Annotated in this window: 54 protein-coding genes and 1 tRNA gene (2 of these 55 cut by a window edge); 39 read left to right on the top strand and 16 right to left on the bottom strand. The window is 71.1% G+C overall.

Features of this window, described 5'->3' with window-relative positions; all coding sequences use genetic code 11:
- A protein-coding gene (locus tag EDF48_RS11870) for a FadR/GntR family transcriptional regulator (RefSeq protein ID WP_123294389.1) crosses the window boundary here: on the bottom strand, nt 1–126 show its 5' portion. Its footprint begins 567 nt before the window's first position; only the first 126 of its 693 coding nucleotides appear in the window; its start codon is at nt 124–126; its stop codon lies beyond the left edge, outside the window.
- 146 nt (nt 127–272) lie between these two features.
- On the opposite strand from EDF48_RS11870, the gene EDF48_RS11865 reads away from it, so the two are divergent.
- From EDF48_RS11865 to EDF48_RS11850, 4 genes are read left to right on the top strand one after another with little or no spacing between them, the layout of a single operon-like run.
- Nucleotides 273–1604 carry an amidohydrolase family protein gene (locus EDF48_RS11865; RefSeq protein ID WP_123937879.1) on the top strand — a complete coding sequence of 444 codons (1332 nt, stop codon included), beginning with the start codon at nt 273–275 and terminating at the stop codon, nt 1602–1604.
- Nucleotides 1597–2175 carry a DUF1097 domain-containing protein gene (locus EDF48_RS11860; protein ID WP_243648776.1) on the top strand — a complete coding sequence of 193 codons (579 nt, stop codon included), beginning with the start codon at nt 1597–1599 and terminating at the stop codon, nt 2173–2175. The genes EDF48_RS11865 and EDF48_RS11860 overlap by 8 nt, the downstream gene beginning before the upstream one ends.
- Nucleotides 2176–2200: 25 nt before the next feature.
- The gene (locus tag EDF48_RS11855; protein WP_123294391.1) at nt 2201–3430 is read left to right on the top strand and encodes a D-alanyl-D-alanine carboxypeptidase; all 1230 of its coding nucleotides are present in this window, start codon (nt 2201–2203) and stop codon (nt 3428–3430) included.
- 50 nt (nt 3431–3480) lie between these two features.
- Nucleotides 3481–4863, top strand: coding sequence for a serine hydrolase (locus EDF48_RS11850; RefSeq protein WP_131880172.1), 1383 nt, complete (start codon nt 3481–3483; stop codon nt 4861–4863).
- 134 nt (nt 4864–4997) lie between these two features.
- On the opposite strand, the gene EDF48_RS11845 is transcribed toward EDF48_RS11850, so the two are convergent.
- Nucleotides 4998–5804, bottom strand: coding sequence for an SGNH/GDSL hydrolase family protein (locus EDF48_RS11845; protein ID WP_207913256.1), 807 nt, complete (start codon nt 5802–5804; stop codon nt 4998–5000).
- An 11-nt stretch (nt 5805–5815) separates the two neighbouring features.
- Here EDF48_RS11845 and EDF48_RS11840 point away from each other — a divergent pair, with 11 nt between their 5' ends.
- From EDF48_RS11840 to EDF48_RS11815, 6 genes are all read left to right on the top strand, one after another.
- On the top strand, nt 5816–6979 hold the full coding sequence (locus EDF48_RS11840; RefSeq protein ID WP_131880158.1) for an acyl-CoA dehydrogenase family protein: 1164 nt from the start codon (nt 5816–5818) through the stop codon (nt 6977–6979).
- Nucleotides 6980–7169: 190 nt separating this feature from the next.
- Nucleotides 7170–9497, top strand: a complete 2328-nt coding sequence (locus tag EDF48_RS11835; protein WP_131880156.1) for an FUSC family protein — start codon at nt 7170–7172, stop codon at nt 9495–9497.
- A gap of 37 nt (nt 9498–9534) precedes the next feature.
- Complete coding sequence (gene dinB, locus EDF48_RS11830; RefSeq protein WP_131880154.1) at nt 9535–10779, top strand: DNA polymerase IV; 1245 nt, start codon at nt 9535–9537, stop codon at nt 10777–10779.
- Nucleotides 10780–10955: 176 nt separating this feature from the next.
- Nucleotides 10956–12749, top strand: coding sequence for a DEAD/DEAH box helicase (locus EDF48_RS11825; RefSeq protein WP_131880243.1), 1794 nt, complete (start codon nt 10956–10958; stop codon nt 12747–12749).
- Between the two features lie 25 nt (nt 12750–12774).
- Nucleotides 12775–12972, top strand: coding sequence for a hypothetical protein (locus tag EDF48_RS11820; protein WP_123294394.1), 198 nt, complete (start codon nt 12775–12777; stop codon nt 12970–12972).
- Nucleotides 12973–13031: 59 nt separating this feature from the next.
- Nucleotides 13032–14360, top strand: a complete 1329-nt coding sequence (locus EDF48_RS11815; protein WP_131880152.1) for an FAD-dependent oxidoreductase — start codon at nt 13032–13034, stop codon at nt 14358–14360.
- A 350-nt stretch (nt 14361–14710) separates the two neighbouring features.
- Here EDF48_RS11815 and EDF48_RS11810 read toward each other — a convergent pair.
- Nucleotides 14711–14796: transfer RNA gene (locus EDF48_RS11810), tRNA-Leu, on the bottom strand.
- Between the two features lie 183 nt (nt 14797–14979).
- Between EDF48_RS11810 and EDF48_RS11805 the strand changes: the two genes are divergently transcribed.
- Genes EDF48_RS11805 through mshC form a run of 3 tightly spaced genes read left to right on the top strand, consistent with a single transcriptional unit; the run spans nt 14980 to nt 18428 of the window.
- A complete protein-coding gene (locus EDF48_RS11805; protein ID WP_131880150.1) occupies nt 14980–16296 on the top strand; it encodes a M20/M25/M40 family metallo-hydrolase in 1317 nt (438 codons plus the stop codon).
- Nucleotides 16297–16356: 60 nt separating this feature from the next.
- Entirely contained in the window at nt 16357–17187 is an 831-nt protein-coding gene (locus EDF48_RS11800) for an undecaprenyl-diphosphate phosphatase (protein ID WP_111083996.1), read from the top strand.
- Complete coding sequence (gene mshC, locus EDF48_RS11795) at nt 17184–18428, top strand: cysteine--1-D-myo-inosityl 2-amino-2-deoxy-alpha-D-glucopyranoside ligase (protein ID WP_123294396.1); 1245 nt, start codon at nt 17184–17186, stop codon at nt 18426–18428. The genes EDF48_RS11800 and mshC overlap by 4 nt, the downstream gene beginning before the upstream one ends.
- Nucleotides 18429–18744: 316 nt before the next feature.
- On the opposite strand, the gene EDF48_RS11790 is transcribed toward mshC, so the two are convergent.
- Nucleotides 18745–19680 (bottom strand): PAC2 family protein, encoded by a 936-nt coding sequence (locus tag EDF48_RS11790; RefSeq protein WP_123312593.1) that lies wholly within the window; start codon nt 19678–19680, stop codon nt 18745–18747.
- Between the two features lie 150 nt (nt 19681–19830).
- Here EDF48_RS11790 and EDF48_RS11785 point away from each other — a divergent pair, with 150 nt between their 5' ends.
- The 9 genes from EDF48_RS11785 (at nt 19831) to EDF48_RS11745 (ending at nt 30203) form a co-directional block, all read left to right on the top strand.
- On the top strand, nt 19831–20589 hold the full coding sequence (locus EDF48_RS11785; protein WP_243698093.1) for an HAD family phosphatase: 759 nt from the start codon (nt 19831–19833) through the stop codon (nt 20587–20589).
- Nucleotides 20586–21692: a tRNA (adenine-N1)-methyltransferase gene (locus tag EDF48_RS11780; RefSeq protein WP_235035825.1), complete on the top strand. Its 1107-nt coding sequence runs from the start codon at nt 20586–20588 to the stop codon at nt 21690–21692. The genes EDF48_RS11785 and EDF48_RS11780 overlap by 4 nt, the downstream gene beginning before the upstream one ends.
- Nucleotides 21693–21735: 43 nt before the next feature.
- Nucleotides 21736–22662 carry a hypothetical protein gene (locus EDF48_RS11775; protein ID WP_131880148.1) on the top strand — a complete coding sequence of 309 codons (927 nt, stop codon included), beginning with the start codon at nt 21736–21738 and terminating at the stop codon, nt 22660–22662.
- A gap of 71 nt (nt 22663–22733) precedes the next feature.
- Nucleotides 22734–23765 carry a WYL domain-containing protein gene (locus tag EDF48_RS11770; protein WP_123294400.1) on the top strand — a complete coding sequence of 344 codons (1032 nt, stop codon included), beginning with the start codon at nt 22734–22736 and terminating at the stop codon, nt 23763–23765.
- Nucleotides 23758–24729 carry a WYL domain-containing protein gene (locus tag EDF48_RS11765; RefSeq protein ID WP_123937905.1) on the top strand — a complete coding sequence of 324 codons (972 nt, stop codon included), beginning with the start codon at nt 23758–23760 and terminating at the stop codon, nt 24727–24729. The genes EDF48_RS11770 and EDF48_RS11765 overlap by 8 nt, the downstream gene beginning before the upstream one ends.
- Nucleotides 24730–24909: 180 nt before the next feature.
- Nucleotides 24910–25662 carry a twin-arginine translocase subunit TatC gene (tatC, locus tag EDF48_RS11760; RefSeq protein ID WP_111084003.1) on the top strand — a complete coding sequence of 251 codons (753 nt, stop codon included), beginning with the start codon at nt 24910–24912 and terminating at the stop codon, nt 25660–25662.
- Nucleotides 25659–28103 (top strand): DEAD/DEAH box helicase, encoded by a 2445-nt coding sequence (locus EDF48_RS11755; RefSeq protein ID WP_123294401.1) that lies wholly within the window; start codon nt 25659–25661, stop codon nt 28101–28103. The genes tatC and EDF48_RS11755 overlap by 4 nt, the downstream gene beginning before the upstream one ends.
- Nucleotides 28104–28114: 11 nt before the next feature.
- Nucleotides 28115–29707, top strand: a complete 1593-nt coding sequence (lnt, locus tag EDF48_RS11750; RefSeq protein ID WP_243698092.1) for an apolipoprotein N-acyltransferase — start codon at nt 28115–28117, stop codon at nt 29705–29707.
- A gap of 145 nt (nt 29708–29852) precedes the next feature.
- Nucleotides 29853–30203 (top strand): RNA polymerase-binding protein RbpA, encoded by a 351-nt coding sequence (locus EDF48_RS11745; protein WP_111084006.1) that lies wholly within the window; start codon nt 29853–29855, stop codon nt 30201–30203.
- Between the two features lie 73 nt (nt 30204–30276).
- Here the strand turns inward: EDF48_RS11745 and EDF48_RS11740 are convergent, their stop codons facing one another.
- Both EDF48_RS11740 and EDF48_RS11735 read right to left on the bottom strand, forming a co-directional pair.
- Nucleotides 30277–31503, bottom strand: a complete 1227-nt coding sequence (locus EDF48_RS11740; protein ID WP_131880146.1) for an SPFH domain-containing protein — start codon at nt 31501–31503, stop codon at nt 30277–30279.
- Complete coding sequence (locus tag EDF48_RS11735) at nt 31500–31973, bottom strand: NfeD family protein (RefSeq protein WP_235035827.1); 474 nt, start codon at nt 31971–31973, stop codon at nt 31500–31502. The genes EDF48_RS11740 and EDF48_RS11735 overlap by 4 nt, the downstream gene beginning before the upstream one ends.
- A gap of 154 nt (nt 31974–32127) precedes the next feature.
- Between EDF48_RS11735 and EDF48_RS11730 the strand changes: the two genes are divergently transcribed.
- The 4 genes from EDF48_RS11730 to EDF48_RS11715 all read left to right on the top strand — a co-directional run bounded on the left by EDF48_RS11730 (nt 32128) and on the right by EDF48_RS11715 (nt 36696).
- Complete coding sequence (locus EDF48_RS11730) at nt 32128–32889, top strand: SDR family oxidoreductase (protein ID WP_131880144.1); 762 nt, start codon at nt 32128–32130, stop codon at nt 32887–32889.
- 10 nt (nt 32890–32899) lie between these two features.
- Complete coding sequence (locus EDF48_RS11725) at nt 32900–33355, top strand: NUDIX domain-containing protein (RefSeq protein WP_131880141.1); 456 nt, start codon at nt 32900–32902, stop codon at nt 33353–33355.
- A 561-nt stretch (nt 33356–33916) separates the two neighbouring features.
- Complete coding sequence (locus EDF48_RS11720; protein ID WP_131880139.1) at nt 33917–36310, top strand: excinuclease ABC subunit UvrA; 2394 nt, start codon at nt 33917–33919, stop codon at nt 36308–36310.
- 119 nt (nt 36311–36429) lie between these two features.
- The gene (locus EDF48_RS11715) at nt 36430–36696 is read left to right on the top strand and encodes a hypothetical protein (protein WP_123294405.1); all 267 of its coding nucleotides are present in this window, start codon (nt 36430–36432) and stop codon (nt 36694–36696) included.
- A gap of 93 nt (nt 36697–36789) precedes the next feature.
- Here EDF48_RS11715 and EDF48_RS11710 read toward each other — a convergent pair whose 3' ends face one another.
- The gene (locus EDF48_RS11710; protein WP_131880137.1) at nt 36790–37689 is read right to left on the bottom strand and encodes a shikimate dehydrogenase; all 900 of its coding nucleotides are present in this window, start codon (nt 37687–37689) and stop codon (nt 36790–36792) included.
- Nucleotides 37690–37784: 95 nt separating this feature from the next.
- On the opposite strand from EDF48_RS11710, the gene EDF48_RS19125 reads away from it, so the two are divergent.
- Both EDF48_RS19125 and EDF48_RS11705 read left to right on the top strand, forming a co-directional pair.
- On the top strand, nt 37785–37940 hold the full coding sequence (locus tag EDF48_RS19125; protein WP_159571359.1) for a hypothetical protein: 156 nt from the start codon (nt 37785–37787) through the stop codon (nt 37938–37940).
- Nucleotides 37941–38092: 152 nt separating this feature from the next.
- Entirely contained in the window at nt 38093–38686 is a 594-nt protein-coding gene (locus EDF48_RS11705; protein WP_131880135.1) for a dihydrofolate reductase family protein, read from the top strand.
- A gap of 5 nt (nt 38687–38691) precedes the next feature.
- On the opposite strand, the gene EDF48_RS11700 is transcribed toward EDF48_RS11705, so the two are convergent.
- A complete protein-coding gene (locus EDF48_RS11700; protein ID WP_131880133.1) occupies nt 38692–39723 on the bottom strand; it encodes an alcohol dehydrogenase catalytic domain-containing protein in 1032 nt (343 codons plus the stop codon).
- A 91-nt stretch (nt 39724–39814) separates the two neighbouring features.
- Here EDF48_RS11700 and EDF48_RS11695 point away from each other — a divergent pair, with 91 nt between their 5' ends.
- The gene (locus EDF48_RS11695; RefSeq protein WP_131880131.1) at nt 39815–40264 is read left to right on the top strand and encodes a GNAT family N-acetyltransferase; all 450 of its coding nucleotides are present in this window, start codon (nt 39815–39817) and stop codon (nt 40262–40264) included.
- A 16-nt stretch (nt 40265–40280) separates the two neighbouring features.
- Here EDF48_RS11695 and EDF48_RS11690 read toward each other — a convergent pair whose 3' ends face one another.
- Nucleotides 40281–40961, bottom strand: coding sequence for an SDR family NAD(P)-dependent oxidoreductase (locus EDF48_RS11690; protein WP_131880129.1), 681 nt, complete (start codon nt 40959–40961; stop codon nt 40281–40283).
- Nucleotides 40962–41063: 102 nt separating this feature from the next.
- Between EDF48_RS11690 and EDF48_RS11685 the strand changes: the two genes are divergently transcribed.
- The 3 genes from EDF48_RS11685 to EDF48_RS11675 all read left to right on the top strand — a co-directional run bounded on the left by EDF48_RS11685 (nt 41064) and on the right by EDF48_RS11675 (nt 43359).
- A complete protein-coding gene (locus EDF48_RS11685) occupies nt 41064–41900 on the top strand; it encodes a helix-turn-helix transcriptional regulator (protein WP_131880127.1) in 837 nt (278 codons plus the stop codon).
- Nucleotides 41901–41963: 63 nt separating this feature from the next.
- A complete protein-coding gene (locus EDF48_RS11680) occupies nt 41964–42335 on the top strand; it encodes a metalloregulator ArsR/SmtB family transcription factor (RefSeq protein ID WP_131880125.1) in 372 nt (123 codons plus the stop codon).
- Nucleotides 42316–43359 (top strand): DMT family transporter, encoded by a 1044-nt coding sequence (locus tag EDF48_RS11675; RefSeq protein WP_131880123.1) that lies wholly within the window; start codon nt 42316–42318, stop codon nt 43357–43359. The genes EDF48_RS11680 and EDF48_RS11675 overlap by 20 nt, the downstream gene beginning before the upstream one ends.
- Before the next feature lie 65 nt (nt 43360–43424).
- Here EDF48_RS11675 and EDF48_RS11670 read toward each other — a convergent pair whose 3' ends face one another.
- Complete coding sequence (locus EDF48_RS11670; protein WP_131880121.1) at nt 43425–44408, bottom strand: aldo/keto reductase; 984 nt, start codon at nt 44406–44408, stop codon at nt 43425–43427.
- An 89-nt stretch (nt 44409–44497) separates the two neighbouring features.
- Between EDF48_RS11670 and EDF48_RS11665 the strand changes: the two genes are divergently transcribed.
- Nucleotides 44498–44956, top strand: coding sequence for a MerR family transcriptional regulator (locus EDF48_RS11665; protein WP_165932377.1), 459 nt, complete (start codon nt 44498–44500; stop codon nt 44954–44956).
- Here EDF48_RS11665 and EDF48_RS11660 read toward each other — a convergent pair.
- Nucleotides 44953–46854, bottom strand: coding sequence for an ABC transporter ATP-binding protein (locus EDF48_RS11660; RefSeq protein WP_131880117.1), 1902 nt, complete (start codon nt 46852–46854; stop codon nt 44953–44955). The two genes, EDF48_RS11665 and EDF48_RS11660, sit on opposite strands and share 4 nt — an antisense overlap.
- Before the next feature lie 31 nt (nt 46855–46885).
- Nucleotides 46886–48106: a beta-ketoacyl-[acyl-carrier-protein] synthase family protein gene (locus tag EDF48_RS11655; protein ID WP_131880115.1), complete on the bottom strand. Its 1221-nt coding sequence runs from the start codon at nt 48104–48106 to the stop codon at nt 46886–46888.
- Nucleotides 48107–48161: 55 nt separating this feature from the next.
- Between EDF48_RS11655 and EDF48_RS11650 the strand changes: the two genes are divergently transcribed.
- The gene (locus EDF48_RS11650) at nt 48162–48803 is read left to right on the top strand and encodes a TetR/AcrR family transcriptional regulator C-terminal domain-containing protein (protein ID WP_131880113.1); all 642 of its coding nucleotides are present in this window, start codon (nt 48162–48164) and stop codon (nt 48801–48803) included.
- Nucleotides 48804–48827: 24 nt separating this feature from the next.
- Here the strand turns inward: EDF48_RS11650 and dhaM are convergent, their stop codons facing one another.
- The 3 genes from dhaM to dhaK form a co-directional block, all read right to left on the bottom strand.
- Nucleotides 48828–49550 (bottom strand): dihydroxyacetone kinase phosphoryl donor subunit DhaM, encoded by a 723-nt coding sequence (gene dhaM / locus EDF48_RS11645; protein ID WP_131880111.1) that lies wholly within the window; start codon nt 49548–49550, stop codon nt 48828–48830.
- Nucleotides 49547–50188 (bottom strand): dihydroxyacetone kinase subunit DhaL, encoded by a 642-nt coding sequence (gene dhaL / locus EDF48_RS11640; protein ID WP_131880108.1) that lies wholly within the window; start codon nt 50186–50188, stop codon nt 49547–49549. Before dhaL ends, dhaM begins: the two co-directional genes overlap by 4 nt.
- Nucleotides 50189–50262: 74 nt before the next feature.
- Nucleotides 50263–51264 (bottom strand): dihydroxyacetone kinase subunit DhaK, encoded by a 1002-nt coding sequence (gene dhaK / locus EDF48_RS11635; protein ID WP_131880106.1) that lies wholly within the window; start codon nt 51262–51264, stop codon nt 50263–50265.
- A gap of 318 nt (nt 51265–51582) precedes the next feature.
- Between dhaK and EDF48_RS11630 the strand changes: the two genes are divergently transcribed.
- Both EDF48_RS11630 and glpK read left to right on the top strand, forming a co-directional pair.
- Complete coding sequence (locus EDF48_RS11630) at nt 51583–52308, top strand: MIP/aquaporin family protein (protein WP_111084024.1); 726 nt, start codon at nt 51583–51585, stop codon at nt 52306–52308.
- A gap of 75 nt (nt 52309–52383) precedes the next feature.
- Entirely contained in the window at nt 52384–53895 is a 1512-nt protein-coding gene (gene glpK / locus EDF48_RS11625; protein WP_111084025.1) for a glycerol kinase GlpK, read from the top strand.
- A gap of 99 nt (nt 53896–53994) precedes the next feature.
- Here glpK and trpD read toward each other — a convergent pair whose 3' ends face one another.
- Nucleotides 53995–55056, bottom strand: coding sequence for an anthranilate phosphoribosyltransferase (gene trpD, locus EDF48_RS11620; RefSeq protein ID WP_131880104.1), 1062 nt, complete (start codon nt 55054–55056; stop codon nt 53995–53997).
- 70 nt (nt 55057–55126) lie between these two features.
- On the opposite strand from trpD, the gene EDF48_RS11615 reads away from it, so the two are divergent.
- The 3 genes in view from EDF48_RS11615 to EDF48_RS11605 are tightly spaced (at most 33 nt apart) and all read left to right on the top strand, a layout consistent with a single transcriptional unit that may run on beyond the window.
- A complete protein-coding gene (locus tag EDF48_RS11615) occupies nt 55127–55765 on the top strand; it encodes a heme-copper oxidase subunit III (RefSeq protein WP_111084027.1) in 639 nt (212 codons plus the stop codon).
- 21 nt (nt 55766–55786) lie between these two features.
- Nucleotides 55787–56596 (top strand): cytochrome c, encoded by an 810-nt coding sequence (locus tag EDF48_RS11610; RefSeq protein WP_123294420.1) that lies wholly within the window; start codon nt 55787–55789, stop codon nt 56594–56596.
- 33 nt (nt 56597–56629) lie between these two features.
- Nucleotides 56630–57068, top strand: the beginning of a protein-coding gene (locus EDF48_RS11605) for a Rieske 2Fe-2S domain-containing protein (protein ID WP_111084029.1). 626 nt of this gene lie beyond the right edge of the window; the window shows 439 of its 1065 coding nt (coding positions 1–439); the start codon lies at nt 56630–56632; its stop codon lies off the right edge, out of view.

Raw genomic sequence — 57068 nt, 5'->3', positions numbered from 1 at the left:
GGACACGGCGAGGTCCTCGGCCAGGGTCCGTTCCGGCGGGAGCTTGTCGCCGGGTGCGAGGTCCTCGAGCACCAGGCGGGCCAGGTGCGCGGCGGTCGCGGCGCTCAGGGTGCGGCCTCTCTGCATGGACAGGAGCCTAGGGTCCCTTGGTCCGCTTGGTTCATTGGTACGACCAACTTTTACACGCTCGTCACACGTGGCGTCCGAGTCGGAAACACGGCGGGCGAAGGGTGGGTCACGTCCGACCCATCCGATCCGAGGAAGACCCCACCATGGACCTGATCCTGCGCACGGCCCGCCTGACCGACGGCCGCCTGGTCGACGTCCACGTCGCCGACGGCACGATCGTCCGGGTCGCCGAAGCGGGCACAGAGGTCGCCGAAGCGGGCACGGAGGTCGCCGAAGCGGGCACGGAGGTCGAGCCGACCGAGGCGGCGCGCGTCGTGGACTGTGCCGGTCGCGTCGTGATCCCCGGGCTCATCGAGTCCCACCTGCACGTCGACAAGGCACTGCTCGACCGTGAACGACCGAACCCCGACGGCACCCTCGCCGGTGCGATCGCGGTGACGGGGGAACTCAAACGCGGCTTCACCCACGACTCCGTCCGTGACCGCGCCCGGACCCTGCTCGACCAGGCGATCGCCAACGGCACGACACTCGTCCGGGCGCACCCCGACGTCGACCCCGTCGTCGGACTGACCGGCGTCGAGGTGCTCCTCGCCCTGCGCGACGAGTACCGCGACGCCCTGGACCTGCAGATCGTCGCGTTCCCGCAGGAGGGGATCGCGAAGGCGCCGGGCACGCTCGCCCTGCTCCGCCAGGCGCTCGCCGCCGGGGCCGACGTGATCGGTGGCTGCACCTACAACGAGGCGACCCTGGCCGCATGCCACGAGCACGTCGAGACCGTCCTCGACCTCGCCGAGGAGTTCGACGTGCCGGCCGACCTGCACGCCGACTTCGCCGACGACACGTCCGACCCGCGGTTCGCCCTCGCCGGGCACATCGCCGACCGTGTCGCCGCTCGCGGGCTGCGGGACCGGGTCGCCCTCGGACACGTGACCTCGCTCGCCAGTCTGCCCCCGGTCTCGCGCAGCGCCGTGCTCGCGAAACTCGCCGCAGCGGGTGTCGCGGTGGTGCCGCTGCCCGCCACGGACCTGCACCTCGGCGGTCGCTCGGACGACCGGGACGTCCGCCGAGGGGTCGTCCCGGTGCGCGAGCTCTGGGACGCCGGCGTCACGAGCGCCTACTCGTCGAACAACGTCCGCAACGCGTTCACGCCGTTCGGCAACGCGGACCTGCTCGACATCGGGTTGCTGCTCGCGCAGGTGGGGCACCTGTCCGGCCCGGCCGACCTCGGGCGCGTGCTCGAGATGGCCACGTCGTCCGCGGCCCGCGTCGTCGGGGTCTCCGACACCCACGGCATCCGGCCCGGAGCCGCCGCCGACCTCGTCGTCCTGTCGACGACCGACCCCGCGGGCGTCCTGCTCGACCGCCCCGACCGGAACCTCGTGGTCAAGCGCGGCCGCGTCGTCGCGGAGACCACCAGGACCACCCGACTCACTACCGGACCCACCACTCGATCGAAGGAGCTCACCCATGCGTGAACGGATCCCGCACGAGATCGTCGCCTCGGTCCTCGCCGGCACCACGGCGTTCATCGGCGGCAACGCGCTGCACCTGCCCACCTGGGCGATCTTCATCAGCTGGGCGGGGATGTTCCTGCTCGGGGCGAAGCCCACGCTCCGGAACGCCACCCGGCTCTGGGCGGCGATGCCGATCGGGTCCGCCTTCGGCCTCGTGATCGTGCTGCTCGACCAGCGGTTCGGCACGGTGCTCGGCGAGGGGCAGGCCGCGCAGAACACCGTGCTCGCGCTGCTCATCCTGGTCGTCAACTGCGCGCTGATGTACACGGGTCGGACGCGGCTGTTCGGGCTCGTGCCCGGCATGTTCCTCGGGTTCGCGTCCTTCTTCGCCACGTGCTTCGGCGGCTTCGGGTTCGATCCGGGCAACGCGTGGGCGGCATGGGCGTCGGTCGTCGTGATGAACGCGCTCGGTCCGGCGTTCGCGTACCTGTCCCGGCGGCTGACGTTCGCGCGGCCGACCCAGCCCGGCGCGACGACGGACACGCCCACGACGACCCCCGCCGTCGAGCAGCCGGTCGCAGCCAGGGTCTAGGCACCGACCGGTACGCTCGGTTCCCGTGTCACGAGTCGTCCGTCGCCCCCGCTCCGCCGTCCGGAGGCCCGTGACGATCTCCGTCGTCGCGGTCCTGGTGCTCGTCGCCGGGTACCTCGTGGCCGCCGCCGTCGTGCCGTTCGGTCCGGCGAGCGCCGCGACCACCACGTACTCGGCCCCGACGTCGAGCGTGCCGGCGCTGAGCTTCCCCGGCTACGGCGCCACCGCGGTCGAGGCCACCGACTTCCCGGAGAGCCTGCGCACCAGCGGTGACACGAAGCCCCGGTCGATCGCGAGCATCACCAAGATCGTCACGGCGCTCGTGGTCCTCGACGAGAAGCCGATGGCGGCGGGGGAGTCCGGCCCGGCGATCACCTTCACGCCGAAGATGGAGTCGCTCTACGCCAAGTACGCGGCGATGAACGGCGAGGTCGCGCCGATGCCCGCCGGCCTGAAGCTCACCGAGCACCAGGCGTTCCAGGTGATGCTCATGAAGTCGGCGAACAACTACGCCGGCGCCCTCGCCATCTGGGCCTTCGGGTCGATCGCCGAGTACGAGCAGGCGGCGACGAAGTGGCTCGAGGAGCACGACCTCGACGACACCACGATCCACGAGCCGACCGGTCTCGACCCGCAGAACACCTCGACCGCGACCGACCTGGTCGACCTCGGGCAGCTCGCCCTCGCGAACCCGGTGGTAAAGGAGATCGTCGGCACCAAGGACGTCACGATCCCGACGGTCGGCGAGATCGAGAACTCGAACAAACTGCTCGGCCTGGACGGCATCGAGGGCATCAAGACCGGCACCCTCGACGAGGCCGGCGCCTGCCTGCTGTTCGCGGCGACGTACGAGCGCGGCGGCCGTGACGTGACGGTCATCGGCGTGATGCTCGGCGGTGTCGACCACGACTCGCTCGACGTCGACGTGCAACGGCTGCTCCGGTCGGTCGCGGACAACTTCCAGGTCGTGCCCCTGACCCACGCCGGCCAGACCTTCGGCACGTTCTCCACCCCCTGGCAGGACGAGGCCGACGCGGTCACCGCGAAGGCGGCCGAGGTCCTGGTCTGGGGCAAGACGAAGGTCCGGGCGAAGGCGCACCTCGACGAGGTCACCCTCGGGACGAAGGGCGAGCGGGTCGGGAAGGTCCGCTTCACGGTCACGAACCACGACCCGGTGTCGGTGCCGCTCGTGCTCGAGCGGACGATCGACGACCCCGGCGTCTGGTGGCGCTGGACGAACCCGTTCCAGGGCTGACGGTGCTCGCGCGCTGACGCGCACCACCCGGAGTCCGTACTGTCGGACGGGTGACGACGACGAAGACGTTCCCCCGGACCACCCCCTCCGCCCTCGACATCGACGCCCGCGGTGTGCTCGCGTTCGTCGACGCCCTCGAGTCGACCCCCGGTGTCGAGCCGCACAGCCTGATGCTGCTCCGCCACGGCCAGGTCGCTGCCGAGGGGTGGTGGCAGCCGTACGCAGCCGACCGGGTGCACCTGCTCTACTCGCTCAGCAAGAGCTTCACCGCAGCGGCGGTCGGCATCGCGGTGCGCGAGGGATTGATCGACCTCGACGCGACCGCACTGTCGTACTTCCCCGAGCTCGACGACGAGATCACGGACGAAGGCAGCCGCCGCATCCGGGTCCGGCACCTGCTCGCGATGGCGAGCGGGCACCGCGAGGACGCCATCGACCGGGCTCGTGAGGCCGACCGCATGGACGTCGTGCGTGGCTTCCTGCTCCTGCCGCCGGACGAGGAGCCCGGCTCGCTCTTCACCTACAACCAGCCGTGCACGTACACGCTCGCCGCGATCGTCCGGCGGGTCAGCGGCGGTTCGCTGGTCGACTACCTGCGTCCCCGGCTGCTCGACCCGCTCGGCATCGACGACCTCGCCTGGCGCCGCGACGAGTCCGGCGGCGAGCTCGGCTTCAGTGGCTGCTACACCACGACGTCGGCGGTCGCCGCGCTCGGGCAGCTGTACCTGCAGCGCGGCGTCTGGGAGGGCGAGCGGATCCTCGACGAGGACTGGGTCGCGGCCGCCACGCGCAAGCAGATCGACAACCTCGACGAGGAGAACCCGGACTGGTCGCAGGGCTACGGCTTCCAGTTCTGGATGGCCCGCCACGGCTTCCGCGGCGACGGCGCCTACGGCCAGTTCTGCGTCGTCCTGCCGGAGCACGACGTCGTCCTCGCGATCACGGGACAGAGCCTCGACATGCAGGCGGTCCTCGACGCGGCCTGGCAGCACCTGCTGCCCGCCGTCGACCGGCCGTCCGACACGGGTGCGGACACCGTCCTGGAGGCCCGGCTCGCCTCCCTGGGGCTGCCCGCGGTGAGTGGCGCCGCGGTCCCCGAGCACGTGGCCGGTCGTGCACTCCGCGTGCTGCCCGGTGCGGCGCTCGACGCCGTGGGCTTCGACCGCGGGGCCCACGGGATCCGGCTGACCGTGTCGGCCGACGGAGCGTCGGCGTCGGTGCCGGTCGGCGAGGGGGAGTGGGCCGTCGAGGGTGCCCTCGCAGCGAGCGCCGCGACCCAGCCGGACGGCGCCGTGCTCGTCGCGCTCCGTTTCGTGGAGACACCGCACCTGCTGCACCTGCGCGTCGACCTCGACGCGGGCACGGTCGGGACGACGTGGGAGACCGAACCGCTGCACGACGGCGCGCTGACGCTGCACCGGCCCGCCGACTGACCTCTGCCGACCACAGGGTGCGCACGTCGCGGTTCGCGCCCCCGTGCCGTCATCGCGCCCTGGGGAGTCGGGGCGCGATGACCGTGGTGGGGTGCGGCCGGGGAGGCGTGCGGACTCGGATGGGCGTCGTCCGGCTACGGGGTGTCGGACTTGTGCTCGACGACGTCCTGCAGCTCGGGGCGCTTGGCGGAGACGCCGTCGCCCGACGAGGTGTGCTTGATGCGGCGGACGACCCACGGCACCAGGTACTCCTTCGCCCAGCCGAGGTCCTCGGCGCGGGCCTCACGCCACGGCCGGGCCTCGAGCGGTTCGGGGTTGAACGGTTCCAGACCGTGCGGCGCGCCGAGGGCGTCGAGCACCGCGGCGGCGATCGTGGCGTGCCCCGTGGGGGAGTGGTGGAGCCGGTCCGGTGCCCACATGCGCGGGTCGCGGAGCACCCGGAGGGCCCACATGTCCGCCACCAGTGCGCCGTGCTTCAGGGCGATCGCGTGCAGGTTCTCGTTGTAGATCGCCGTCTTGCCGCGCACCATGCCGAGCACCGGCGTCATGCCGACGTCGGGCCCGGTGAACAGCACCACGGTGGCGCCGTCGCTCCGCAGCCTGGACACCATGGCGTCCACCCGCTCGGCGAGTTCGTCGGGATCGGAGCCCGGCCGGATGATGTCGTTGCCCCCGGCGGACACCGTGACCAGGTCCGGACGGAGCGCGAGCGCCGGTTCGACCTGATCGTCGATGATCTGCTGCAGCAGCCGCCCGCGGATCGCCAGGTTGGCGTACGCGAAGTCGTCGGACCCGTGGGCGAGCACCTCGGCCACTCGGTCCGCCCAACCCCGGTTCCCCCCGGGGACGGTGGGGTCGGGGTCGCCGATCCCCTCGGTGAACGAGTCACCGATCGCGACGTACCTGGACCACGGATGACGATCTGACACGCTCCGGACCATAGTCTCGTGCCATGACGAAGGCCAACACGGGCGCAGCCGCCTGGACCGTGCCGGACGACCTGCTCGCCCACATCGCCGAACGCGCCCCCGGGTACGACGCCGCCAACGCGTTCTGCGCCGAGGACCTCGAGGAACTCCGCGCCGCGGGCTACCTGCGCATCGGGGTGCCGGTGGCGCAGGGTGGCTCTGGTCTCGGCCTCCGCGCCACGGTCGGTGTCCAGCGGACCCTCGCCCAGGCCGCACCGGCGACGGCGCTCGGCCTGGGGATGCACCAGGTGTGGGTGCAGGCGGCGCGCGCAGTGACTGCGCGAGGTGCGTCGTTCCTCCAGGCCGTCACCGACCACGCGTCGGACGACCACCTGCTGGCCTTCGGGGTGAGCGAACCCGGCAACGACGCCGTCCTGTTCGACTCGTCGACGACGGCGGAGCCGGACGGCGACGGCGGGTACCGCTTCACCGGTACCAAGGTCTTCACCTCGCTCGCACCGGCGTGGGACGTCCTGAGCGTGTTCGGCAAGGACACCTCCGGCCCGGAACCGCGGCTGGTGCACGGCTTCGTGCTCCGGTCCGACGGCGACGTCGAGCACCTGGACGACTGGGACACCCTCGGCATGCGGGCCACGCAGAGCCGCACGACGAAGCTGCACGGCGTGCACGTCCCCGCCGACCGCATCGTCCGGTCGCTGCCGGTCGGGCCGAACCAGGACCCGCTCGTGTTCGGGGTCTTCGCGGCGTTCGAGCTGCTCATCGCCTCGGTGTACGTCGGGATCGCCGAACGTGCGATCACGCTGGCGGTGTCCGCCGTCGGACGTCGCGTCGCGGCCGACGGCTCGCTCCGGTCGCAGGACCCGGACGTCCGGCGTGCGATCGCGGACCTGCGCGGCGCCGTCGACGCGATCACCCTGCAGGTCGACGCGCTCGCCCGATCGGTGGACGAACAGGACGACCTCGGTGCCCGGTGGTTCCCGCTGCTCGTCGGCACGAAGGCGCGGGCGGTGGACACCGCCCAGCACGTGGTGGACGAGGCCATGCGGGTGGTCGGGGGCTCGGCGTTCCGGTCCTCGAGCGAACTCGCCCGCCTGGCGCGCGACGTCCGGGCCGGCCAGTACCACCCGTCGTCGCGGGACTCGGCGGCGCGCACGCTCGCGGCGTCGGTGCTCGGCCCGCCCGCCTGACGCGGACGCGTGCGGCCGGCCGCGTGCCCCGGTGCGAGGTTGATCCCTCCGTGCGGCCCTGTAGCGCCGCACCGAGCGATCAACCTCGCACCGAGCGCCGAAGGCCGCACCGTGCGGCTGCCGACCGCACAGCCGGATAGTTAGCATCCGGTACGATTGGCCTCCCGAGCGCAGAGGAGGCGGCCGACTCGTGCCGAGGACCGACACCACGAACCGGACCGCTCCCCGTCGACGGACCCGCTCCCGGCGACTCGCCGACGCGGCCCTCGCGCTCGACCCCGGGCTCGTGAAGACCGACGGCGCCCTCCGCACCCTGGTCGCGGTGCCCGCCGGCATGGCCGTGGGGTACGCCGTCGCGACAGCGTTCGGCCTGCCCGCGATCCTGGGCGTGATGATCGGCGCGATGCCCGCGTTCATCACCTGCCTGGTCATCGTCGACCCGAGCACCGGCCGGACGGCTGCCCGCACCGGAGCCGTCCTCGTGCCGTTCGTCGTCGCCCTCGCCGGCAGCATCGCCCTGCAGCCGTTCCGGCTCCTCGAGCTCGTGCTCATCGTCGTGCTGCTGTTCCTGCAGTTCGCCGCGGCCGCGTGGGGCGCGTGGGCCGCCGACGCCGCGATCGTCGGGTTCGCCGGGTACCTGTGCGGGCTGCTCCTCCCGCTGCCCGAGACGAGTGTCGTGCCGCTCGGCCTGGTCGTGGCCGCTTCGCTCGCTGCGACGGTCCTGGTCCGCCTGGTGCTCCGACCGGACGCGCACCGTGCCCTGTTGCGTACCCGCCGTGGTTTCGTCGCCCGTGGCTCGGCCGTGCTCGAGGCCGCTGCCGCCGTCCTCGCCGCGGCGGACGACCCGGCCGCACGACGCCGCACCCTGCGCCGCCTCCGTCGCAGCCGCGACCGGTACCACGAGATCGCGTTGACGGTCGACGGGATGCTCGCCGCGAGCGGGGTGGACGCCGACACCACGGCCGAGGAGCTCCACCGGCTCGTGTTCGACACGCACTTCGCCGTCGACGAGCTCGGGCGCGGTGCCGGTGCCCTCGTCGAGCACGGCGCGCCGTCGGACGTCCGGCACGCCGCGCTCCGTGCCGTCACGATCGTCCTGCGCCACGGCGGCGGGCACGGCGAGGACGCCGCACAGACCCTGCTCGCCCGCTACGGCATCACGGCGTCCGCCGGCGACCCCGACTCGCGCACGACGGCCGTCGTCCGTCGGATGGCCGCCGAGTTCACCGACCTGCAGGGCGCCGGGCTGCGGTGGCGCGAGCTCCGCGACGAACTGCCGCGCCGCGGCGACGGCGTCGCGTTGGCAGCGCCCTTCGTCACGCCCGTCGTCCTCGCCGGCGGCCGCCCGGCCGGGGCCGTGCCGGTGCTCGCCGACACCGTCGCCGACGGCCCCTGGCGCCGCTGGCGACTCTCCGTCTCGCTGCGCACCGCGGTGCACGCCGCGATCGCCGTCGCGATCGTCGAGCCCCTCGCGCTGCTGCTCGACGGCCCGCGGTTCTACTGGGGCGTGATCGGCGTGATGATCGTCCTCGCCGGCACGAACACCACGCACGAGCGGGTCCGCAAGGGCCTGCACCGCGCCGTCGGCACGGTCGTCGGCGGCGCCGTCGGCATCGTCCTCGTGCACGTCGTCGGCACGGCGCACCCCTGGTTCACGCTCGTGCTCGTCTGCGTCCTGCTCGCGGTCGGCACGTACGGTTTCGGCGGCGTCTACTCGGTCTGGGTCGCGTGCCTGGTCGTCGTCCTGTGCCAGGTGTACGCGTTCTCCGGCAGCTTCACCGACTCGCTCATCCCGATCCGCCTCGCCGAGAACCTGCTCGGCGCCGCGGTCGCCGTGCTCGTGAGCGCCGTCGTCCTCCCGATCGCCACCCGGGCCGTCATCCGACGGGCCGTGCGCCGGCAGCTGACCGCGGTCCGGGCGTTCGTGCTCGCGCTGGTCGGGGTCGATGCGGACGCCGAGGCGGACGCGACCGACGGTGCGGGCGCGAGCCGGGCCTCCCGGTCCGCCGACACGGCCACCGATGCCGCCGCACCCGACCTGCGCGCACGATCGCGCGCCGTCGACGCGGCCACCTACCAACTGGACGCCGTCCTGCGCCCGATGGTGCGGTTCCCGACGGGCGGACCCGCCCGCGCGGATGCCAGGACCCGGACGTCCCTGCAGGCGGCGGCGACGTTCGCGCGCGAGGCGGCCGGGAGGCTCGGCTCGCCCCCGCAGGACCCGCCCGCCGCCCTGGTCGGTGCCGCCCACCGCCTCGCCGCGTCGATCGCGGACCTGGCCGACGGCATCGTGGCCGGGCCACGGTCCGCCGCGCCGGCGCCGGTCTGGGCGCGGGTCGGCGACCAGCTCGACACGGCGGTGGGCGCGGCGGCGGGTGGTCCGGACCAGCAGACCGTCGAGGTCGCGGCGCACGCGCTGGGCCGCATCGACGAGGCGCTCGCGCTGCTGGCCGACCGGCACCGGGCGACCGTTCTCGGCGAGACCGCCACGCGTTCGGCGGCCCCCGGCGCACGGTGAGCCCGGCGATGTCGGTGGTCCCTGGCATCATCTCGGTGTGAGCAAGCAGGACGGAAGCAACCGGCTCGTCTCCGACGCGCCAGTGCACGACGTCTCGGCGACCGTGCTGCACGTCGACATGGACGCCTTCTTCGCGTCCGTCGAACTGCTCGACCGACCCGACCTGGTGGGTCTGCCGGTCATCGTCGGCCACGACTCCGACCGCTCCGTGGTCACCGCTGCCACCTACGAAGCCCGTCGGTACGGCGTGAACTCCGCCATGCCGATGGCCATCGCGAAGCGCCGCTGCCCGAACGCGATCATCGTCGAGCCGCACTTCGAGAAGTACCGCGACCAGTCCGCCGCGGTGATGGCGGTCTTCGACCGGTTCACGCCGCGGGTCGAACGGCTCGGCATCGACGAAGCGTTCCTCGACGTCGCCGGCGCGCTCCGGCTGTACGGCACGCCGTGGGAGATCGGCCGGGCCATCCGGCGCACGGTCCACGCCGAGACGGGCCTGCACTGCTCGGTCGGCGCCGCGTCGACCAAGTTCGTGGCGAAGCTCGCATCGAGCCGGTCCAAGCCGGACGGGCTGCTCGTCGTGCCCGCGGCCGACACCATCGCGTTCCTGCACCCGCAGCCGGTCTCGGCGCTGTGGGGCGTGGGTGGCAAGACGCAGGAGACCCTCGAGCGCCGCGGCATCCGCACCGTCGGCGACCTGGCGAACACGCCCCTCGGGTCACTCGTGTCCGCGCTCGGGCCAGCCGGTGGCCAGCGCCTGCACGACCTGTCCTGGGGGCGCGACCCACGCGTCGTCGACACCGGCGTGGGCGAGAAGTCCATCGGGCACGAGGTCACGTTCGGCCACGACCTGACCGAGCGGGACGACGTCGCGCGCGAGCTCCTGCGCCTCGCCGACAAGGTCGCCGTCCGCCTGCGCCACGCCGACGTGCAGGCCCGCACCGTCGCGCTCAAGGTCCGCTACACCGACTTCACCACGCTCACCCGGTCGCGCACCCTCGCCGAGCCCACCGACGTCGCCAAGCGGCTGCACCGCGAAGCCGTCGAGCTGTACGACGTGCTGCACCGACCGGGCAACCGGATCCGGCTCATCGGGGTCCGCGGCGAGAACCTCGTGCCGGCCGCCGCGAGCAACGCGCTCTGGGACGACGACGCGCCGTGGCGCGAGACCGAGACCACGGTCGACGCGGTCGCCGCGCGCTTCGGCGCAGGCGTGCTGCGACCGGCATCCCTGGTCCGCCGGACCCCCGACGGCCACGTCCCGCACGCCAGGCAGGACTGACGGTGGCGGTAGAATCAGGTCCAGTGAGCGCAGCGGAGTACGAACATCAGCAGCCCGCCACGCTGTGGGCCGAGTCGGGGGACGATCACACGTCGTCGACGTCTTCGTCGTCGGTGTCCGCGCAGTCATCGGCGCACGCCGACGCCGTGGCACGGGACGAAGCCGACGCGGCCGCCCTGGCCGAGGCAGCCGGCAACTCGGCCGTCCAGCACCTGTCGCCGGCGTTCCCGGACCGAGCCGCGTGGGGCACCGCGTCGAAGCTCCGGGCGTGGCAGGTCGAAGCCCTCACGAAGTACTTCGAGTCCGAGCCGCGTGACTTCCTGACGGCCGCGACGCCCGGCGCCGGCAAGACGACGTTCGCGCTCCGCCTGGCCACCGAGCTGCTGGCGCGCGGCACCGTCGACCGCATCGTGGTCGTCGCCCCCACCGAGCACCTGAAGCGGCAGTGGGCGGACTCCGCTGACCGCGTGGGCATCCGCATCGACCCGATGTTCAAGAACGGCGACGGCATGTTCGGCCGGCACTACCAGGGCGTCGCGATCACGTACGCCCAGGTCGGCATGAACCCCGAGGTGCACAAGACGATCACCGAGGGCGGGCGCACCCTGGTCGTACTCGACGAGGTCCACCACGGCGGCGACGCACTCACCTGGGGCGACGGCATCCGGGAAGCCTTCTCCGGTGCCACCCGACGGCTCTCGCTGTCGGGCACGCCGTTCCGGTCCGACACCGCGCCGATCCCGTTCGTCCAGTACGCCCCCGACGAGCAGGGCATCCGCACCTCGATCTCCGACTACAACTACGGCTACGGCCGGGCGCTCAAGGACGGCGTCGTCCGGCCCGTGCTGTTCATGGCGTACGCCGGCCAGATGCGCTGGAAGACCCGGATGGGCGACGAGATGTCGGCTTCCCTGGGCGAACAGGTCACGAAGGACATCACCGCGCAGGCCTGGCGCACCGCGCTGTCGCCCGAGGGTGAGTGGATGCCGGCCGTGCTGTCCGCCGCCGACAAGCGCCTGACCGAGGTGCGCCGTGGCGTGCCCGACGCCGGTGGTCTGGTCATCGCGACGGACACCACCACGGCCCGCGCCTACGCCCGGATCCTGCAGCAGATCACGGGGGAGCGGCCGACGGTCGTCCTGTCCGACGAAGCCGCCGGGTCCAGCCGGATCAGCGCGTTCGCCGACGACACCTCGCGGTGGATGGTCGCCGTGCGCATGGTGTCCGAGGGCGTCGACGTCCCGCGGCTCTGCGTCGGCGTGTACGCCACGAGCGCGAGCACCCCGCTGTTCTTCGCCCAGGTGATCGGTCGCTTCGTGCGTGCTCGGCGCCGTGGCGAGACCGCCTCGGTGTTCCTGCCGAGCGTGCCCGGACTGATGGCACTGGCGGCGACGCTCGAGCTCGAACGCGACCACGCCCTCGACCGTCCGAAGGACGCCGACGACGGCATGTACAACCCCGAAGACGCGATGGTGGCCGAGGCCACCAAGGAAGACCGCGCGTCCGAGAGCCTGCTCGAGGTCCAGCCGTTCGAGGCGCTCGACTCGCAGGCGTCGTTCGACCGCGTCCTCTACGACGGCGGCGAGTTCGGCACCGGCGGCGAGGTCGGGTCGCTCGAGGAACTCGACTTCATCGGCATCCCGGGGCTCCTCGAACCCGACCAGGTGCGCGACCTGCTCCGGGCGCGCCAGGCGACCCAGGCGAAGCGCTCCAAGGGCCGGGCGGTCAAGGACGGCCAGCCGAAGGCCGCCGAGCCCGAGAACCGCCCGATGTACATGACCATCAAGGAGCAGCGGACCGAGCTCGCGCGACTCGTGTCGATCTGGTCCCGGCACTCCAACGAGCCGCACGGCTCCATCCACGCCGAACTCCGGCGCATCAGCGGTGGGCCGGCCGTGGCACAGGCGAGCATCGAGCAGATCCAGAAGCGCATCGACGTCCTGCGCTCCCGCATCGGCGGGCGCCGGTGACGGGTCCGGTCCGGGCGGTCCGCCCGTGATCGAGTCCGTCGACGACCGCACCTGGTACGTCAAGCGCGACGCCGAGTCCTCCCCAGAGGCGATCATCGACCGGTTCGGCGGTGGGTACCGGTTGCGACGGTTCTCGCTGACCGAGTCCCGACGCACCGCGCACGGGGTCTACATGGGTCTCGACCTCGCTGAGACGGCCTGGTGGCGACTCCGAGAGCGCTGATTCGCTCAGGAAGTGCGGCGTTCATGACGTTGACGGCCCGTATCCGGTAGACCGGAGGAATGGCAGACTCGATCCCTCACGTCCTCGTCCTCGGCGGCGGCTCCGCTGGCTACAGCACCGTCAAGCAGCTGCAGAAGCACGCCGCGACCGTGCCCATGCGCATCACGCTCGTGGACCAGAACACCTACTACACGTACCTGCCGTTCCTGCCCGAGGTCGCCGGCGGCCACATCGCCCCGAAGGACGTGACCGTCGAGCTGCGCCGTGCGCTCCGCAAGACGCGCGTCATCCAGGGCAAGGTCACCGGCATCTCGTCGAAGGACAAGACCGTCTCGATCGCGACCGCCGGTGGCGACGACCGCACGCTCGGCTACGACCAGCTCGTCGTCGCACTCGGCTCGGTCACCCGCACCTTCCCGACCCCCGGACTCGAGGAGTACGGCGTCGGCTTCAAGAGCGTGGAAGAGGCCGCCTACGTGCGCGCCAAGCTCCTCGACAACATCGCCAAGGCCGCTGCCACCCGTGACGAGGACGAGCGTCGTCGTCTGCTGACCAGCGTCTTCGTCGGCGGTGGCTACACCGGCGTCGAGGCGATCGGCGAGCTGTTCGACGTCTCGCAGGCCGCCATCAAGACCTACCCGTCGCTCGCGGGGGAGCACCCCCGCTGGATCCTCATCGACGCGCTCGACCGTGTCGCGCCCGAGGTCGGCCCGGAGCTGTCCAAGTGGACGCTCGAGTCGCTCCGCGCCCGCGGCATCGACGTGCGCCTGAAGACCACCATGCCGAGCGCCGAGGGCGGCATCGTCAAGCTCTCCGACGGCGACGAGATCCCCACCGGGCTGCTCGTCTGGACCGCCGGCGTGAAGCCGAACCCGCTGCTCGACGCCTCCGACCTGCCCCGCGGACCGAAGGGCCACCTCGCCGCCAACGCGAAGCTCCAGGTCGAGGCCGAGGACACGCACGAAGTGGTCCCGGGTGTCTGGGGTCTCGGCGACGTCGCACAGGTGCCCGACCTGACCGCCGACAAGCAGCCGGCGTTCTACCCGCCGAACGCGCAGAACGCCGTCCGTCAGGCCGTCGTCGCGGCGGACAACGTCGTCGCGACGATCACCGGCAAGCCCCTCGAGGAGTACCGCCACCCCTCGATCGGCACGGTTGCCTCGTACGGTGTCGCCAAGGGTGCCGCCAACATCAAGGGCATCAAGATGACGAACCTGCTCGCCTGGCTCGCCCACCGCGCGTACCACGTGTACGCGATGCCGACGCTGAACCGCAAGGCGCGCATCGTCATCGGCTGGGTCACCGGTGCCGTCTCAGGCCGCGACGCGACCTCGCTCATCAAGGAGACGGACCCGCGCCGCAACTTCGTCGAGGCGTCGAAGTCCTAGACGCAACCACCTGACGGACGGGAGGCGCGGTGTCAGCTGGCACCGCGCCTCCCGTCCGTCCGTGCGTGCGCTGTCTTGCTCGCTGCCGGATGCGTGCGCATGTTCCGACAGCACACGAGTCGTTCCCCTGGTGGTCTGTCGGAACTTGCTCACGCATCGGCCGTGAGCGCAGCGAACTGGCCGTGCCCCCACCCCTGGCCGTGAGCGCAGCGAACTGGCGGGCGGTGGCCGTGAGCGCAGCGAACTGGCCGAGGCGGTGACGCCCTGAGCGCAGCGATGGCGGCACTCGCCGGGAGACGCAACAGAAAATGCCCCCGGACCGAAAGGTCAGGGGGCATTGCATGTTTCTGTGTCCGAAGGGGGACTTGAACCCCCACGCCCTAATACGGGCACTAGCACCTCAAGCTAGCGCGTCTACCAATTCCGCCATCCGGACTGGATGTGTGGCGATTTCCCCGGGTTTCCCCGGCGTCCCTGCCGAGAGAAAACACTAGCACGGGTCTGAACGCCCGATGAACACGGCCGCGCATCCCGGGCGCGTCCAGAGGGCTGGGTACCCGGCGCGTCCTCCGGCGTCACCGGGCCGGGGCGCGTCGGTGCGGACCGATACCGTGGTGGCATGACGAACCCGGAGCCGACCGCGCCCGAGCTCGAGGCCACCGCGGCGATCGCGCGCGACCTCATCCGCATCGACACCACGAACTGGGGCGAGGGGAAGTCGCGCGGCGAGACCGAGGCGGCGCACTACGTCGAGGACAAGTTGCGCGGGCTGGGCCTCGAGCCGCAGCTGTTCGAGTCCGAGCCGGATCGTGTGAGCGTCGTCGCGCGGGTGCCCGGCCGCGATCGTGACAAGCCGGCCCTGGTGGTGCACGGGCACCTCGACGTCGTGCCGGCCGATCCGGCGAACTGGTCGGTCGACCCCTTCGGCGGTGTCGTCAAGGACGGCTCGCTGTGGGGGCGGGGCGCCGTCGACATGAAGAACATGGACGCGATGATGCTCACGTCGCTGTCGGACGTCATCGCGGCGCAGGGGGCTCCCGAGCGCGACTTGGTGATCGCGTACTTCGCCGACGAGGAAGCCGGGGGAGTCCTCGGCTCGCACCACGTCGTCGAGCACCACCCCGAGGTCTTCGCCGGGGCCAGCGCCGCCATCAGCGAGGTGGGCGGGTACTCGATCACCCTCGGCGACCGTCGTGCCTACCTGCTGCAGACGGGCGAGAAGGCGCTGATGTGGATCAAGCTCGTCGCCCGCGGTACGGCTGCGCACGGTTCGCACGTCATCCGCGACAACGCCGTGACGAAGCTCGCCGCGGCGGTCGCCCGGATCGGCAGCGAGGAGTGGCCGGTGCGTCTGTCGGCGACGACGGACGCGATGGTCGCCGAGGTCGCTCGGTTCCTGGGCGTCGACCCGACCGTGACGGGCCCGGACGAGGTCGCGCTCGCCACCGGTTCGGCCTCGCGGTTCATCCACGCCGCACTGCACACCACGACGAACCCGACGGTCCTGACCGCGGGCTACAAGCACAACGTGATCCCGGACACGGCCGAGGCGCTCGTCGACATCCGCTGCCTGCCGGGGGACGAGGAGTCGGTGCTGGCGCGTGTGCGGGAGCTCGCCGGTGACGAGGTCGAGGTCGTGATGTCCTTCCGCGACATCGGTCTCGAGCAGGACTTCGGCGGACCGCTCGTCGACGCCGTCCGCGACGTCCTCGGCCGCCACGACCCGGGAGCCCCGGTGCTGCCGTACCTGCTGTCCGGCGGCACGGACAACAAGGCGCTGTCGACGCTCGGGATCGCCGGGTACGGCTTCGTGCCGCTGCAGCTGCCCGCCGGCGTGGACTTCCCGGCGATGTTCCACGGTGTCGACGAGCGGGTTCCGCTCGACTCGCTGGCCTTCGGTCGGCGTGTTCTCGGGGACCTCCTGGCCACGTACTGATATTGTTCATGGTCGCCTGCGTGGCGGTGTCCTGACCGACCTCCCCCGAAAGGCCCGTGCGTGCACATCCTCGAGGCGATCTTCCTCGGCTTCGTCCAGGGGCTCACCGAGTTCCTGCCGGTGTCCTCCAGCGCGCACCTGCGCATCGTCGGGCTGTTCCTGCCCGACGCGAAGGACCCGGGCGCGGCCTTCACCGCGGTGACGCAGCTCGGCACCGAGACCGCGGTGCTCATCTACTTCTGGAAGGACATCACCCGGATCATCGGGCGGTGGTTCCGCTCCGTGTTCCGGCGCGACGTCCCGAAGGGCGACCCCGACGTGCGCCTCGGGTGGCTCGTGATCCTCGGCACCATCCCGATCGGCATCGCGGGGCTCCTGCTGAAGGACTCCATCGAGACCACGTTCCGCTCGCTCTGGATCGTCGCGATCGTGCTCATCGTCTTCGGCATCGTGCTCGGGGTGCTCGACGTCGTCGGCCGCAAGGAGCGTCGGATCGAGCACATGACCTTCGGTGGCGGCATCCTGATCGGGCTCGCGCAGGTGCTCGCACTCGTCCCCGGGGTCTCCCGCTCCGGCGCGACCGTGTCGATGGGGCTCGCGCTCGGTTACACGCGGCCGGCCGCGGCGCGGTTCGCGTTCCTGCTGGCCGTCCCCGCGGTGTTCCTGTCCGGCCTGTACGAGGCCGCGACGAGCCTCGGCGACCACGGAGCGCCGTTCGGACTCGCCGACACGCTCATCGCGACGGTGGTGGCCTTCGTCGTCGGGTTCGTGGTGATCGCGGCGTTCATGAACTACATCAGCAAGCGCAGCTTCATGCCGTTCGTCGTGTACCGCATCGCACTCGGTATCGTTCTCATCGTGTTGTTGTCGCTCGGAGTGATCCAGCCGTGAGGGCCTGGCAGGCCCCGTCCGTCCCCGACGTCCCCGGCGCAGCGCCGCGGCCCGTCGTGCACGACACCGCCACCGGCAAGCCGGTCGACCCGACGCAGGGCGAGGAGCGCGCTGCGCTGTACGTCTGCGGGATCACCCCGTACGACGCCACCCACCTCGGGCACGCGGCGACCTACCTGGCGTTCGACACGCTCGGCCGCGCGTGGCGCGACGCCGGCCTCGACGTCGAGTACGCGCAGAACGTCACCGACGTCGACGACCCGCTGCTCGAGCGCGCCACCCGCGACGGCGTCGACTGGCGCGAGCTCGCCGCGTCGCAGATCGACCTGTTCCGTCGCGACATGGAGTCGCTGCGGATCCTGCCGCCCGACGACTTCGTGGCCGTCACCGACGAGGTCGACCGCGTCGCCGAGGCCGTTGCGTTCCTGCAGGAGACCGGCTCCGCCTACGAGGTCCCCACCCCGGACGCCGAGGGCGATGACCTGTACTTCGACGTGAACCACCCCACCGACGCGTGGTCGCTCGGCGACGAGAGCGGCCTGGACCGCGAGACCATGCTCACGCTCGCTGCCGAGCGCGGCGGCGACCCGGAGCGACCCGGCAAGCGCGACCCGCTCGACCCGCTGCTCTGGCGTGCGGCCCGCGACGGTGAGCCGAGCTGGGACTCCGAGATCGGCCCCGGCCGGCCCGGCTGGCACATCGAGTGCAGCGTCATCGCCGGCGACCGCCTCGGCCTGCCGATCAGCGTGCAGGGCGGCGGCAGTGACCTCGTCTTCCCGCACCACGAGATGAGCGCGGGACACGCAGCGGCCCTGGCGCACCAGCCCCTGGCACACGCGTTCGTGCACACCGGGATGATCGCCTACCAGGGCACGAAGATTTCGAAGTCGCTCGGCAACCTCGTCACCGTGCGGGGGCTGCTCGACGACGGCGCGGACCCCCGCGCGATCCGGCTCGCGCTGCTGTCGCACAAGTACTCCGACGACTGGGAGTGGTTCGACGCCGAGCTCACGAGTGCCACGACGCGCCTGGCGACCTGGGACGCCTGGGCATCGGGTGCATCCGCCGGGCACGCCGACGATGCGGCCGACGTGGCGTCCCGGATCCGGGCGCGGGTGTCCGACGACCTCGACACGCCGGGTGCGGTCGCCGCGGTCGACACTGCGATCGCCGGGGGCACTGCGTGCACGCCGGAGCTCGCCGACCTGATCGACGCGCTGCTCGGCATCCGTCTGGCCTGAGCTCGGGCCGGCGGCGTCGTTGTCGGCCTGCGTCGACAGGTGACGACACGTCGTGTGCCGGTCGCCGTTCGGTCAGGAACTGTCGCCTGAGCGAGCGGCAACCGACAATTCGCGACCACCCTGCGGAGGTGAGCGGGCTGCCGTGACCGTTCGCGACCCCCGGACGGGAGGCCCGTGGCGGACCCGCCCCGTGCCTCCCGTCCGCCGTGCGGTCGCAACACGTCGCGTGCGTGCCGGCGACAGGTCACGAACTGTCGCCGAGGCTGGCGGCAGCCGACAGTCCGCGACCTCTCGGCGGAACCGAGCGGGGTGTCGGCTACTGCTGGGGCGGCTGCGGGGGCCGCCAGGGCCCCTCGCCACCAGCGGTACCGCCGTCCTTGCCGTCCTTGTGCTCGCGGCGCCGCAGGTACTGCTCGAACTCCTGCGCGATCGCGTCGCCCGAGGCCTCGGGGGAGTCGACGGTGTCGCGGGCCTGCTCGAGCTGCCCGATGTACGAGGCCATGTCCTCGTCGTCGGCAGCGAGGGCGTCGATGCCGTCCTCCCACTCGGTGGCGTCGTCGAGCAGGGTGCCACGGGGCACGGTGACGTCGGTGAGCTCCTCGATCTTGTCGAGCAGCGAGAGGGTGGCCTTGGGCGACGGCGAGTTGTGCACGTAGTGCGGGACCGAGGCCCAGAGCGACAGCGTGGTCAGCCCGGCCTTGTCCATCGCGTCGGCCAGGACGCCGAGGATGCCGGTCGGACCCTCGTACGAGGACTTGTCGACGTCGAACGCGGTGCGGACGCCTGCGTTCTCGCTCGAGACGAAGACCGAGATCGGTCGGGTGTGCGGCACGTCGGCCAGCATCGCGCCGACGAAGACGACGGCGTCGATCGAGTACACGTCGGCGAGGTCGATGATCTCGGCGCAGAAGCCGCGCCAGGTGCGGGAGGGCTCCGGACCGACGAGGACGAACACGTCGCGGTCGGTCGGGGAGCCGGTGGCGCCGATGACCGGACGGCCCTCGGCCCCGGGGCCGTGCAGCACGATGCGGGGCCACTGCACCCCGCGGGCGCCGGTCTCGTCGGATCCCATGGTCGGACGGTTGAACTGGTAGTCGACGTACCGCTCCCCGTCGAGCTCGCGCAGCTCGTCGAGCCCGAGGGACTCGACGATGCGGCGGGCGAGTCCGCTCGCGGCTTCGCCGGCGTCGTTCCAGCCCTCGAAGGCGACGACGAGCAACCGGCCGTCGCTGAAGGGGGAGTGCTGTGGCACGGAGCGGACCTCCTGGTGGTGGAGCGGAGCGGGGCGGGCACGACGAGGCACCCGGCCGGACACGATGCAGGCATCCACTGTAGGCCCCGGCGACGCCCGCGGGCATGCCCGTCCGCGCCCAGCGGAACGGCCCCGGTAGACTCGTCGCCCGTGACCGCGCATCCTCCTGCCCTCGTCCCGCCCGCAGCCGTGCTGTGGGACATGGACGGCACGATCATCGACACCGAGCCGATCTGGCAGCGCTCCCAGGTCGACCTGACGAACCGCTACGGCGCCGAGTGGACCCACGAGGACGGCCTGTCCCTGGTCGGCTCCGGCCTCGAGCGCTCCGGCGAGCTCCTGCGCGCCAAGGGCGTCGACATGGAGGTCGAGGAGATCATCCAGTGGATGACCGAATACGTGATGGAGCACCTGCGCGCAGGTGAGCTGCCGTGGCGCCCGGGTGCCCGCGAACTCGTCGAGGAGCTCCACGCCCGCGGCATCCCCACCGCGCTGGTGACGATGTCCCGCCGCAAGATGGCACTCGTCGCCGCCGAGGCACTGGGCGAGCGCGGGTTCCGCGTCGTCGTGGCCGGTGACGACGTCGACCGTCCGAAGCCGTACCCGGACGCCTACCTCTCCGCCGCCGCCCAGCTCGGCGTCGAGCCGACCGCGTGCGTCGCGATCGAGGACTCCGCCACCGGCGTCGCCTCGGCCGTCGCCTCCGGCGCCGTCACGGTCGCCGTCGAGCACATCGTCCCGCTGTCCGAGATCGCCGGCGGTGACGTGCACCTGACCACCCTGTCGGGTGTCGACGTCGACCGCCTGGTCGAGTTGACGGGGCCGGCGCTGGCCGCGCGCGCTGCCGTGACGGGAGGCCCGGCTCCTGACCCGGCGCACGCTGCGGACACCGAGGGAGTCACCCGATGAGCCACACCGACGACCCGACAGCGGCCCTGCCGCACACCGCCGGTGGCGCGCCCCACACGCCGCCGCGTGGCCCGTTCCGGGCCGGCGACCGAGTGCAGCTCACCGGCCCGAAGGGCAAGCTCACGACGCTGTCCCTCGAGACCGCCGGCGAGTACCACACGCACCGCGGGGTCCTGCGGCACGACGACGTCATCGGCCAGCCCGACGGCTCGGTGATCCGGGCCAGCACGGGCGACGAGTACCTCGCGCTCCGTCCGCTGCTCAACGACTACGTGATGTCGATGCCGCGCGGTGCCGCCATCGTCTACCCGAAGGACGCCGCCCAGATCGTGGCGTTCGCGGACGTCTTCCCGGGCGCCCGGGTGGTCGAGGCCGGCGTCGGTTCCGGTGCCCTCTCCCTGTTCCTGCTGCGGGCGATCGGTCCGACGGGGCAGCTGCAGTCCTTCGAGCGTCGCGAGGAGTTCGCCGCGATCGCACAGGGCAACGTCGGCACGTTCCTCGGCGCCGTCCCGGACAACTGGTCGGTGACCGTCGGAGACCTGGTCGAGGAGCTGCCCGGCGCCGTCGACGAGCAGAGTGTCGACCGCGTGGTGCTCGACATGCTCGCGCCGTGGGAGTGCGTCGACGCCGCAGCCGACGCCCTCGTGCCCGGCGGACTCATCGTCTGCTACGTCGCGACCGTCACCCAGCTGTCCCGCACTGCCGAGGCCCTGCGCGACACCGGCCGCTTCACCGACCCGATGCCGAGCGAGACCCTGGTGCGCACCTGGCACGTCGAGGGGCTCGCCGTCCGACCGGACCACCGCATGGTCGGGCACACCGGGTTCCTCATCACGGCCCGTCGTCTCGCCGACGGCACCGTCCTGCCGAACCTGAAGCGCCGCGCGGGCAAGGTCGAGTTCTCCGACGAGGACATCGAAGCCTGGACCCCCGGCGCCGTGGGCGAGCGCGCGACGAGCGACAAGAAGCTCCGCAAGGTCGCACGGCAGTCGGCGGCACAGGCCCGCAAGGTCGCCGCTGCCGAGGCCGGGTCCGCAGCAGCCGCTGCCGAGGGGTCCGAGCCCGTCAGCGACGCGTCCGAGCCGACCGACGGCGAACGGTAGGCTGACGGTCGTGCCCGTCCTGCATCGAACGGAAAGAGGGTCCGTGCGCACCATCCCCGCACTCCTGGTCACCATCGGTCTCGTGGCGTCGCTCACGGCGTGCGCCTCGAACGGCGCCGGCACCACCCCCTCGAGCTGCGCCGCACCCGGTGCGGCGTCCGAAGCGGTGACGGCCACCGGCGCGTTCGGCAAGGAGCCGAAGGTGTCGATCCCGAGCGGACTCACCACGAAGGGCACGCAGGTCTCCGTCCTGAAGCAGGGCGACGGCCGCACGATCGACGACGGCACCCCCGTCCTGATCGAGTACACGCTCGTCGACGGCGCCACCGGCGAGGTCGCGCAGACCAGCGGGTACTCCGGGCAGACGGCTCCGATCACCGCCGGTGCGAGCAACTACGGCGCCCTCGGCGAGTCGCTCGAGTGCGCGCAGGTCGGCGACCGCCTGGCCGTCGCGCTGCCGAAGAGCGCCCTCAGCAGCTCGGACACCAGCGCGACCACCGACAGCGGCTCGTCGGCGAAGACCGAGGACGCCGTCATCGCCGTCATCGACGTCAAGCGGGCCTTCGACGCCCGCGCGACCGGCACCCCGCAGCTCGCTGGCGACAAGATGCCCGCCGTCGTGCTCGCACCGTCCGGCGCCCCCGGCATCACGATCCCGTCGTGGAACGCGCCGAAGTCGAACGAGACGCACCTGCTCCGCAAGGGGTCCGGTCGCGTGCTCACCGCCAAGGACACCGCGGTCATCAAGTACACCGCCGTGACGTGGGGCGCTGACCCGTCCGTGGCCGGCTCCAGCTGGACCGACGGCTCGGGCGCGCAGACCGTGCCGCTCACCAAGGGCCAGGTCGACGAGGGCGTGCGGAACGCCATCGTCGGGCACCACGTCGGCGACCAGGTCCTGGCCGTCGTGAACCAGCAGGGCACCGCCTACGCGTACGTCATCGACGTGCTCGGAGCGATGTCGAGCTGACGCTCCCACACCGTCCACCGACCGCGGCGCGGGTGCACTCCGGTGCACCCGCGCTGCCGTAGGATCGCCTCGTGCCAGCGACCCGTGTGCCCCGTGTGCCCGCAGAGGAGCGGCTGTTCAGCCTCGTGCTCGCGCTGCTCTCGACGGAGTCCGGGCTGACCAAGGCGGAGATCCTGACCAACGTGCAGGGCTACCGCCAGCGGTTCACACCGGGTGGGGACAACGCCTCGCTCGAGCGGCAGTTCGAGCGCGACAAGGACGACGTCCGCGAGCTCGGCATCCCGCTCGAGACCATCGAGACACCGGGCGCCGCCGGCAACAACCAGACGCTGCGCTACCGGATCCCGAAGGGCGAGTACGACCTGCCCGTCGACGTCCGCTTCACCCCGGACGAGTCGGCCCTGCTGTCGCTGGCCGCCATGGCCTGGCGCGAAGGCGCGCTGTCCGCTGACTCGCGTCGCGGGCTGCTGAAGGTCCGGTCCGCGGGTTCCGAGGACGACGACGGCGCACTCCAGCTCGGCGTCGACGCGTACGCCCCGCGGCTCCGAGCACGCGACGCGGCGTTCGAGCCGCTCCGCTCCGCCCTCGACCGCGGTGCCGCCGTCCGGTTCGACTACATCACCCCGGGCCAGCACGAGGCCCGTCGTCGCGAGCTCGCCCCGCTCGCCCTGGTGCAGCACGGCGGCCGCTGGATGCTCGCCGCCCACGAGTTCGCCACGGACTCGGACAAGAACTACCTGCTCTCACGCATCGTCGGACCCGTCACGCAGTACGACGTCGGGCAGCACACCGCCCCGGTGGGCGCGGGGGAGCGCACGCTCGCCGAGCTCGAACGGATCTGGTCCGCCCGCACGGCGCGCATCGCGGTGACCCCCGGCTCCGACGCCGAGCGGCGGCTCGCCCGCCGTCGTGACACCGAGACCGACGCCGACGGCGCACTCGTGCTGCACCACGTCGACCCGCAGATCCTGGCCGAGGAACTCGCGGCGTTCGGACCCGAGGTCCGGGTGCTCGAGCCGGAGGACCTGCGGCTGCGCGTGGTCGAGCGGCTCCGTGCGCTCGTGCGCGACCACAGCGACGGAGAGGAGTCCGCCCGTGGCTGACGCCCAACCCCTGCAGGCGCAGGACAAGCTCGCCTTCCTGCTCGCCCTGGTGCCGTACCTGATCGACCGCGAGCGTGTCTCGGTGGCCGAGGCCGCGCGCCACTTCGGTGTCCCCGAGGCCCGCATCCGTCGAGCCGTGGAGCTCATCGCGGTGTCGGGGGTCCCCGGCGAGACGATGCAGTACCAGCACGGCGACCTGTTCGACATCGCCTGGGACGACTTCGACCAGAACGAGATGATCGTCCTGACGAACCTCGTCGCCATCGACGACTCGCCACGACTGTCCGCGCGAGAAGCTTCGGCGCTCATCGCCGGGCTGCAGTACCTCTCCGCGCTGCCCGAGGCCGCTGACCGCGATGCCATCCGAGCACTCATGGCGAAGCTGTCGCGCGGTGCTGGCGGTGCCGCGTCGACGGTCGCGGTCGGGCAGGACCTGCACGACGTCGCGCTCGCCACGATCCGTCGTGCGATGGCCGGCGGCCGCGGGTTGTCCTTCGAGTACGCCGGTCCGCGCACCCAGGGCGGCACCCGTCGGGTCGACCCGCTCCGGGTCGAGTCGATCGACACGGACTGGTACCTCCGCGCCTGGGACCTCGACCGGCAGGCGCTCCGGACCTTCCGCCTCGACCGGATGTCCGGTGCACGCGTGGACGACCGTGCGGTGGAGAAGTCGGCCGACCAGGTGGTGATCCCGGACACGCTGTTCCAGCAGTCGGCAGAGGACGTCATCGTCACCGTCGAGCTCGACTCGTCGTCGCTGCCGCTCGTGGCCGACTTCCTCGCCGACACCGCGGACGCCCCTGACGCCGAGGCACGCGTGCGGATCCGGCTCGCGGCGTCGAACGGCTTCGACGGCGTGGTCCGGCTCGTCGCGGGGCTGCCCGGCCGTGCCGTGGTGCTCGACCCGCCTGCCGCGCGGGACGCGGTGCGGGACTTCGCCGCCGCCGCCCTCGCCGCCGGCTGACGTCGCAACCCCGCCGCCGGCTGACGTCGCAACCCCGCCGCCGACCGCTCCTGCATGTGCGTTCGCACGGAGCGCGCCGAACTGTCGGTCCCCACCCCGTAGGATCGACCCATGGCTTCGACGACCGCGCGCGGGCGAGCGAGGCGGCAAGGGCGCCGTGACAACGACGCCGAAGGCCGCATGTCGCTCGGGCAGCACCTCATCGAGCTGCGCAACCGCCTGTTCCGCGCAGTGATCGCCGTGGTCATCGCCGCGGTCGGTGGATGGTTCCTGACCCCGTTCGTGCTGGACTCGCTCCGGGCACCGGTGGCCGAGCTCGCCAAGGTCGGCGGACACACGGCCGAGCTGAACTTCCCGATGATCACGGGTGCGTTCGACCTCAAGCTGCAGATCGCGATCACGATCGGCATCGTCATCGCCAGCCCGGTCTGGCTCTACCAGATCTGGGCGTTCATCGTGCCCGCCCTGGTGCGGCGCGAGAAGCAGTACGTGTGGGGCTTCCTCGGCACCGCGATCCCGCTGTTCTTCGCCGGGTGCTACTTCGGGTGGTACATCCTGCCCCACGTCGTCGGCATCCTCGGCAGCTTCGTGTCGAGCCAGGACACCTCGATCGTCGACGCGAAGGCGTACTACGACTTCGTCATCAAGCTCATCGTCGCGGTCGGCATCGCGTTCGTGCTGCCGGTCTTCATCGTGCTGCTGAACTTCGTCGGTGTCCTGTCGGCGGCGGCGATCATCAAGTCCTGGCGCATCGCGATCCTGTGCATCCTGGTCTTCTGCGCGATCGTCACGCCGAGCGCCGACGTCATCTCGATGTTCCTGCTGGCCGTCCCGATGGTGGTGCTCTACATCGCCGCGTGCGTCGTGGCCTGGTTCCACGACCGCAGGGTGGCGAAGAAGCAGGCCAAGCTCGACGAAGAGTACGGCCTGTGACGGGCGCGGACCTCAGCGCGGCCGAGCGCTTCGCCGCCGCCAAGGTCCGGAACCGCTCCCGCAACCTGGAGCTGTTCCGCGCCGACCTGCGCTTCGACCTCGACCCGTTCCAGTTCGCCGCGTGCGACGCGCTCGACCAGGGCCGCAGCGTCCTCGTGGCCGCGCCGACCGGTGCGGGCAAGACGATCGTCGCCGAGTTCGCGATCTGGCTGGCGATGCGGCAGCCGACGGCGAAGGTGTTCTACACGACGCCGATGAAGGCCCTGAGCAACCAGAAGTACGCCGAGCTGGTCGAGGTCTACGGCGAGTCCGAGGTGGGCCTGCTCACCGGTGACACGAACGTGAACCCGCGGGCGCGGGTCGTCGTGATGACGACCGAGGTCCTGCGGAACATGATCTACGCCGACTCCGACCTGCTCGACGACCTGGCCTGGGTCGTCCTCGACGAGGTCCACTACCTGGCCGACCGGTTCCGCGGTGCGGTGTGGGAAGAAGTGATCCTGCACCTGCCGACCGAGGTCCGGCTGGTCTCGCTCAGCGCCACGGTCTCCAACGCCGAGGAGTTCGGCGACTGGCTGCAGACGGTCCGCGGCGACACCGACGTCATCGTGTCGGAAGACCGCCCGGTCCCGCTCGAGCAGCACGTCCTGGTCGGTTCGAAGATGGTCGACCTGTTCGACTCCAGCGGTGCGGCGGCGACGAACCGCGTCAACCCGGAACTGCTCCGCATGGTCGGTGGTGCCTCGCGCAGCGAACGGCACGGCGGCGGCCACCGTGGCGGACGAGGGCGTGGGGGATACCACGACCGCCGTGGGCCGCGCACCGAGAAACTGCACCGCGAACGCATCGCGCACATGCTCGACGAGCGGATGCTGCTGCCCGCGATCTTCTTCGTGTTCAGCCGCGCCGGGTGCGACCAGGGCGTCCGCAACGTCCTGCGCTCCGGCCTGTCGCTCACCACGGTCCCGGAGCGCAACGAGATCCGCGAGACCGCGGAGTACCACTGCCGCACCCTGCCGGACGAGGACCTCGCCGTCCTCGGCTACTGGGAGTTCCTCGAGGGCCTGGAGCGCGGTGTCGCCGCGCACCACGCCGGCATGCTCCCCGCGTTCAAGGAGGTGGTCGAGAACCTCTTCCAGCGCAAGCTGCTCAAGGTGGTGTTCGCCACCGAGACCCTCGCGCTCGGTGTGAACATGCCCGCACGCACGGTGGTGCTCGAGAAGCTCGAGAAGTTCAACGGCGAGGCCCGTGTCCCGATCACCCCGGGGGAGTACACCCAGCTCACCGGGCGTGCCGGGCGCCGTGGCATCGACGTCGAGGGGCACTCGGTCATCCAGTGGACCGACGGCCTCGACCCCCAGGCCGTCGCCTCGCTCGCCAGCCGACGCACCTACCCGCTGAACTCGTCGTTCAAGCCGACCTACAACATGGCCGTCAACCTGATCGACCAGTTCGGGCGGCAGCGCACGCGTGAGGTCCTCGAGACCTCGTTCGCGCAGTTCCAGGCCGACCGGTCCGTGGTCGACCTGGCCCGCAAGGTCCGCTCGCAGCAGGAGTCCCTCGAGGGCTACCGCGAGGCCATGCAGTGCCACCTCGGCGACTTCACCGAGTACTCGACGCTCCGCCGCGAGCTCTCCGACCTCGAGCGCACGAACGTGCCCGGTGGGCGCGAGGCCTCGCACGGCGCACGGCAGGAACGGCAGGCCGCGATCACGGCGGTCCGTCGCCAGATGCAGCGGCACCCGTGCCACGCCTGCCCCGACCGCGAGGCGCACGCTCGATGGGCGGAGCGTTGGTGGAAGCTCAAGCGCGTCAACGACAAGCTGCTCCAGCAGATCCGGTCCCGCACCGGTGCCGTGGCGACCACGTTCGACCGGGTCACCGACGTGCTCCTGCAGCTCGGCTACCTCGTCGACGCCGGCAACGGCGAGGCCACCGTGGCCGCTGGTGGTCGCCGCCTGCAGCGCATCTACGGTGACCGCGACCTGCTCGTCGCCGAGTGCCTCGAGGCGGGCGTCTGGAAGGACCTCACCCCGGCGCAGCTCGCCGCGATGGCCGCCACGATCATCTACCAGCCCCGCCGCGACGACGCCCCCGGCACCGAGCACGCACTGCCGCGCGGCGCGTTCCGTCCGGCGCTCGACGAGACCCTGACGATCTGGTCGCGCCTCGACGACATCGAGCGCGACGCCCGTCTGGCCGGGTCGGTGCCGCCCACTCCGGCGATGGCGGTCGGCATGTTCCGCTGGGCCTCCGGCTCGGCCCTCGACGACGTCCTGCGCACCCTCGACCTGCCCGCCGGCGACTTCGTCCGCTGGTCGAAGCAGGTCATCGACCTGCTCGACCAGATCCGGAACGCCGGTGACGACGACCTCGCCCAGACCGCCCGACGTGCGACCGACGCGGTGCGCCGCGGCATCGTCGCCTACGCCGCGGTCTGACAGGAGGCACGGTGCGGGTTCCGGAGACCGGTGTGCGCGGGGTGCCCGCGCGCGTGGGCCGCGGTGCGGTCGCGGACGGCCCGTTCGCGGCGCTCCCGCTCGGCAGCGCGCTGCCCCTGGCCGTCATCGGCGGGCTGCTCTTCGCGCTCGCGTTCCCGTCACCCGGCTGGTGGTTCCTGGCCTTCCCGGCGCTCGCGTGCATGCTGCTCGCCGCGATGGGCCAGCGTGCCCGCAGGGCCGCGTGGCTCGGCTACGTGGCCGGTGCCGCGTTCTGGATCCCGGCCATCTCGTGGGCCGGCCGCTACCTGGGACCCGTCCCGTGGTTCGCACTGGCGTTGTTGGAGGCGGCGTTCTTCGCCCTCGGCAGCGTCGCGATCGCCCTCGCGTACCGCTGGGTCGCGCGCTTGGTGCCCTCGACCGCCGGACGTGTGTGGGGCCTCCCGGCCGTGGTCGCCGCACTGTGGACCGGACGCGAGTGGTTCTCGGGGAGCTGGCCGTACGGCGGCTTCGCCTGGGGGCGCGTCGGCCTGTCGCAGTCGCAGGGCCCGTTCACCCACCTCGCCGCGTACGTCGGCGTCCTCGGGGTGACGTTCGTGGTCGTCTACTGCGTCGCGGTCGTCGTGTCGCTCGCCCTCGTGTCCCCGCGGGTGCCGGGCGCGACCCTGCGGCTGCCGGTCCGGGTCGCGACCGCCGGGTTGCTCGTCGCCGCCGTGCTGGCGGTGCCGGCATGGCCGACCGCGACCTCCGGCACCATCCGGATCGAGTCGGTACAGGGCAACGGGCCAGCCGGGTACTTCGACCGTGCGGCGCCGGGCGAGGTCCTGGCTTCGCAGGTCGCGGCGACCGACGTCGAGGCGAAGGACGTCGACCTCGTCGTCTGGCCCGAGGCCTCCGCCGAGTTCGACCCGCGCCAGCAGCCCGTGATCGCGTCGTCGCTCGACGCCGTCGTCGACTCGGTCGGTGCGCCGCTGGTCGCCGGAGCCATCACACAGACCCCGTCCGGGGTACTGCACAACACCTCGTTCGTGTGGACCGCCGACGGCTGGCAGTCGTCCTACGACAAGAAACGGCCGGTGCCCTTCGGCGAGTACGTGCCGGATCGGTGGTTCTTCTCGAAGCTCGCGCCGTCCCTGATCGGCCTGCTGCAGCGCGACTACACGCCGGGGACGAAGCCGAACGTCCTGCCGGTGGCGGGTATCAACGCGGGCATCGCGATCTGCTTCGACATCGTCGACGACGGGCTGACCCGCGACATGGTGCGCGGGGGAGCGCAGGTGATCCTCGCGCAGACGAACAACGCGGACTTCTCCGGCACCGACGAGAACCTGCAGCAACTCGAGATCGCACGGATGCGGGCGATCGAGACCGGTCGGTCCCTCGTCAACATCTCGACCGTCGGCGCCTCGCAGGTCATCGACCCGTCCGGACGCACCATCGATCGGGTCCCCGAGTACACCGCGACCTCGATGGTGACCGACGTGCCGCTCGGTACCTCGACGACTCCGGCGTCGCTCGCTTCGGGGTCGATCGCGTTGTTCCTGTCGCTCGGCGGACTCCTCGTGCTGCTCGCCTGCGCACCGTGGGGACGCCGCAACCGCTCCTGATCCGCCGCCGCGTCCCTGTCCGTCCGAGGCTGTGATCCTGTGCATCGGGGCCACGCACTGGGAACGGACTGTGAATGCGCCCAGTCGGGAACGACGGGGCGTGGGACAGTGTTGTGGAGGGCAGACGAGCGAGAGGAGCACACACATGGCTGATCGGAGTCTCCGCGGCATGCGGCTCGGGAGTCAGAGTCTCCAGAGCGAAGAGGGCGTCGAGCTCTCGGACCGCAAGCGCGCGGTCTACCAGACCGATTCGGGGGAGACCTTCGACATCGTCTTCTCCGCTGACGCAGACGTGCCCCAGACCTGGTCGGAGCCACGCTCCGGCCGCGAAGGACGCCTGCTCGGTGACGACGGCATCCCCGTCGAGGTCGCAGCAGAGGACGTCAAGGCGCCCCGCACCCACTGGGACATGCTGCTCGAGCGTCGCTCGCGCGAGGAACTCGAGGAGCTCCTCGAGGAGCGCCTGCAGGTCCTCCGTGCACGACGCGGTGCCTGACACCACCACCTGACGAACGACGATGCCCGCCCCGGTTCCCCGGGGCGGGCATCGTCGTTCGTGGTGGTGCGGGTCAGCGTCGGCCGGAGCCGTCGCTGGTGCGGTGTCCCGACGCTTCGTCGTTCGGGTGCTGCGCGGCGTCGGTCTGCGGGGCCGGTGCGTCGTCGACCTTCTCGGCGGTCGCGTCGTCGGCGGCTGCGAGGTGCGCGTCGACGCTCCGGTTCGACTCGGCCAGTCGTGCGTCGAGGTCGGACTCGGGGACGATGTCCGCGGCGGTGGCGTCCGCACGCGGCATGGTCGTGCCGGCGGACCCGGCAGCGGCGGTGTTCGCCAGGCTCTCGTTCGCGAGCTTGGAGATGCGGGAGAGGAAGTCCCCGCCCGAGCCGGCGCCGGCGACCGGGCCGCTGCCACTGCGTCCGCCGGAGAAGCCCTTCGCGATGCCGGACAGCGCCTCGGTGAACTCGCTCGGGATCATCCAGAGCTTGTTCGCGGTGCCCTCGGCGATCTTCGGGAGCATCTGCAGGTACTGGTACGAGAGCAGCTTGTCGTCGGGGTCACCGGTGTGGATGGCCTCGAAGACCGTGGCGATGGCCGAGGCTTCACCCTCGGCGCGGAGCACCTGGGCCTTGGCGTCACCCTCGGCCGCGAGGATGGCGGCCTGCCGCTGCCCCTCGGCCTCGAGGATCTGGGACTGCTTGGTGCCCTCGGCCTGCAGGATCGCGGCACGACGGCTCCGCTCGGCACGCAGCTGCTGCTCCATGGCGTCCTGGATGGACACGGGCGGCTCGATCGCCTTGAGCTCGACACGGCCGACGCGGATGCCCCACTTGCCGGTCGCTTCGTCGAGCACGACGCGGAGCTGACCGTTGATGTTGTCGCGGCTGGTCAGGGCCTCTTCGAGGTTGAGGCCACCGACGACGTTGCGGAGCGTGGTGGTGGTGAGCTGCTCGACGGCGCCGAGGTAGTTCGCGATCTCGTAGGTCGCCGCGCGGGCGTCGGTGACCTGGAAGTACACGACGGTGTCGATGGAGACCACGAGGTTGTCCTCGGTGATCACCGGCTGCGGCGGGAACGACACGACCTGCTCACGCATGTCGAGCAGGGGCCGCAGGCGGTCGATGAACGGCACGAGCAGGTTCAGGCCCGGCGAGAGCGTCTTGTGGTACTTGCCGAGGCGTTCCACGATGCCCGCGGTGGCCTGCGGGACGATGCGGATCGCCTTGGCCAGGACGACGATCACGAAGATGACGACGACGAGGATCAGGACGAGCAGTGCGATCGTCCCGGGTGAGATGGTCACGAGGTGGCCCTTTCTGCGAGGCGCACGACCGCGGTCGACCCCTCGATCGACTCGACGACCACGGGGGTGCCGAGTGGCGGTGTGCGGTCGATGGCGCCCACGGCGAACCGTGCGCTCCAGGTCTCGCCGTTGGCCAGGCGGACCTGACCGGGAGCAGATGATGTGAACGCGACGGCGACGGTGCCGGGGAGCCCGATGAGCCCCTCGATGTTCGTGCGGTGCGGGTCGGCGCCTCGGCCGAGCATGAGCAGCAGGCGCGGTCGCACGAGCGACAGCAGCACGAGCGCGAGCACGGCGGAGATGATGGCCGACAGCCACCACGGGGCGCCGAGCAGGGCGGCGATCAACCCACCGGCGGCTCCGGCCGCGAGCATGATGAAGATGAAGTCGAGGGTGAAGATCTCGACCACTCCCAGCAGCAACACGAGTCCGATCCAGACGATGGTCTGGATCCAATCGATTCCGTTCACGCGATCTCCCTCCCTCGGTCGCGCGCCGTGGCTCGCAGCGTCGCGACGGCCGGTACAACTCCGTTCAACATATCAGGAGGGTCGGTCGGCCGTGCAGGCGATTGGTAGGCTCGATGCGGCCGACCGGCCGGAACACGACCTGGAGAACACGACTGTGAGCAACCCCCTCGCCCCCGGATCCCTCACCGACACGCGCGCCGTCGTCACCGGCTCGTCGCGCGGCATCGGCGCCGACACCGTCGGGTACCTGGCCGAGGCCGGCGCCAAGGTCGTCGTGAACTACCGCAACAAGGCAAAGCGCGCCGAGCAGATCGCCGAGAAGGTCGTCGCAGCCGGTGGCTCCGCCCTGGCGATCGGCGCCGACCTGACCGAGCACGAGTCGGTGCAGGCGCTCGTCGACACCGTCGTGCAGGAGTGGGGCGGCATCGACCTGCTCGTCCTGAACGCTTCGGGCGGCATGGAGTCCGGCCTCGGCGAGGACTACGCGCTCCGCCTGAACCGCGACGCGCAGGTCGACATGCTCCAGACCGCCGTGCCGCACATGCCCGCCGGGTCGCGCGTCGTCTTCGTCACGAGCCACCAGGCCCACTTCGTCGAGACCGCCGAGACGATGGACGAGTACGTCCCCGTGGCCAAGAGCAAGCGCGCCGGCGAACTCGCCCTGCGTGAGCTCATCCCGCAGCTCGAGGCCGCCGGCATCGAGTTCGTCGTCGTCTCCGGCGACATGATCGAGGGCACGATCACCGCGACCCTGCTGAACCGCCTGAACCCCGGCGCGATCGAGGGCCGCCGGCAAGAGGTCGGCAAGCTCTACAGCGTGTCGGAGTTCGCGGCCGAGATCGCCCTCGCTGCGATCGAGCCGATCCCCGCCGACCACACCAAGCTCGTCGGCGACGTCAGCGGCTTCGTCGGCTAGCGTCGGGCGGGTGACTGCCAAGCCCGGCCTGCGCCGAACCTCCCGCATCATCCTGCTCGACCCCGAGGGTCGCGTGTTCCTGATGGACACGAACTCGCCGTCGTCGGACGGTGCACACCGGTGGATCACGCCGGGTGGTGGGGTCGACCCCGGCGAGGACCACCGCGACGCGGCGATCCGCGAGCTGCGCGAGGAGACCGGCATCGTCATCGACGACCCGGGCGAGCCGGTCTGGTCCTGGGACTTCACCGTCGAGTGGGACCTCGCCGACCACGACCGCGGCCACAGCGAGTTCTACGTCGTGCGCACCCCGGGCTTCGAGTTGTCGGACGCCGAGTGGACCGACGACGAGCGGGTCGACATCCTCGCGTCGCGCTGGTGGACTGCCGACGAGCTCGACGCCACCGACGAGCCGTTCGAACCGGCGGAGCTGCCGGAGCTGGTGCGTCGGTTTGCCGTGAGCTGACCCGGCCGTCGTCTGACCCGGCCGTCGTCTGCACGGTGCCGGGTCCGTCGGCCGGTGCGGGGTTGGTGGTGTGGTGCGCGCTTGTGGCGCTGCACAGTGCGTGGAACCGCGCACGGGGTGAGAAGGTCCGCACGGTGCTGACGGGAGGCCCGGTGCGGGCCTGACCCGTGCCTCCCGTCCGGTGGTGGGTTGCGTCCAACGCACGGTGCCGGCTCCGTCGGCCGGTGCGGGGTTGGTGGCGTGGTGCGCGCTTGTGGCGCTGCACGGTGCGTGGAACCGCGCACGGGGTGAGAAGGTCCGCACGGTGCTGACGGGAGGCCCGGTGCGGGCCTGACCCGTGCCTCCCGTCCGGTGGTGGGTTGCGTCCAACGCACGGTGCCGGGTCCGTCGGCCGGCGCGGGGTTGGTGGCGTGGTGCGCGCTCGTGACGCTGCACGGTGCGCGGAAGCGCGCACGGGGTGAGAAGGTGCGCACGGTGCGCGGAACCGCGCACCGGGTGAGCAGGCGTGCATGGTGCCGGGTTGTCTTGTCGGTGTCGGTACCCGCCGGTACGCTGATCGACATGCATACCAGTTCCGGTGACGACGCCGCCCAGAGCCGGAGCGTGCACGCCGCCGACGGCCACGACCGGATCCGCGTGCGCGGTGCCCGCGCCAACAACCTGCAGGGGATCGACGTCGACCTGCCGAAGCGTCGACTCACGGTGTTCACCGGTGTGTCCGGGTCCGGCAAGAGCTCGCTCGTGTTCGGCACCGTCGCCGCCGAGTCGCAGCGGATGATCAACGAGACGTACAGCGCCTTCGTGCAGGGCTTCATGCCGTCGCTCGCACGACCCGACGTCGACCTGCTCGACGGCCTGACCACCGCGATCGTCGTCGACCAGGAGCGCATCGGCGCCGACCCGCGGTCGACCGTCGGCACCGCCACCGATGCGAACGCGATGCTGCGGGTGCTCTTCAGCCGTCTGGGCGACCCGCACGTGGGTGGTCCGAACGCGTTCTCGTTCAACCTGGCGACGGTCACCGCCGGGGGAGCGATCACCGTGCAGAAGGGCAAGGACGCCAAGGCCGAGAAGGTCTCGTTCACCCGGCTCGGTGGCATGTGCGCCGACTGCGAGGGGCGCGGGCTCGTCAACGACATCGACCTGACGCAGCTGTTCGACGACTCGAAGGCGCTCGGCGACGGGGCGATCACGATCCCCGGCTACGGCACCGACGGGTGGAACGTCCGGATGTACGCGGAGTCCGGGTACTTCGACAAGGACACCCCGATCCGCGACTTCACCGAGCAGGAGCGCGCCGACTTCCTGTACCGCGAGCCCACGAAGCAGAAGATCGCCGGCATCAACATGACGTACGAAGGGCTCGTTCCCCGGGTGCGCCGCTCGATGCTGCAGAAGGACCGCGAGGCGATGCAGCCGCACATCCGCGCCTTCGTCGACCGTGCGGTGACCTTCACGACGTGCCCGGCGTGCGGTGGCACCCGGTTGAACGACATCGCCCGCTCGTCGAAGATCGCGGGCCGGAGCATCGCCGACGTCTGCGCGATGCAGATCACCGACGTCGTCCCGTGGCTGCGGGCCATCGACGACCCCGGCGTCGCGCCGCTGCTCGACGGCCTCCGCGACCTGCTCGAGTCGTTCGTCGAGATCGGTCTCGGCTACCTCTCGCTCGACCGCCCGACCGGCACGCTGTCCGGGGGAGAGGGGCAGCGGGTCAAGATGGTGAAGCACCTCGGGTCGTCCCTCAGCGACGTCACGTACGTCTTCGACGAGCCGAGCACCGGGTTGCACCCGCACGACATCGAGCGGATGAACGGCCTGCTGCTGCGGCTGCGCGACAAGGGCAACACCGTCCTCGTGGTCGAGCACAAGCCCGAGGTGATCGCGATCGCCGACCACGTCGTCGACCTCGGCCCGGGCGCCGGCTCCGGCGGCGGGACGCTCTGCTACCAGGGTCCGGTGCAGGGGCTGCGGGGGAGCGGGACCATCACCGGTCAGCACCTCGACGACCGCGTCTCGGTGAAGACCGCCGTCCGCCGGTGCGACGGGGCGATCGCGATCCGCGGTGCGTCGGCACACAACCTGCACGACGTCGACGTGGACGTCCCCACCGGGGTGCTCACCGTCGTGACGGGCGTCGCCGGTTCCGGCAAGAGCACGCTGATCCACGGTTCGCTCGCGCATCGCGAGGGTGTCGTGGCCATCGACCAGAGCGGGATCCGCGGCTCCCGACGCAGCAACCCGGCGACCTACACCGGGCTGCTCGAACCCATCCGCAAGGCGTTCGCGAAGGCCAACGGCGTGAAGCCCGCGCTGTTCAGCGCGAACTCCGAGGGCGCGTGCCCCGCGTGCAACGGCGCCGGTGTCGTCTACACCGACCTCGGGATGATGGCGGGCATCGCCACCCCGTGCGTGGAGTGCGACGGCAAACGGTTCGACCAGTCGGTGCTCGGGTACCAGCTCGGCGGCAAGGACATCAGCCAGGTCCTGGGCATGTCCGTCGCCGAGGCCGTGGCGTTCTTCGCCGACGGTCCTGCCGCGCTACCTGCTGCGCACACGATCCTGGCGCGCCTGGCCGACGTCGGACTCGGTTACCTGACCATCGGGCAGCCGCTCACGACGCTGTCGGGCGGAGAACGGCAGCGCCTCAAGCTCGCGACGCACCTCGGCGAGCCGGGCGGCATCGTCGTGCTCGACGAACCGACCACCGGACTGCACCTGGCGGACGTCGCCCAGCTGCTCGGGTTGCTCGACCGCTTGGTGGACTCGGGCAAGACCGTCGTGGTGATCGAGCACCACCAGGCCGTCATGGCGCACGCCGACTGGATCATCGACCTCGGGCCCGGCGCGGGGCACGACGGCGGCCGGATCGTGTTCGAGGGCACGCCCGCCGACCTCGTCGCCGCTCGCTCGACACTGACCGGCCAGCACCTGGCGACGTACGTCGGCGTCTGAAGCAGGGGACAGGTTCGTGCGCAGAACCTGAACGTTGCCGGTGCGATTCGGATAGCGTTTGATCGACGCTCACGATCGGCTACCCGGCCTGGATCGGCGTCCTGATCGAAGGAGCTCCCATGTCCAACCCCGGCAACGCGCCCGCTCAGTCCAACACCTTCGGTGTCGTCTCCCTGGTGCTCGGCATCGTCGGCGTCGTCGGCGGCATCTTCATCGCCCTGATCGGCATCATCGCCGGCATCATCGGGCTCGTGCTCGGCATCCTGGCGCGCAAGCGTGGGGGCAGCCGCGGCACCGTCCTCGCCGGCATCATCCTGTCGGCCGTCGCGATCGTCATCGGCATCGTCGGCTACATCCTGACGGCGGTCATCCTCACCCAGTCGTGATGGAGCGCGTTCGCGGGCGCACTCGGTGCGTCCGCGGGCGTGCATCGTGAGCAGAAGAGGTCGAGTCCGCCATCCGGACTCGACCTCTTCTGCTCACCCGATGGCTTCGCGCCCGGTCCGGTCACCGGCGGTTCGCCCTTCGGCGAGGAACCCGGTGAAGGCAGCGCGCACACGGTCGAGGTCCGGCTCGAGCCCGGTGATGTGTCGGAGGCTCGCGACCGCCTGCCCGACGGCCATCCAGCCACCGTCGACCACCCGGCATCCGGCCGCACGTGCCGACCGGACGAGCGGCGTCTCGAGCGGGAAGTAGACGGCGTCGGAGACCCAGGCGCCTCGGGGGAGCAGCGCGGGGTCGAAGGCCTGCCGCGGGTCGTCGTTCATGCCGAGCGGTGTCGCGTTGACGGCTCCGTCCGCCGTCGCGAGTACCTCGTCGGCATCGGTCATCGCCAGGACACGGGCGTCGACGGGGGAGTCGGTCGGTGGCTCGAGCGTCGCGACGAGCGCCTCCGTGCGGCCGACGTCCGCATCGACGACGTCGAGCCGCCGGACACCGAGTCCGACGAGCGCGTGGGCGATCGCCGAGCCGGCACCGCCGGCACCGAACTGCACGACGTGCTGCCCGGCGACCGATCCGAGGCCGCGTTCCACGGCGATCCGGAAGCCGGTCTCGTCGGTGTTGTACCCGATGCGGTGGCCGTCGCGGAACAGCACGAGGTTGACCGCACCGATCCGGGCAGCGCGCGGATCGAGCGCGTCGAGCAACGGGACGACGGCCTGCTTGCAGGGGTGCGTGACGTTGACCGCGCGGTACCCCTCGGCCTCGGCGGTGGCGAGCAGTTCCGGTAGATCGGCCGCAGTCCGGCCCACCATGTCGAGGTCGAGAAGACGGTACTCGTAGTCGAGTCCGAGCAGCCGGCCCTCTGCTTCGTGCATCAGGGGAGTCAGCGACCGCTGCAGTCCGACGCCGATCAGCCCGACGAGCGTTTGCGGCATCGTTCCTCCCGTGGCGTCGACCGGCCATCCGACAGTAGCGCGCCGTGCACGGAGCCCCGATACGTCATCAGCGCGGTGAGCGTACCGTCCGGCGCATGAGCTACAGCCAGCCAGACCCAGCCGAAGAGACCACCCAGAGCGAGACGCCGGAGCAGCCGGACACCGACCAGGAGAACCTGGAAGAACAGGGCGGTGAACCGGCGGCGCTCGAGATCGACGCCGACGACGTCCCGACGAAGCCCGTCGACTGACACTGTCGCCCGACGATGTGCTTCGTGAGCAGGAAAGGTCGGGTCCGCGCGTGGGACCCGACCTTTTCTGCTCACGAAACGCTCTGGTGCCGCTCGCACCTGTGCGCCGATAATGCATATTATGTCAACTCAGATCCGGACAGCGGCTCCCCGTGCGTGAACTCGTCCTGAAGATGTCGATGTCGTTGGACGGCTTCGTGGCCGCTCCCCGAGCTGAGTCGGACTGGATGTTCCGCGGCGGGAGTCCGGACTCGATGGCTTGGGTGCTCGACGTCGTCGCTGGTGCGGGCGTGCACGCCTTCGGCCGCAAGACCTTCGAGATCATCTCAGGTTTCTGGCCGACGGCGCCCGGGCCGATCGCCGAACCGATGAACCGGATCCCCAAGGTCGTCTTCACCACACAGCGCGACTTCGATCCACGCTCGGTGCCGGTCCCCGACCCCGACTCCCCCGCGGCGGCGACCTGGACGGGTGCACGAGTCGCAGCCGGACCGCTCGAAGCCGAGGTGACAGCGCTGAAGCAGGAGTCCGGTGGGTACGTCCTCGCGCAGGGCGGGACGGAGTTCGGTCGCAGCCTGGTCCGGGCTGGTCTGGTCGACGAGTACCGGCTAGCGGTCCTGCCCGTCGCGCTCGGGTCAGGCGATGGCGTGTTCGCCGACCTGACGGACGAGCTCGATCTCGAACTGATCAGCTCTCAGGCCTTCGCCGGCGGCGCGCTCGGACTGGTGCACCGACCGAAGCGCTGAGCAGGTCAGAAGACGGCGACGGTCATCCCGGCCGACGTGGCGGGACGGTCCATGGCGACGATCGCGCCGGGCAGGTCGTCGAAACCGATCGTCCGACCGATCGAGTCGTCCGGACGCAGTCGCCCGGTGACGACGTCGGCGAGCATCGCCGCGTACTCCCCCACGGAGATGCCGTGGCTGCCGAGCAGTTCGAGTTCATCAGCGATGACGCGGCCCATCGGGATCACCGGCTCGGCTTCGTCGTCGAGCAGCAGGCCGACCTGCACGTGACGTCCCCGAGGGCGCAGGGAAGCGACCGCTGCGACTGAGGTCGCTCGACTGCCGAAGGCGTCGATCGAGACGTGCGCGCCGCCGTCGGTGCGAGCGCGGACCGCGGCGACTGCCGCTCCGTCCATCGGCACGGTGACGGCGCCGAGTGCCGCGGCACGTTCGAGCGCCGCCGGCGAGACGTCCACCGCGACGACCTGTGCGCCCGCCGCGACCGCGACGATGATCGTCGACAGACCGACGCCGCCGCAGCCGAACACGACCACCCACTCCCGTGCGGCGACCCGACCTCGGGCGTGCAGGGCGTGGTACGCCGTCCCGAACCGGCACCCGAGCGCCGCGGCTTCGGCGAAGCCCACGGCGTCCGGGAGCGCGACCACGTTGACGTCGGCGTGCGGGATGACGACCGATTCGGCGTGGGAACCGGGCAGCGTGAACCCGGGTTGCTGCTGGCGCGTGCACACCTGGGTGGCGCCGTCGACGCACTCCGGGCACGTCCCGCAGGCGAACACGAAGGGCGCGGTCACCCGGTCACCGACCGAGACCCGGGTCACCGCGTCCCCGACGGACGTGACGACACCGGCGAACTCGTGCCCGGGGACGTGCGGCAGCGAGACGGAGTCGTCGTGCCCCTTCCAGGCGTGCCAGTCACTGCGGCACACCCCGGTGGCCGCGACCCGGACGACGACACCGTGGTCCGGTGCCACCGGATCGGGCACGTCGACGATCGACGGGGCGGATCCGAACTGGTCGTACTGGACTGCGCGCATCCCGCCATCGTCCCAGACGGTGGTGCCGCGTTGTCCACAGGCGACGGATTGGCTGTTGCCCGCCGACGGCGACCGCCGCTTCACTGGTCCCATGGACGAACCGACCGCACTGCACTTCTCCGCCGACCCCGCCGACCTCGACGTCGACCGCGTGCACCGCTGGCTCAGCGAGCAGTCGTACTGGGCACGGGGTCGCAGTCGTGCCACCCAGGACGCGATCATCGCCGGGTCCCGCAACTTCGGCGTCTACGACACGGCGACGGGTGCGCAGCTCGGGTACGCCCGGGTGATCACCGACGGGGTGACGTTCGGCTGGCTGGCCGACGTGTTCGTCGATCCGGACGCTCGTGGCCGTGGTGTCGGCGTCGCCCTCGTGCAGGGCGTGACCGAGGCGATCGAGCCACTCGGGTTGAAGCGGTTCGCCCTGTTCACCGCGGATGCGCAGGCACTGTACGAGCGGTTCGGGTTCCGTCCGCTCCCCGACCCGGAAGGCTGGATGATGCGCCCCGGGCCGGGGTTCGGCGCCGACGTGCACGACTGAGCCGGACGCCGTGACCTCAGTACTCGATGCGGCCGTCCCGGTTGTGGAACTCGCCGGTGGGCCCGTCCGGCCCGACGGTGGCGAGCGCGACGGTCGCGTCCGTGCCCTCGGTGATCGTCTGGTGGCCACCGAACCCGTTGAACTCGGTGGCGGTGTACCCGGGGTCGCTGACGTTGACGCGGAACCCCGGCAGGTTCTTCGCGTACTGCACGGTCAACGCGATCACCGCGGCCTTCGACGCGGCGTAGGGCACCGCCGGCACCGCGTACTCGTCGTGGCCCGGGGTCGTCAACCACCGCGCGAACCCGACGCCCGAGGCGACGTTCACGATCACCGGGTGGTCGGATGCCCGCAGGAGCGGGAGCGCTGCCTGCGTGACCCGGACGATGCCGGTGACGTTGGTGTCGAGCACGGCGGACATCGCGGCGGAGTCGAGGTCGTCGACGCCGAACGACGTCCCGAGGATGCCGGCGTTGTTCACGAGCACGTCGAGGACGGGGATGGTCGCGATCGCGGCGTCGATGCTGTCCTGGTCGGTCACGTCGAGCTGGACCACCTGGGCACCGAGGGCGCGTGCTTCGTCGCCGGTGGACGGATCGCGCATGCCGGCGTACACGGTGTGGCCCGCGTCGACCAGGCGGCGGACGGTCTCGAGCCCCAGGCTGCGGTTGGCTCCGGTGATGAGTGTCGTTGTCATGCCCCCACTCTCCGCCCGAGCGGCTGACTCCCCCAGGCACCGTGCGACGGTGGGACCAGCAGTACCAGGACGGACGGGAGGCGCGGGGCCAGGATGGTGGACATGAGCGAGTTCGCGAGTGTGTTGCGTTCCTGGCGCGACCGCGTCCGTCCCGAAGAGGTCGGCCTGCCGGCCGGGCCCGGCCGACGGACCCCGGGTCTCCGACGCGAGGAGCTCGCTGCGCTCGCCGGGGTGAGCGTCGACTACGTCGTCCGCCTCGAGCAGGGCCGCGCGCTGAACCCCTCACCCCAGTTGCTCGGCGCGCTCGCCACGGCGCTCCGGCTCACCGCGGCCGAGCGCGACCACCTGTGCCGGGTCGCGGGCGTCGCTCCCCCGTCGCTCCAGGTCGTCCCGCGGCACATCACACCCGGGGTGCAGCGGCTCGTCGACCGGCTCGGCGACGTCCCGATCGCGGTGTTCACGGCGACGCACGACATCGTGCTGTGGAACGACCTGTGGGCTGCGCTGAACGGTGACCCCTCGCGGGCCGTCGGGATCGAGCGCAACCTGGTGTGGCGGCACTTCATGTACGCGCACGACGGCGTCGAGTGGGACGACGAGCACCAGGAGGAGTTCTCGAGCGACCTCGCAGCGGACCTCCGTCAGGCGTCCGGACGCTACCCCGCCGACCGCGAACTGGCCGAGCTCGTCGCGCGGCTGCGCCGGGAGTCACCCGAGTTCGAACGTCGCTGGGACACCGGTCGCATCGCCGAGCACCGGGCGAGCCGCAAGCAGGTGCACACGCCCGTCGGCCCCATCGAGATCGACTGCGACGTGCTGACGGTCCCGGGCGGCGACCTGCGGATCGTCGTCTACACCGCGGTCCCCGGAACCGAGGACGCCGCCAAGCTCGACCTGCTGCGGGTCACCGGCCTCCAGCAGTTCACGACGGCGCCGTGAAGCATCCAGCACCAGCACCCTACCGATGGAGCGTCGGCCGGGTGCGCGTGCAAGAATCTGCGCATGGATGCAGATAGTAGGTGTGGCCGACACGTCGACAGTGAGTACGTCGAGCTGGCGGTCGAGGTCTTCAGCATGCTCGCCGATGCCACGCGGGTGCGGATCGTCCTGGCGCTCTCCGACGGCGAGCTGCCCGTGAACGACCTCGCCGCGCAGGTCGGCAAGTCGCCGGCAGCGGTCTCGCAGCACCTCGCCAAGCTGCGCCTCGCCCGCGTGGTCGCGACCCGGCACGAGGGCACGCGGGTCTTCTACCGCCTCACGAACGAGCACGCTCGCCAGCTCGTGTCGGACGCGATCTTCCAGGCCGAGCACCAGCTCGACGGGACCCCCGCCCACCACCACGACGGAGCCTCTCGTGCCGACCGCCCTGCATAGTCGCGGCGTCCAAGCGGCGCTGCTCTCCGCGGTGCTCTTCGGTGCAGGGACACCCGCGGCGAAGATCCTCCTCGACACGGTCAGCCCGTTCATGCTCGCCGGACTGCTCTACACGGGTTCGGGACTCGGGCTCGGCCTCATCCGGATCGTCCGACGCGCTCCGCGCGTGCACCTCGCCAGGGACGAGCAGTTGCCCCTCGCCGGAGCGATCCTCTTCGGCGGCGTCCTCGGACCGGTCCTCCTGCTGATCGGCCTCGTGAACATGCCCGCCTCAGGGGCATCGCTGCTGCTGAACGCGGAAGGCGTGGCGACGGCACTGCTGGCCTGGTTCGTGTTCCGTGAGAACTTCGACCGCCGCATCGCCCTCGGCATGCTCGCCATCGTCGCCGGCGCCGTCGTGTTGACCGTCCCGGCCGGGATCGAGTTCGTCAGCGCCTGGCCGTCGTTGGCGATCCTCGGCGCATGCTTGTCATGGGGCATCGACAACAACCTCACGAGGAAGGTCGCCATCCACGACGCGTCCTGGCTCGCCGCCGTCAAGGGCGGTGTCGCCGGGCCCGTGAACCTGCTCCTGGCCTCCCTGCTCGGCGCGCAGCTGCCGGCCATCGGGAACGTCGTCGCCGCGATGGTGGTGGGCTTCTTCGCGTACGGCGTGAGCCTGGTGCTGTTCATCGTCGCACTCCGCCACGTCGGCACCGCCCGCGCCGGCGCGTACTACTCGGTGGCCCCCTTCTTCGGCGCCGTCCTCGCGATCGTGCTCGGCGAACCCGTGACCGTGCCCTTGGTCATCGCCGGCGTCCTCATGGCCGTCGGGATCTGGCTCCACCTCACCGAGCGACACGAGCACGAGCACACCCACGAAGCCGTGACCCACGACCACTGGCACCACCACGACGAGCACCACCAGCACGAGCACGCCGAACCCGTCGCGGTCGGCACGTGGCACCGACACACGCACACTAACGAACCGATCACCCACACCCACGAGCACTACCCCGACAGCCACCACCGCCACTCCCACTGAGGTGTCTCGGTCGACGACCGGCCGTCAGGCACCACGACGCCCCCGGCCGGCGCCGAGGGCGTCAGTCAGCCGCGATCTCGCGCCATCCCCACCTCGGTGTTCCGGGTACCGACGGCAACGCCGTGCGGTGCGGCCGCTTCGATCCGTCCGAGCTCACTCGTGGAGAGGACGACGTCGGCGGCGGCGACGTTCTCCTCGACCCGAGATGCCTTCGTGGTGCCCGGGATCGGGACGGTTCCTGCCTGGATCAGCCATGCGAGAGCGAGCTGGGCGGTGGTGACGCCCTTCTCGTCGGCGATGACCTTGAGTGCGTCGACGACGCGGAGGTTCGCATCGATGGCTTCGTCGGAGAACCGTGGGAGGTTCCGGCGGGCATCGCCCTCGGGGAGGTCGTCCTTGCGGGTGACCGCACCGGAGAGGAATCCGCGGCCGAGCGGAGAGAACGGTACGAAGCCGATCCCGAGTCCTGAGGCGGCGTCGAGGACGCCGTTGTGCTCGGCGTCGCGCTCGAACAGGCTGTACTCGGATTGGATCGCGGTGATCGGGAAGGTCGCGTGCGCTCGGCGCAGTGTTGCGGCGGAGGTCTCCGAGACGCCGATGTACCGGGCCTTCCCGGCGGTGACCGCGTCGCTCATCGCCCCGATGGTGTCCTCGATCGGGACGTTCGGGTCGGCACGGTGCAGGTACCAGAGGTCGACGTGGTCGGTTCCGAGGTGCCTGAGGGAGCGGTCGATCGCGCGACGGGCATGCTCCGGGGAGCCGTCGAGGCCGATCGGTGTGCCGTCATCCGTGAAGTCCGTCGCGAACTTCGACGCGACGACCACCCGGTCACGGTCAGCGCCGAGGGCCCGTCCGACCAGCCGCTCGTTCTCGAACGGCCCGTACGCCTCAGCCGTGTCGAACAGCGTGATCCCGAGGTCGAGCGCCCGGCGGATGGTCTCGACCGAGCCGGACTCGGTCGCGCCGCCGTAGAACGCGCTCATCCCCATGCACCCGAGCCCCATCGCGGACGTGACGAGGCCCTGAGAGCCGAGAGGAATCTGCTGCATGCGTGTGCTCCGTTCGCCGCCGGATCGTTCCGGACAACCTGACCTTCCACCCTGGTGCGCACACCATGTCAAGCGCGGTACTCGATCCCGTGCTCCTTCCCGAAGTCCGCGTCGACGAGCCCGTCACGATCAGCGCCGCCGCAGGCCTGCTCGGCATCACCGTCGACACCGTCCGCTACTACGAGAAGGAAGGCATCGCGCCGGCTCCTGATCGTGGGCAGGACGGGTGGCGCCGCTACGACACGGCTGCGCTGAGCTGGCTCGCCGGGACGGTGATGCTCCGCGGTACGGGGATGAGCGTGCAGGAGATGCGCGAGTACGCGGCCGCGTACCGGGCCGGCGCCGACGATGCCGAGCGTCTTGCGCTCCTCGAACGACACCATGCGACCGTCCTCGGCCGGCAGGCCGAAGTCCAGCGGCACCTGGCCGCGCTGGAACGGAAGATCGACGCGTACCGCCGGACCATCGCTGCAAGGCGGCCCGAGACCGCGGAATCGACGGGTCCTTCGATGAGCGGTCGGAGCCATCCGGCACAGGCGGAAGGCTAGCTCCCCCGGAGCGCTTCCTCGTCCGCCGCGACGTCCTTCTGCACCGCGAACTGGGTCCGGTGCAACTCCTCGTACCGTCCGCCGACGGCCAGCAGTTCCTCGTGGGTCCCACGCTCGACGATCGAACCGTCCTCGACCACCAGGATCAGGTCCGCGCTGCGGATGGTCGACAGTCGGTGGGCGATCACCATCGCCGTCCGCCCCTCGAGCGCCTCGCTGAGCGCAGCCTGCACGGCCGCCTCGGATGTCGAGTCCAGCGCCGCGGTGGCCTCGTCGAGGATGACGACGCGCGGCTGGGCGAGCAGGAGCCTGGCGATGGTCATCCGCTGGCGCTCGCCGCCGGACAGCCGGTAGCCGCGCTCGCCGACCATCGTGTCCAGCTGGTCCGGCAGGGAGCGGATGAGCGGTTCGAGCCGCGCGCGCCGGACGGCGTCCCACACTTCGTCCTCGGTCGCCTCGGGCCGTGCGAGGCGCAGGTTGGAGCGGATGGTCTCGTGGAACAGGTGGCCGTCCTGCGTCACCATCCCCATGGTGTGTCGCATGGAGGCGAACGTGACGTCGCGGACGTCCGACCCGGCGAGTCGTACGGCGCCGCTGTCGACGTCGTACAGGCGGGAGAGCAGCTGCGCGATCGTGGACTTGCCGGCCCCGGAGGTGCCGACGAGGGCGACGGTCTGCCCCGGCTCGATCCGGAACGAGACACCGTGCAACACCTCGTCACCGCCGCGGGTGTCCAGCGTGGAGACCTCCTCGAGCGAGGCGAGGGAGACCTTGTCCGCCGATGGGTAGGCGAAGCGGACGTCGTCGAACTCGACCGCCACCGGGCCGTCGGGGACGGTGCCGGCGTCGGGCTTCTCCTGGATGAGCGGTTCGAGGTCGAGGACCTCGAAGACGCGCTCGAAGCTGACCACCGCGCTCATGATCTCCACCCGGGCGTTCGCGAGGCTGGTCAGCGGCGCGTACAGGCGGGTGAGCAGAAGGGCCAGCGTCACCACGTCGCCCGTGTTCAGTTGGCCACCGAGTGCGAGGGCGCCGCCGACCCCGTAGACGAGCGCGAGGGCGAGCGCGGAGACCAGGGTGAGGGCGGTCACGAAGACGAACTGCAGCAGGGCACTCCGCACCCCGATGTCGCGGACGCGGGCGGCGCGCACCCGGAACTCCTCTGCTTCCTCGTCGGGCCGGCCGAACAGCTTCACGAGGGTGGCGCCCGGCGCGGAGAAGCGCTCGGTCATCTGCGTGCTCATGGCGGCGTTGTGGTCGGCGGCCTCGCGACGCAGCGCGGCGAGGCGGCTGCCCATGCGCCGCGCGGGGACGAGGAAGATCGGGAGCATGACGATCGCCAGGACCGTCACGAGCCAGGACGTGCTGAGCATGACGGTCAGGGTGAGGATCAGCGCCACGAGGTTCGTGACCACGCCGGACAGCGTGCCGCTGAAGGCCTGCTGCGCGCCGATCACGTCGTTGTTGAGGCGGCTGACGAGGGCACCCGTGCGTGTGCGGGTGAAGAAGGCGATCGGCATCTTCTGCACGTGGTTGAAGACGGCGGTCCGGAGGTCCAGGATCACGCCTTCGCCGATGCGTGCCGAGAACCAGCGCGTGGCGAGCGACACCCCTGCGTCGCCCACGGCGACCAGGGCGATGACGACCGCGAGCCAGACGATCGTGCTGAGCGCGCCACGCGCAACGATGACGTCGACCACCCGGCCGGCGAGTACCGGTGTCGCGACCGCGAGGACGGCGCCCACGACGGAGAGGACGATGAAGACCACCAGCTTGGCCCGGTAGGGCACTGCGAACGTCATGATCCGCCGCACCGACTCGCGCGAGATGCCGTGCTTGCCGTCCTTGGCGGTCGAGATCTTGTACAGCGAGCTCCAGGCAACGCCTTCCATGCTCATGGCAGTCAGGATACGTCGGTCCCCGTGCCCCTCAGACCGCGGTGAACACCAACGACGCGTTCTGCCCACCGAACCCGAACGAGTTGTTCAGCGCCGCACGCATGGCCGCGGTCCGAGCCGTCCCCGACACCACGTCCAGGTCGATCGCCGGGTCCTGGTGCTGCAGGTTCAGCGTCGGCGGCACGACCCCGGTCTCGAGTGCCCGGACCGTCAGGATCGCCTCGACTGCTCCCGCCGCACCGAACATGTGCCCGATGGCGCTCTTCGGCGCGGTGACGAGCGCACCGGTCCCGACAGCACGACCGATCGCCGCTGCCTCACCGACGTCCCCGACCGGGGTCCCGGTCGCGTGCGCGTTGACGTGGTCGATGTCCGCACCGGTGAGCCCGGCCATCCGGATCGCCGCCGTCATCGCGCGCTCCTGCTCGCTGCCGTCCCCGAGCGGGGCGGTGATGTGGAACGCGTCCGACGTGATCCCCCACCCGGCAAGCGTCCCGTGCGACCGCTGTGCGCGGGCGGCGGCGTGCGAGGCCCGTTCCAGGACGACGAACCCGGCGCCCTCGCCGAGCACGAACCCGCGGCGGTCGGCGTCGAACGGTCGCGACAACGTGGTGGGGTCGTCACCGTCGGGCTTCGCGAGGGCCTGGGACTGCGCGAACGAGGCCATGGTGACCGGGGTGACCGCCGCTTCGGTGCCGCCCGCGATGACGACGTCGGCCTCCCCGGTGACGATGAGCCGCGCGGCCGTCGCGATCGCCTCGGCACCGGACGCGCACGCCGAGACGGTCGTGTACGCACCGGCGCGGGCGCCGTACTCGATGCTGATCTGCGCCGCGGCCCCGTTGGCCATGAGCATCGGGACGGTCCGGGGCGACACCCGACGCGCGCCCGAGGCGCCGAGCACGTCGTGTGCATCGAGCAACGTCTCCACTCCCCCGATGCCGGTCCCGACGACGACGGCCAGGCGGTGGCCTTCCACCGCGGGCGCGCCGGCGTCGGCCCAGGCCTCGCCGGCGGCGACGAGCGCGAGCTGCTGGCTGCGGTCGAGTCGGTTCGCCCGGACGCGACCGAGTGCGGAATCGGCGTCGAGTGCTGCGTCGGCGCCGACCATGATCGGCACCCGTTCCCAGAGCTGCCCGTCGCGGTGCAGCTCGTGCACGCCGGAGCGTCCGGCGACCAGGGCGTCCCACAGCGGCGCGACGCCGTGACCGAACGGGGAGACCGCGCCGTAGCCGGTGATGGAGATGTCCACGAGTGCCCCTTCTTGTACGTTGAACAAGTTGAGTTGTACTACGTACAATTCAGAGATGGCAACCACCGACGGCGCCCGGACGACCCGCGGCGCAGCGACCCGGGCGAGGATCCTCGCCGCGACCGCCGGACTCCTCAGCGCAGGGGCAGCCGGTGGCGCGGGCGGAGCGAGCACCGCACGCGCCGGTGGCGCGGGCGGAGCGAGCAGCGCACGCCACGCCGTCACCGTCAGCGAGATCGCCCGTGCGGCCGGGGTCTACCCGAACCAGATCACGCACCACTACGGCTCGAAGGACCGCCTCGTCCTCGACGCCGCCTTCGCGCTCTTCCTCCGCGACACCACGCGCCTGCAGGCCGCCGGTCGGCGTGCCGGGTCCGCCGACGCGTTCCGTCAGGTGCTCGCACGCACCGCACTCGCCATGCCGTCGACACTGCTCGTCGTGCGCGCGCTGGCCGCCGCCGGCGACGACGACGCCCAGCGCGAGCGCGTGCGACTCCTGCTCGCGGTCCTGTTCCGGCAGTCGGAGCGCTACCTCGAGCGCGTCGTCGCCGAGCACGGCTGGACGAGTCCGAGTGGTGTCGGCCGTGATGCCCGGACGTTCTGGAGCGCGGTGTTCGGCGCGACGCTCCTGGCCGACGCGGGCGTCACCGGCGGGCCGTCGGACCTCGACCTGGCCGGCACGGTGTCCATCCGCTGAGCGCGGGACGACGACCGGCGAGGGCTACTCGCCGAAGCCGCTCCGCACCAGCTCCACCAGCGCGTCGACCGCGACCTGCGCATCGGTCCCGCTCGCCTCGATCGACACGGTGGCGCCCTTCGGCAGTGCCAACGCCATGATCGCCAGCAGGCTCTTCGCGTCCACGCCGTTCACGCGCACCGCTGCGTCGTACTTGGCTGCCGTCTTCACGAACTCCGCCGCGGGACGGGCGTGCAGGCCGGTCTCGTTCACCAGTTCGACGCTCTCGGACGCGGCCACGTCGTCGACGCTGGCCGCCCCGCCACCCGGTCCCGGGCCTCCCGGCTGGTCACCGGACGGACGGGAGGTAGTGCTCGCGTCGTCCGCGGAGCCTGCGGCGGACGCCGCAGCAGCGAGCACTGCCTCGGCGTCACCACCCGTCTGGGCCGCGACGGCCGCGGCGACCGCGCCCTCGACGAGGGGCGCCTGCGAGACGTGCACGCGTGCGCGGACGTCGTCGTCGAGGAAGTCGAGCGCCGTGTCGGTGGTCAGGTAGGCCGAACCGAGGTCGCACAGGACGACGACGGCGTCGGCGTCGGCGAGCTCCTCGATGCCGGCGGTGATCGCCTCGAACGACGTGCCGATGCCGCCGTCGTCGGTCCCGCCCGCGGCGACGAGCGGCACGTCGGCCGCCATCTGGCGGGCGAGCTCGACGGTGCCGGAGGCGATCGCAGCGCTGTGCGAGACGATCAGGATGCCGACGGTCACGCGGCGGAACCCGTCATCGCGTGCACCGCGGCACGCAGGATGTACGCCGTCGACTGCGCACCCGGGTCGCGGTGCCCGACGGCGCGTTCGCCGAGGTAGCTCGCACGACCCTTGTGGGCGACGAGTGGTTCGGTGGCCTCGGCGCCCGAGGCGGCGGCGTCGGCCGCGGCGGCGAGCACTGCTGCCGGGTCGTCACCGGCTGCGGCGGCAGCGGTGGCGGCGTCGACCGCGGGGGTCCAGGCGTCCACCATCGTCTTGTCGCCGACGGCGGCCTTGCCGCGCGAGACCACGCCGTCGCGAGCTGCGGCGAGCACGGCGACGAGCGTGTCGGCGTCGAACTCGGTCGCGTCGCCAGCAGCCTGGGCTGCCTTCAGGTACGCGGTGCCGAACAGCGGGCCGGCGGCGCCGCCGACGGTCGAGATGAGCTTCGTCGCGACCGTCTTGAGCACGGCACCGGGTGTGTCGAAGGACCCGCCGTCGACGGCCTCGAGCACGGCGCGGAAACCGCGGTCGAGGTTCTCGCCGTGGTCCCCGTCACCGATCTCGCGGTCGAGTGTGACGAGCTCTGCCCGGTGTTCGTCGATCGTCGCAGCGGTGCGACGGACCCAGTCGATGGCCCATGCGGTGTCGAGCGCCAATGCGGTTCCCTTCGTGTTTCCGGCCCGGTGGGCTCGGTGTCGTGGTCGGTGGTCGAGCGGTCGATGTCGGCCGCTCAGCGACCCCAGCGCAGTGCCGGGGTCTCCACCGGTGCGTCCCAGAGTGCCGTGAGTTCCTCGTCGAGCACCGTGACGGTGAGCGAGAACCCCTGCATCTCGAGGGACGTGACGTAGTCGCCGACCAAACTACGCGTGACGTCGTACCCGCGGTCCGTCAGCACCTCGGCGGCGCGGCGGTAGGCGATGTACAGCTCGGACAGCGGGGTGCCGCCCATGCCGTTGACGAGCAGGAGCAGCTTCGAGCCGGCCGGGGCGTCGAGGTCGGTCAGGATCGGTTCGAGCACACGGTCGACGAGCTGGTCGGCCGGTGCCATCGGGATGCGCTCGCGCCCGGGCTCGCCGTGGATGCCGATGCCGAGTTCGACCTCGTCGTCGGCGAGCGTGAAGGACGGCTCCCCCGCGTGCGGCACGGTGCCGGACGCCAGCGCCAGGCCCATCGACCGCGTGACGTCGTTGACGTGGCGGGCGATCGCGGCGACGGCGTCGAGGTCGTCACCGCGCTCGGCCGCGGCACCGGCGCACTTCTCGACGACCACGGTGCCGGCCACGCCGCGGCGACCGGCGGTGTAGAGCGAGTCCTGCACGGCGACGTCGTCGTCGACCACGACGGCCTCGACGCGGATGTCGTCCATCTCGGCGAGCTCGGCGGCGGTCTCGAAGTTCAGGACGTCGCCGGTGTAGTTCTTCACGATGTGCAGGACGCCCGCGCCGCCGTCGACGGCCTTGGTGGCCGCGACGATCGGGTCGGGGGTCGGACTCGTGAACACCGGGCCCGGGACGGCGGCGTCGAGCATGCCGTACCCGACGAAGCCCGCGTGCAGCGGCTCGTGTCCGCTGCCGCCGCCACTGACGATGCCGACCTTGCCGGCGACGGGTGCGTCGGCGCGGTGCAGGTGGATCGGGTCCTCGACCAGGACGACGTGTCCGGCGTGTGCCCGGGCGAATCCCCGGACGGTCTCGTCGACCACGGCCTGCGGGTCGTTGATGAGCTTCTTCATGCGCGTGCCTCCACGGGTACGGGGCCGAGCCGAGGCGAACTGCACACCGCCGTCGTCGACCGGAGTGCGCCCAATCTACATCCGACGCCCGGGCGCTCGTTCGTCCGGTCTGCACGTTCGTGCAGTGCGACGGGGACGCGTCACCGGCTCGCGATCCCTCGCAGCGCACGCCGGTTGCACGTTCGTGCACGATCCCGGACTTCCCTCAGGAATCCATCGCCCCGTCGTTCTCCGCGTCACTATGCTCGGCCTCAATCACTCAACGGGGAGTGCGGCGCAGCACCACCGGACCCCCACCTCACGCACTGGAGGTCACCGATGGACGACATCGGCGTCAAGTTCCTGTCCGAGCTCGTCGGTACAGCGATGCTCATCATCCTGGGTGGCGGTGTCGTCGCCGCCGTCTCCCTCTCGAAGTCGAAGGGCTTCGGGGCCGGCTTCCTCATGGTCACGATCGGTTGGGGCTTCGCGGTCTTCGCCGGTGTCACCGTGTCGTACAAGTCGGGTGGCCAGCTCAACCCGGCTGTCAGCCTCGCCCAGGCCATCCTCGGCAACATCACCGTCGGCGCGATGCTCCTGTTCTGGCTCGCCCAGCTCATCGGTGCGGTCATCGGGGCCGTCATCGTCTGGCTCGCCTACAAGCAGCACTTCGACGAGGAGCCCGACCCCGCCGCGAAGCTCGGCGTCTTCTCCACCGGCCCCGCGATCCGGTCGTACGGCTGGAACCTCGTGACCGAGATCATCGGCACCTTCGTGCTGGTGTTCGTCGTCATCGCCTTCACCAACGGCCAGACCCCGGCGCAGCTCGGCGCGATCCCCGTCGCCTTCCTCGTGATCGCGATCGGTGTCAGCCTCGGTGGCCCGACCGGCTACGCCATCAACCCCGCCCGTGACCTCGGTCCGCGCCTCGCGCACGCCTTCCTGCCCATCAAGGGCAAGGGCTCGAGCGACTGGTCGTACGCCTGGGTGCCCGTCGTCGGACCGCTGATCGGTGGCGCCATCGCCGCCGGGCTGTCCTACGCCCTGCTGCCCGTCGTCAGCTGACCCAACCCAACCCCGGGGTGAGCGGCCCGCGATCGCGGGCCGCTCACCGCACCGAACACCCGTAAGGAGCACCAAATGGCCGACTACATCGTCGCCATCGACCAGGGCACGACCTCCACCCGAGCGATCGTCTTCGATCACTCCGGCTCGATCATCTCGACCGGGCAGAAGGAACACGAGCAGATCTTCCCGCGCGCCGGGTGGGTCGAGCACGACCCCGCCGAGATCTGGGACAACACCCGCGAGGTGATCGGTCAGGCACTGTCGCGTGCCGACATCACGCGTCACGACGTCGCCGCCGTGGGCATCACCAACCAGCGCGAGACCGCCGTCGTCTGGGACAAGACCACCGGCAAGCCGATCTACAACGCGATCGTCTGGCAGGACACCCGCACGCAGTCGATCGTCGACAAGCTCGCCGACGGTGACACCGACCGCTACAAGGCCATCGTCGGCCTCCCGCTCGCGACGTACTTCGCCGGCACCAAGATCATGTGGATCCTCGAGAACGTCGAGGGTGCGCGTGAGAAGGCCGAGGCCGGGGACCTGCTCTTCGGCACCACCGACACCTGGGTCCTCTGGAACCTGACCGGTGGCGTCGACGGCGGCGTCCACAAGACCGACGTCACGAACGCGTCCCGCACGCTGTTCATGGACCTCGAGACGCTCCAGTGGCGCGACGACATCCTCGCCGACTTCGGTGTGCCGAAGTCGATGCTCCCCGAGATCGTCAGCTCCTCCGAGGTCTACGGCCACGTCGAGTCGTCCAACCTGCTCCGCGAGGTCCCGATCGCGGGCATCCTCGGCGACCAGCAGGCCGCGACCTTCGGCCAGGCGGCGTTCGACCAGGGCGAGTCGAAGAACACCTACGGCACCGGCAACTTCCTCATCTTCAACACCGGTACCGAGATCGTCCGCTCCGAGAACGGCCTGCTCACCACCGTCGGCTACAAGCTCGGCGACCAGGAGACGCACTACGCACTCGAGGGCTCGATCGCCGTCACGGGTTCGCTCATCCAGTGGCTCCGCGACAACCTCGGTCTCATCGGCAGTGCCCCGGAGGTCGAGGCACTCGCCAAGACCGTCGAGGACAACGGCGGCGTGTACTTCGTGCCGGCGTTCTCCGGGCTGTTCGCGCCGTACTGGCGTCCGGACGCTCGCGGTGCCATCGTCGGTCTGACCCGCTACGTCAACAAGGGGCACATCGCACGTGCGGCCCTCGAGGCGACGGCGCTGCAGACCCGCGAGGTCCTCGACGCGGTGAACGCCGACTCGGGCGTGGACCTGACCGAGCTCAAGGTCGACGGCGGCATGACCGCCAACAACGAGCTCATGCAGTTCCAGGCCGACATCCTCAACGTGCCGGTGGTGCGTCCGGTCGTCGCCGAGACGACGGCGCTCGGCGCGGCCTACGCGGCCGGCCTCGCGGTGGGCTTCTGGGCCAACCTCGACGAGCTCCGCGCCAACTGGCAGGAGGACAAGCGCTGGGAGCCGCAGCTCGACGCTGCGGAGCGCGAGCGCACGCTCCGTCTCTGGAAGAAGGCCGTCACGAAGACCTTCGACTGGGTCGACGAGGACGTCCAGTAGCGACGCACGCGCACGCTGACCGCGTGCACTGAACGCACCGACGGGAGGCCCGGTGCCGGTTCCTGGAACCGGCACCGGGCCTCCCGTCGGTTGCGTCTCCTACGCGTCGGTCGCGGTCGGGACCGCGATCCAGTCCGCCAGCTTGCGGGTACCGGCGCCGGAGTCGATCGCCTCGGCGGCCACTGCGAGCTGCTCGCGGAAGCGCTGCAGGATCGGTCGGTCGGACTCGGCCGGGTCCTGCGCCAGACGGAAGGAGACCAGTCCCGCTGCGGCGTTGAGCAACACGATGTCGCGTACCGGGCCCGTCTCCCCCGACAGCACGCGGTGCACGACGGCCGCGTTGTGCTCGGGGTCACCACCGAGCAGGTCCTCGGTGCCTGCACGTGCGATGCCGAGGTCGCGCGGGTCGAGGTCGTGCTCGATGATGCGCCCGCCGGTGACCTCCCAGATGTGGCTGTGGCCGGTGGTGGTGAGCTCGTCGAGGCCGTCGTCCCCGCGGAACACCAGGGCGGTCGCGCCGCGGGTCTGGAACACGCCCGTGATGATCGGCACGAGGTCGAGCTGCGCGACGCCGACGGCGTTCGCTTCGCACCGTGCGGGGTTGACGAGCGGCCCGAGGAAGTTGAACACCGTGGGTACACCGATCTCGCGGCGGACCGGCCCGGCGTGGGCGAAGCCCGGGTGGAACGCGTTGGCGAACGCGAAGGTCAGTCCGACACGCCGGAAGGTGTCCGCGACACGCGCGGCGTCCATCGTGAGATCGAGCCCGAGTGCGGCGAGCACGTCGCTCGAACCGGACTTCGACGAGCTCGCCTTGTTGCCGTGCTTCACGACGGGCACCCCGGCGGCGGCGATGACGATCGCCGCCATGGTCGAGACGTTCACGGTGCCGACGACGTCCCCACCCGTCCCGACGATGTCCAACGCCATCGGGTCGACGTCCAGCGGAACGGCGGCGTCGAGGATCGCGTCGCGGAACCCGACCACCTCGTCGACGGTCTCGCCCTTCGCACGGAGCGTCACGGCGAACGCGGCGATCTGTGCCTGGGTGGCGCGCCCGTGCACGATCTCCTCCATGGCCCATGTGGATTGCCTGATCGTCAGGTCCTCGCGCGCCATGAGCGCGCTGATCACTGCAGGCCAAGAGAGTGCGTCAGGCATGGCTCGATCGTAGTGAATTCGAGAGACCCGCCAGTCTCCTGCGAAAACACTGTCTGGGGTTTCGGCCATAATGGAGGACGTGACTAGCACCCCTCTCTCCAGATCCGCCAGCGGTCCGGCCCTGAACAGGCCGAACGCCGTTGCCGTGGGGACGATCGTGTGGCTGGGCAGCGAGGTCATGTTCTTCGCCGGCCTGTTCGCGATCTACTTCACGCTGCGCAGCACGTCCCCCGAGCTGTGGGCGGCCGAAACCTCCAAGCTTGAGGTGCCCTTCGCCTCGGTGAACACGATCATCCTGGTGCTGTCCAGCTTCGCGTGCCAGTTCGCCGTGTTCGCTGCAGAGCGCTTCCAGGTGCACCGCACGAGCTGGAACCCGCGCCACTGGGGCATGACGGAGTGGTTCTTCGTCACCTACGCGATGGGCGCGATCTTCGTCTGCGGCCAGATCTTCGAGTACGCCAACCTCTGGCACGAGGGCGTCACGCTCTCCTCCAGCGCCTACGGCTCGGCCTTCTACATGACGACCGGGTTCCACGGCCTCCACGTCACGGGTGGCCTCATCGCCTTCCTGCTGACGCTCGGCCGCGGCTTCGCCGCGAAGAACTTCGGTCACAAGGAAGCGACCACCGCCATCGTCGTGTCGTACTACTGGCACTTCGTCGACGTCGTGTGGATCTTCCTCTTCGCCGTCATCTACCTTCTCAAGTAGGAACTGGACACCCCCGAGCACATGTTCAACAGAACCAAGACCAAGAAGGGCCGCCGTTCACCGATGGCGACCGTCTCGCTCATCGTCGTGGGCCTCATGACCACCGGCGGTGCGTACGCGCTCTTCAGCTCCACGGCCAACGCCGACGACAGCACGAGCACCGTCGCGGCGACCAGCCAGTCGAAGGTCAACGAGGGCCAGAAGCTCTTCGCCTCGAACTGCGCGACCTGCCACGGCCTCTCCGCCCAGGGCACGAGCGAGGGCCCGTCCCTCATCGGTGTCGGCGCCGCCTCGGTCGACTTCCAGGTCGGCACCGGCCGCATGCCGATGGCCGCCCAGGGTCCGCAGGCCGAAGAGAAGCCCGCGCAGTTCACGGACGAGCAGGTCGACGCCCTCGCCGAGTACGTCGCCTCGCTGGGCCCCGGCCCGGCCGTCCCGTCCACCGAGCTCACCAACGGTGAGGACGGCGACGCGGCCGAGGGGGCCGAGCTCTTCCGCATCAACTGCGCCATGTGCCACAACGTGGCCGGCGCCGGCGGTGCCCTGACCGAGGGCAAGTACGCACCGAACCTGTCGACGGTCTCGGGCAAGCACATCTACGAGGCGATGCAGACCGGCCCGCAGAACATGCCGGTCTTCAACGACCTGAACCTCACGCCGGAGCAGAAGGCCGACATCATCACGTACCTCAAGTACGTGCAGGACAACAAGTCGCCCGGCGGGTTCGCACTCGGCTCCCTGGGCCCGGTGGCCGAGGGTCTGTTCATCTGGATCTTCGGACTCGGCGCGGTCGTCGCGATGACCGTCTGGCTGACCGCGAAGTCCAACTGATCGTCCGTGTCGAACGACACTGAAGGGAACACCATGGCAGAGCACGACGACGAGACGCTGAACTCGTCCTCGGCTGTCGAGAAGCACGGCACGACCACCTCCCCCGGGATCGCGGTGCTGCCCACCGACCCGTTCGAGAACCCGGGTGAGCCGCCGCACCGCGCGCGCCGCACCGACGTCGACCCGAAGAAGCAGCGCCTGGCCGAGCGTCAGGTCGCGACCTTCTTCTACCTCTCGATCGTCGGCAGCGTCCTCTCGATCGCGGCCTACGTCGCGTTCCCGATCGACTCGAACGACTTCGGGACGGTCCGCACCGCGAACCTCTTCCTCGGCCTCTCGATTGCCCTCGCGCTCATCGCGCTGGGCCTCGGCGCGGTCTACTGGTCGAAGTCGCTCGTCGTCGACCGCGAGATCACCGAGCTCCGCCACGGCACCCGCGGCACGGACGCGACGCGCGCCAAGGCCGTCGAGG

Origin of the sequence: Curtobacterium sp. PhB191, from assembly GCF_004346515.1 — a bacterium.
Classification (GTDB): Bacteria; Actinomycetota; Actinomycetes; order Actinomycetales; family Microbacteriaceae; genus Curtobacterium.
This window is presented reverse-complemented; position numbering and strand designations above follow the sequence as displayed.

What these genes read in the sequence shown, in the direction of transcription:
- EDF48_RS11865 (WP_123937879.1), top strand. Translation starts at nt 273, where the DNA reads ATGGACCTGATCCTGCGCACGGCCCGCCTGACCGACGGCCGCCTGGTC.
- EDF48_RS11860 (WP_243648776.1), top strand. Translation starts at nt 1,597, where the DNA reads ATGCGTGAACGGATCCCGCACGAGATCGTCGCCTCGGTCCTCGCCGGC.
- EDF48_RS11845 (WP_207913256.1), bottom strand. Translation starts at nt 5,804, where the DNA reads ATGGTCCGGAGCGTGTCAGATCGTCATCCGTGGTCCAGGTACGTCGCG.
- EDF48_RS11840 (WP_131880158.1), top strand. Translation starts at nt 5,816, where the DNA reads ATGACGAAGGCCAACACGGGCGCAGCCGCCTGGACCGTGCCGGACGAC.
- EDF48_RS11815 (WP_131880152.1), top strand. Translation starts at nt 13,032, where the DNA reads ATGGCAGACTCGATCCCTCACGTCCTCGTCCTCGGCGGCGGCTCCGCT.
- EDF48_RS11805 (WP_131880150.1), top strand. Translation starts at nt 14,980, where the DNA reads ATGACGAACCCGGAGCCGACCGCGCCCGAGCTCGAGGCCACCGCGGCG.
- EDF48_RS11780 (WP_235035825.1), top strand. Translation starts at nt 20,586, where the DNA reads ATGAGCCACACCGACGACCCGACAGCGGCCCTGCCGCACACCGCCGGT.
- tatC (WP_111084003.1), top strand. Translation starts at nt 24,910, where the DNA reads ATGTCGCTCGGGCAGCACCTCATCGAGCTGCGCAACCGCCTGTTCCGC.
- EDF48_RS11745 (WP_111084006.1), top strand. Translation starts at nt 29,853, where the DNA reads ATGGCTGATCGGAGTCTCCGCGGCATGCGGCTCGGGAGTCAGAGTCTC.
- EDF48_RS11720 (WP_131880139.1), top strand. Translation starts at nt 33,917, where the DNA reads ATGCATACCAGTTCCGGTGACGACGCCGCCCAGAGCCGGAGCGTGCAC.
- EDF48_RS11715 (WP_123294405.1), top strand. Translation starts at nt 36,430, where the DNA reads ATGTCCAACCCCGGCAACGCGCCCGCTCAGTCCAACACCTTCGGTGTC.
- EDF48_RS11710 (WP_131880137.1), bottom strand. Translation starts at nt 37,689, where the DNA reads ATGCCGCAAACGCTCGTCGGGCTGATCGGCGTCGGACTGCAGCGGTCG.
- EDF48_RS19125 (WP_159571359.1), top strand. Translation starts at nt 37,785, where the DNA reads ATGAGCTACAGCCAGCCAGACCCAGCCGAAGAGACCACCCAGAGCGAG.
- EDF48_RS11700 (WP_131880133.1), bottom strand. Translation starts at nt 39,723, where the DNA reads ATGCGCGCAGTCCAGTACGACCAGTTCGGATCCGCCCCGTCGATCGTC.
- EDF48_RS11695 (WP_131880131.1), top strand. Translation starts at nt 39,815, where the DNA reads ATGGACGAACCGACCGCACTGCACTTCTCCGCCGACCCCGCCGACCTC.
- EDF48_RS11690 (WP_131880129.1), bottom strand. Translation starts at nt 40,961, where the DNA reads ATGACAACGACACTCATCACCGGAGCCAACCGCAGCCTGGGGCTCGAG.
- EDF48_RS11685 (WP_131880127.1), top strand. Translation starts at nt 41,064, where the DNA reads ATGAGCGAGTTCGCGAGTGTGTTGCGTTCCTGGCGCGACCGCGTCCGT.
- EDF48_RS11680 (WP_131880125.1), top strand. Translation starts at nt 41,964, where the DNA reads ATGGATGCAGATAGTAGGTGTGGCCGACACGTCGACAGTGAGTACGTC.
- EDF48_RS11670 (WP_131880121.1), bottom strand. Translation starts at nt 44,408, where the DNA reads ATGCAGCAGATTCCTCTCGGCTCTCAGGGCCTCGTCACGTCCGCGATG.
- EDF48_RS11660 (WP_131880117.1), bottom strand. Translation starts at nt 46,854, where the DNA reads ATGAGCATGGAAGGCGTTGCCTGGAGCTCGCTGTACAAGATCTCGACC.
- EDF48_RS11650 (WP_131880113.1), top strand. Translation starts at nt 48,162, where the DNA reads ATGGCAACCACCGACGGCGCCCGGACGACCCGCGGCGCAGCGACCCGG.
- dhaK (WP_131880106.1), bottom strand. Translation starts at nt 51,264, where the DNA reads ATGAAGAAGCTCATCAACGACCCGCAGGCCGTGGTCGACGAGACCGTC.
- EDF48_RS11630 (WP_111084024.1), top strand. Translation starts at nt 51,583, where the DNA reads ATGGACGACATCGGCGTCAAGTTCCTGTCCGAGCTCGTCGGTACAGCG.
- glpK (WP_111084025.1), top strand. Translation starts at nt 52,384, where the DNA reads ATGGCCGACTACATCGTCGCCATCGACCAGGGCACGACCTCCACCCGA.
- trpD (WP_131880104.1), bottom strand. Translation starts at nt 55,056, where the DNA reads ATGCCTGACGCACTCTCTTGGCCTGCAGTGATCAGCGCGCTCATGGCG.
- EDF48_RS11615 (WP_111084027.1), top strand. Translation starts at nt 55,127, where the DNA reads ATGGAGGACGTGACTAGCACCCCTCTCTCCAGATCCGCCAGCGGTCCG.
- EDF48_RS11610 (WP_123294420.1), top strand. Translation starts at nt 55,787, where the DNA reads ATGTTCAACAGAACCAAGACCAAGAAGGGCCGCCGTTCACCGATGGCG.